Below are 42460 nucleotides of genomic sequence, written 5' to 3' on the forward strand. Positions count from 1 at the left end.
CGTCGCGGTCGTGACAACCGTGCGCCGCGTGGGAGCCGGACCGGCCTGGCCGTGGGCGAGCGTGGCGATGCTGGCTGGGCTGCTGCCGGTGGCGGCCATCATCCTGCTGACTCGCACGATCCCACCGACCGGCATCGCGCTCATACCCGTCTTCGGGATCCTCACGGGCAACACGATGAACGGACATACCCTCACCTGTCGCCGCGCGTTCGCCGCCCTGCGGGAGGAGCGGGATGGGTATGACGCCTGGCTGGCCCTGGGCTTCGAGCGCTCGGTCGCGATCGGCCGGATCGTGCACCGGCATCTCCCGGAAGCCTTGATCCCTGGGCTTGATCAGGTGCGGACGGCGGGGGTGGTGACGCTGCCGGGTGCCTTCATCGGCGTCTTGTTGGGCGGTGGGTCGCCAGCCCAGGCGGCGGCCGCCCAGGTGCTCGTGCTGATGGGGATCATGGCGGCCCAGACCGTCACGGCCGTGGTGGCCGAGCGGCTGATCCGGACGACGAAACTGCTGCCTGTCGACCTGGCCGAATCGCTGCACCCCTAGGACCCCTCCGCAGGCGGCCGGCGCCGCTTGGTCATGGCGACTGTCCCGGCAACCTCCGCCGCTGCGCCGATGGGCCGGTAGCCGGCCTTCTTGTACAGCCGCTGGGTGCGCTGGGCGCCGCCCGCGACGAGCAGCCGGTATGCCGTGGCCTCCCGCGGAGCGATCGACTCGACCTCTTCCAGGAGGCGGCGCCCGAGACCACGCCCCACGAGGTCAGGAGCGACCATAACCCGACCGATTTCCCAGGTAACTCCGTCATCCAGCATGCGCCCCCGGGCCGCGCCCACGAGGCGTCCGCCAGCGCGGGCGATCAGGGTGCGCCAGGTCGACAGGCCGTCGACGACATCGGGGAGTTCCTCGGTGAGCGCCGGGAACTGGTCGTTGCCATGCGCCGCGATCTCTCGGACGAAGCAGGCCCGTTGCAGCACAAGGAGTTCCGGAGCATCCGCGGGGACGGCGGGGGTGATGTCGATGGCATCCGCGGCCATGAATTGGGAGGTATGCAGCAGGTCGGGTCGTCGGGCGGCCGTGCGCTCCAAGCGTTGCTGGTGTCGCCACTTAGCGATGGCGGAATGGTTGCCCGACAACAGGATCGGTGGCACCTCGCGCGCCACGCCGTCGATCTCCCAATGGGCTGGCTTGGTGTAGACGGGATACTCCAGTAGCCCGCCCTCGTGGGATTCCTCGACGAGCGATTCGGCATTTCCGACGACACCCGGGATCAGGCGACCGATGGCCTCCACCATGGCCAGGACCGCCACCTCACCACCATTGAGGACATAGTCACCGAGGGAGACCGGAGTGACGTTCCAGCCGAGATCCGTTGCGGCATAATCGTATACACGTTCGTCGATGCCCTCGTAGCGTCCGCACGCGAAAACCAGATGGGGTTCGTGAACCAGTTCCCGCGCGAAGGTCTGGGTGAACGGCCGGCCGGACGGGGTCGGCACGATCAGGCGAGTCGGCCCCGGGGCCAGCCGGTCGACATACCCCAGCGCCTCGGCCCACGGCTGCGGCTTCATCACCATGCCCGCGCCACCGCCATAGGGCGTGTCGTCCACGGTGCGATGCCGGTCGTGGGTGAAGTCGCGCAGGTCGTGCACGACCAGATCGATCAGTCCGTCGCGCCGAGCCTTGCCAATGAGCGAAATATCCAGCGCCGCAAGGTATTCGGGAAATATCGAGATGACGTCCAGGCGCACCAGGTCACTGCTCCCGGGCGAGTTCGAGCAGGCCGGGTGGTGCGTCAACGACCACCCGGCCGCCATCGATGTCGACCTCCGGGACGATGGCTTCGACGAACGGAATGTGCGCGAGGACGCCGTCCGGCAGCCGCACGATGAGACGGTCCTGCGCCGCACCGATGTCGAGGCCAGCCACGTCGCCGAGCGCCTCGCCGGCGGGGCTGACGACCTGCAGGCCGAGGAGTTCATCCTCATACCAGCCCTCGTCATCCTCCGCGGCCTCAGTTGTCTCATCGGCGAAAAGCTTTGTCCCACGCAGAGATTCGGCCCCCGTGCGATCGGGGATTTCTTCGAAACCGAGAAGCCAGATCTCCTTGTGCTTGCGGGCGCTGCGCAGGGTCAGTTCCTTGAGCACGCCGGTCCCCGGCGCGGCCTGCGTGGCGAACACAGTCCCCGGAACGAACCGGCCCTCGGGGTCGTCGCTGTGCAATTGCACGGTGACTTCGCCGTGCAGGCTATGCGGCTTGCCGATGCGGGCGACCAGGACACTCACATCAGAAGTGTCCCATTGCCCAGTGCGGGCCGGGATCTGCACGGGATGCGCACAATTCGCACCCTCGCCCGTCATACCGGCACTCCTAACCTGAAGCCATGCCGAAAGTGCTTGTGGTCGAGGACGAACCGCTGATCAATCAGGCGGTCGGGGACCGGTTGCGGGCCGAGGGTTTCGAGGTCGTCTCGGCCTTCACCGGCCCCGATGCTGTCGCGCTGGCCGACCTGGAGCAGCCGGACGCCATTGTGCTGGACATCATGCTGCCCGGCTTCGACGGCATCGAGGTATGCCGCCGAGTCCAGGCCGCGCGGCCCATTCCTGTTCTCATGCTCACGGCACGCGATGACGAATCGGACATCATTGTCGGGCTCGGCGTCGGAGCCGACGACTACCTGACTAAGCCCTTTCGGATGCGCGAACTGGTTGCCCGCGTCAAAGCCCTGCTCCGCCGTGTCGAACGCGCCCGAGAGTTGGCCACGACGCCGGGGGCAGCACTGACGATCGGTGCTCTCACGGTCGACCCCGCGACCCGTCGAGTTCATGTGTCGGGCGAAGAGATTCACCTGACCCCACTCGAGTTTGACCTCCTAGTTGCCCTGGCTGCCGAGCCCGGAACGGTCCTCACCCGCGAGCGCCTCCTGGAACAAGTGTGGGGTTGGCATGAGGCCCTCGGGACACGCACCGTCGACAGCCATGTCAAGTCCCTGCGCGCCAAGATCGGTGCCGACCGCATCCGCACCGCGCATGGCGTCGGGTATGCCGTGGAGGTGCGGCCATGAGTTCGCCCTTGGCCCGCGCGTCCTCGCTGAAGGTCAAGCTTGGGGCGCTTGTCGGCATCAGCGTGCTCGTCGCGACCGTGGTGGCCACCGCTGGCGCAAGTAGTCGTGTCACTCCGTGGCTGGTGGTCCCTGTGACCATCGCGGTGGCACTCGGCGTCACGCAATGGCTGGCGTCCGGCATGACGGCGCCGCTGCGAGCGATGACCTCCGCGACGCAGCGGATGGCCAAGGGCGACTACACCGCTCGCATCGACGCAACCGGCAATGACGAGGTCGCGGACCTCGCCCGCGCCTTCACCTCGATGGCAACCGACCTTCGGGACGCCGACCAGCACCGGCGCGAACTGATTGCGACGGTCTCGCACGAATTACGCACTCCCGCAGCGGCTTTGCGCGCCTTGCTGGAGAATATGGCCGATGGTGTCACAGCACCCGACGAGTCCGCTCTCGGGGCAGCACTGCATCAATCGGAGCGGTTGAGCGATTTGCTCGGCGAACTCCTGTCGCTCTCCCGGCTGGACGCGGGACTGGCTGACCTGCGCCTCGAACCGGTACTCGTCTCCCGGTTGCTCGCCGAGGTCCGGGATGAACTCGCGGCGTCCGGACGCGATGTCTCGACGCAGATTCGAGTAACGCCGTCGGACCTGACGGTGCACGCCGAGACCGCTCGGCTGCGGCAAGCGGTGAGCAATCTGCTCGACAATGCCGCACGGCATACCGCTCCCGGCACGACCGTGGTCCTCGCCGCACGAAGGGCGAGTGAGTCGGCATGGGAACTCGACGTCTTGGACCACGGGCCCGGGATCCCGCCCGCCGATCGGGAGCGAATCTTCGAACGCTTCGGCACCGCCTCGGCCGGCGGCACCGGGCTCGGACTCGCCATCGCCCGTTGGGTGGCCGAACTCCATGGCGGGAGCGTCGTCGCCCTAGATCCCGATCCGGGCTCGGGCGGTGCGCTGCTTCGCCTCGCCCTCCCGCTCAAGCCCCCGCCCCGTGTTCACCCCGAATCCATTGCAGGAGAACGTATGCCGTCCGCCCCACCCCCGGCCGCTCCGCCCGCTCCCCGCGAGCCGGCGCCGAGACCGATCCCGACGTCGGTCGCACCCAATCCCTATCTGCGCGGTCCGAGCGAACCCGTCATCGACGGACTCTTCGGCAAACTCTGGCCCGAGACCCAGACGGCTGGACGGCCGGGGCTGGTTGCCCTGGCCGCGGCTATCGGTGCCCTCGCCGCGCTGCTTCTCCCCGACCGCAATGTCGGCATCGCGTGGTCACTCGTTCTGCTCACGAGCGGCACGGCCATCGTGCTCAATTCTCGCCGGCGAAGTCCCGTTGTATGGGCGGTCATGGCGCTCGGTCTCGGGCTGGCCGCCATCGCGACCGTGCGCGCCGCAGAATGGCTGGTTCCCCTCTCGATGCTCACCGGCGGACTGCTCATCGTCATCGCCATCGCGCCCGTGACCAGCGTCTGGGGAGTCTTCGCCGCTGCCGCCGCCTGGCCGGTTTCGGGCCTGCGCGGGTTGCCGTGGCTGGGTCGCTCCCTGTCGCGATCCGGACGCTCGGCACGAACCTTTGCCATCGCCCGCACCGTGGTCCTCAGTGTTCTGGCGCTCGTGATCTTTGGGGCCCTGTTCGCGTCCGCGGACGCGATCTTCGGGCATTGGGTCGATGTCCTCATCCCGGACCTGACCGTCGACAATCTCATCGCGCGCCTCTTTGTCTGGGCGGCCTTCGGCGGCCTGACCTTGGCGGGAATCTACCTGGCCGTCAACCCGATTCGCGACGAAGCGCTGGACCTGCCGGCGGGGCGACCGGTTCGGCATAGCTGGGAATGGCTGGTCCCCGTCGGCTTGGTCGTCGCCACCTATATCGGGTTCATCGCGGCCCAGGCGAGCGCCTGGCTCGGGGGCCACGATTATGTCCAGTCGGCCACCGGCTTGACCTATGCCGACTATGTGCACCAGGGCTTCGGTCAACTAACAGTTGCCACCGCCCTGACCCTGGCCGTCGTCGCGCTGACCGCGCGCAAGGCGTCCCGGGCCGACGAGGGCGACCGGCTGCTCCTGCGCGCCGTCCTCGGGTTGCTGTGCGTGCTCACCCTCGCGGTGGTTGCCTCCGCACTGTGGCGCATGCACCTCTACCAACAAGCCTTTGGCTATACGACGCTTCGGCTGATCGTCGACTTCTTCGAAATCTGGGTCGCGCTCATCGTCATCATGGTGCTGATCGCGGGAATCTCGTTCTCCGGCAAATGGATTCCCACGGCAGCGATCCTGTGCGGGGCCGCCCTCGTGCTGGTCTTTGCGGGGATGAATCCGGACGCGTGGGTCGCCCAGCGCAATCTGGACCGCTACGCCACAACGGGGAAGGTCGACCTGAACTATCTGAGGAGTCTGTCCGCAGATGCCGCGCCAGTCATCGCGCGATCGAACCTGCCGCAGCCGGATCGCCTCTGCGTCCTGGCCCACGGGCCCGGCGCCAATCTCACCGGGGACGACCCTCTGGAGTGGAACCTCGGTCGCTCCCGCGCCCGCACCGCCGTGGCGGGGCTCGATCTTAGCGCGGCAGGACGAGGGTGCGAGACGGCATACTCCAGCGACTGAGGCCGGGAACGACGAAGGGGCTGGACGCCATACGGCAGCCAGCCCCTTCGGTGTCTTTTATCGGACGCGGTCGGTGTCGACGATATCGATCCGGACATTCTGGCCGCCCGCGAGGGCGCCCATGACGGTGCGCAGGGCGCTGGCCGTCCGGCCGGACCGGCCGATCACGCGCCCGAGGTCCTCGGGGTGCACCCGAACCTCGAGCAAGCTGCCCCGGCGCAGATCCTTGGTGCGCACGACGACATCGTCCTTGTGATCGACGATGCCCGTGACCAGGTGCTCCAGGGCTTCTTCGAGCAGGGTCACTGCTCGACGACCTCAGCAGCGGCCTCGGGGGAGACGGTCGCGTCGGCGTCGGCGTCGACGCTCTCGGCAGCGGCACCCGAGGAGTCGGTGTCGGCCGCCGGAGCAACCTCCTCCGTCTTCTTGCTCTTGCGCGGGGTGGTCGCGGCGGGAGCGGCGTCGCCGGCCTTGCCCGCAGCGGCGACGGCCGCTTCGTAGAGCTCCTTCTTGCTGGGCTTGGCCGGCTTGACCTTCAAGGTGCCCTCGGCGCCGGCCTCGCCCTTGAACTTCTGCCAGTCACCGGTCACCTTGAGCAGGTTCAGGACGGCCTCGGTCGGCTGCGCGCCCTGGGCGAGCCAATACTGCGCGCGCTCGGTGTTGATGTCGATGAGCGAGGGCTCCTCGGTGGGGTGGTACTTGCCGATCTCCTCGATCGCCCGGCCATCGCGCTTGGTGCGCGAGTCCATGATGACGACGCGGTAGAACGGAGCGCGGATCTTGCCCATGCGCTTGAGACGAATCTTGACGGCCACGTGCGTGGTCTCACTTTCTCGATCTGAGTCCGGCGAGACCGCGCACGAAAGTGCCCGGGGAACCGCGACTCGGGGTAGGTATCCGCCCGGTTGAGCCCGCGACGGAAGGTGTACGAACCCCAATTGTCGCACGCGATTCGAACGCGCTCGACCGGGCTAAGTAGTGAGACCGCCGACCCCACGCCGACGCCGCATCCGCACATCGGCCGCCGAAAAGGCCGAGTCGACGATGACGCCGATGAGAAGAATGGCGATCATCAGCGCGAGCATGTAACGCGGCTCCCCCAGCTCGCGACTGTTCGCCAGGAAGGCGCCGAGGCTGGGACGGTTGGCGATGGCAACGATAAGTTCACCGGCGAGCAAGGAGCGCCAGGCGAAAGCCCATCCCTGTTTGAGGCCCGAGACGATGCTCGGCAGGGCCGCAGGGAGAATGACGTGGCGATAAAGCGCCAGGCCACGGGCCCCAATATTGCGCCCCGCGCGCACGAGGGTGGTCGGGACATAGTCGACACCGCTGATGACACCGTTGGCGATCGAGGGCACTGCGCCGATGAGGATCACGAACAAAATGGCGGCTTCCGACAACTGAAATAGCAGGATCGCCAGAGGGAACCACGCGATCGACGGCATGGTCTGCAAGCCGGTGATGAGCGAGCCGATCGCGGCCCGGAGAACGCGAAATCGGGCGACCGCCACACCGAGGGCTAGCCCGATGACCGATGCGATGAGGAAGCCGATGATGCCGCGTGTCACGGTCACCCCCGTGGCATGCCAGAAACTGCTCTGGGTCAGCTGGTGGCCGAATTCACCGAAGGCCGACTCCGGACCAGGAAGCACGTAGCGAGGCTTCAATCCCATCCAGGCCACGATCTGCCACAACCCGACGAAGATCGCGATCGCCGCCAGTTTCGGCCATAGCTGCGACCACAGCCGACCCGCGACCGCGGGGCGCTCGAGCGGGGTGTCGAGGGCATCAAGGCCGCGCAATTCGGCCGCGAGGGAGGTATCAATCGCCATGTCGTGCCACTTCCTTGCGCAGGGCGGCGGTGATTTGCGCCGTCGCCTGGCCAACGGTCGGGTCCTCAAAACGCCGTGGCCGGGGCACATCGATGCGGTATTCCTGGACCACGCGGCCAGGACGGCTCGAGAGCAGGATCACCCGATCAGCGAGCCGGACGGCCTCACGCACGTTGTGGGTGACGAAGAGCACGGTCAGGCCACGGGAACGCCATACCGACTCCAACTCGTCGTGCAACAAATCCCGGGTCATCGCGTCCAATGCACCGAAGGGCTCGTCCATGAGCAACACGGGCGCTTCCGTCGCCAAGGTGCGCGCGAGCGCCACGCGCTGGCGCATCCCGCCCGATAGCTCGTGCGGCCGTTTGTCCGCGATATCGCCGAGGTGGACGCTCGCGAGCAGCGCTTGCGCCCGCTCGAGCCGCTCGCCCTTGGGCACTCCGGCCAAGCGCATGGGCAGCGCCACATTGTCGAGAGCGGACAACCACGGCATCAGCGCGTGCTCTTGGAACATCAGCGCCGGATGCCCGACCACCGAGACCGATCCAGAGGTGGCCTGATCCAGATTGGAAATGATGTTGAGCAGGGTGGACTTGCCGCAGCCCGAGGCCCCGACGAAGCAGACGAACTCCCCTCGCGCCACGCGCAGGTCGATTCCGTCCAGAGCGAGAGTGCCGGTGGCGTAGCGCTTCGTCACGCCGCCGAGAACGACGGCCTGCTGTTGGCCCGTGCCTGGCGCTGTGGACAGGTGGAAGGGGTCCTCGTCGTGCACCTGATGCTCGAGAGCGGCTGTCACCGCACCGTCTCCTTCCCGGCAGCGGTGAGGACCTGGTTCAGGATCGCCAGGTCGACCAGCCCGTCGAGGTTGGGCTTGGTCTTAAGGATCCCCACGGCATACGCGTGCTCTGCTCCGGCGGCGAGGGCCGAAGGGACCGGATCGTTTGTGAATTCGAGGTTTTTCCAGGCCGCCGAAATCACGCTCGGGTCCAGCGCCTTCCCGGAGACGGCCTTGATGACCGCACCGACGTCGCTCTGTGCCTTGGTCGCATTTGAGGCGATGAAGGCCTCGGCGTCAAGCTGCCCCTCAAGCAGCGCCTTGACCGAGTCCGGGTGCTTCGTCAAAAAGTCGGGACGAACCGCCAGCACGGTCACAGGGAACTCCCCGCCCGGCCAGAGCGAATGCTCATCGACGAGGACCTTGCCACCAGCCTGGACCAAGCGCGTGGCATAGGGCTCGGGAACCCAGGCTCCCGCGATGAGCTTCTGCGAGAACGAGTCGAGGATCTGCGAGTTGTCCTGGGGGGTGATATTGACATCGCCGCCGCCTTGCAGGTCGGTGGTCAGGCCCTGCTCCTTGAGGTAGAAGCGCAAGGCGACGTCCTGGGTGTTGCCCAGTTGGGGCGTGGCGATCTTCTTGCCCTTGAGTTGCGCGACGGAGGTGATGGACGGATCCACCACCAAGGCCGCGCCACCCGTCGCCGCACCCGACACGATCCGAATCGCCTCACCTTGGGAGTTGATGAAGGCATTCGTCGCCGGCCCGGGACCCACATAGGTCGCGTCGATGGCGCCCGACTTCAGGGCTTCCATGGCAGCCGGACCAGCGTTGAAGGTCGAGATTTTCAGCGTGGAGCCGCCGAGGTGCTTCGCGAAAAGGCCCTCCTTGTCCGCGACGATCGGCACGGCGTGCGTCACGTTCGGGAAGTAGCCGAGCCGCACCTCCGCGGCCGCGGAGGCACCGGAGCCGGCGCTGGAGCCGGCGGATGTCGCGTCGGATGATCCGGAGCACGCAGCCAGCCCAAGGCTGGCAAGAACAAGCAGAGAGGCAGCTGAGCGCCGCGAGAGAGACATAACAAACCTTCGTGTCGTCGTCGATGACCGCGGCCGGAAGCGCGCGGGGCCGACCGTGGGGGCTCTAGACCCCGAGGTCGATTCAAGACTATTCCTAGCTTTTTTGTAGGATTTCAGGAAGGGCCGGGTCCAAATGTCGAGACGGTTGGTGTTCGCGATCGCCGCGACGTCCGCCCGCCCGGGGTGCGCTCAGGTCTAGCGGTTACGCCACGCGTCCGGCTGGTCCGCCAGCGCACTTACGTGCTCGGGCAGTTCACCGGTCATCACGTCGAGCAGCGTCACCTCATCGAGCACCTGGCGGATGCTCGCGCGCAGGGCGACCCAGACAACGGGCAGGTGCCGGGCGTCGCCGTCGTATGCCGCATCTTGCGGCCGCGCCCCCCGCACCTCCGCGAGCGGGCCGTCGACCGCCCGCACGACCGAGCCAAGGGTGATCTCGCTGGCCTGGCCATTTAGCTGATAGCCACCAGAACTTCCGCGCCGCGAGATGACCAGCCCGCCGCGCTTGAGGTCCAACAGGATCGCTTCAAGGAACTTCTTCGGAAGGCCCTGGGCGTTCGCCAGGGATTCCGCCGAGACCGTGGTTGTTCCAGCCAACTGAGCGGACGTGAGCGAGAGGAGTGCCCGGATCGCATACTCCGTGCGAGCCGAGATGTTCACACGCACATCCTGGCACTGCGTGGCCGGTCAACCGACCTAAGGACATGACCACTTGCGCAGGCTCCCTGCAGCGGCATAGGCTCCTCTTAATTCCCTATTAATTCCGTGGGATATACCTTTTAAGGAGAATTAATGCGCAAGCTCATCCTGCTCGGCCTGGTCGGCCTCGCCGCCCAGCTTGTCGACGGAGGGCTCGGGATGGCCTATGGCGTGACCACCTCGACCCTCCTGCTGTTCATCGGGACCAATCCCGCCGCCGCATCCGCCACCGTTCACCTCGCCGAGATCGGCACGACCTTCGTTTCCGGCGCATCGCACTGGAAGTTCGGCAATGTCGACTGGTGGGTGGTCGTCAAGGTCGGCATCCCCGGGGCCGTCGGCGCCTTCCTCGGGGCCACCGCGCTGAGCAATCTGGACGCGGATGTCGCCAAGCCGGTCATGTCCTCGATCTTGCTCGTCCTCGGGCTGTATGTCTTGATTCGCTTCACCTTCAAGGGAATTCGCACCGACCGGATGGGTCAGCGGCTGCGCGCGCGCTTCCTCGCGCCGCTGGGTCTGTTCGCCGGTTTCATCGACGCAACCGGCGGCGGTGGGTGGGGTCCGGTCGGCACTCCGGCCCTGCTGGCGAGCGGGCGGATCGAGCCGCGTCGAGTGATCGGCAGCATCTCGGCGAGTGAATTCCTGGTCACCGTCGCGGCCAGTCTCGGCTTCCTGGTCAGCCTCGGGTCTGAGGGCGTGAAGTTCACCTGGGTGCTCGCCCTGCTCCTCGGCGGCGTCATCGCCGCCCCGATCGCGGCCTGGCTGGCCAAGCATGTTCCGCCGCGGATCCTCGGCTCCGCCGTGGGTGGCCTGATCGTGCTGACCAACACCCGCACCATCCTGCGTTCCGATTGGGTCGACCCGTCCCCGGCGACGATGTGGAGCATCTACGCGCTGATCTGGGCCGGCTGGGCCTTCGCGATCTTCTGGTCGGTCCTGCAACACCGACTGGATGCGACCCAGGGCATCACGACTGAGCAGGAGCGCGAGGCGCTCGCGGGTTCGTCGACGCACTGATCTCGCCGCACCGGGCGGTCATGGGAGAGAACGTGGACATACGCAACGGATCATTTCCGTTGCGTATGTCCATGTTCCGGCAATGGGCGGGAAAGTGCGCCTGCCGTCAGAAGCGTCTGCCGCGCAGCAGGACGGCGGTGGGAGCGGCGAGGACGGCGAGGTCATCGCGGGGGTCGGCGGGCAGGACGAGAAGGTCGGCAGGGGCGCCGTCCTCGATCCCGGGCTTGCCGAGCCACGCCCGCGCGCCCCAGGTCGCGGCATCGAGCACGGCCGTATGCGGCAGCCCCGCCTCCGCGAGCCTCTGGGCCTCCTGCGGGGCTAGCCCGTGGCTCAGAGTGCCACCGGCATCGGTGCCGAGATAGATCGGCACCCCCGCCTCGTATGCCGCGCCAATCGTGGCATTGCGGCGCGCGTGCAGGTCCATCATCCGGTGGTAGTAGTCGGGGAACTTCTCCCGCGCCGGCTCGGCGATGGCTGGGAAGTTGTCGATATTGATCATCGTCGGGACAATCGCGATCCCTTGGGCGGCAAAGGATTCCATCGTCTCGGGCTCCAGCCCGCTGGCGTGTTCGACGCAGTCGATGCCGACAGCCGCGAGGTCATGCAGCACCTCCTGCCCGAAGCAGTGCGCCGTCATCCGGGCACCCTCCTCGTGCGCGGCCGCCAGTGCCGCGGCGACGGCTTCGCGCGGCCAACATGGGGTCAGGTCGCCGGTGTCCCGGTCGATCCAATCCCCCACGATCTTGACCCAGCCGTCGCCACGGCGGGCCTGCTCGCGCACGGCCTCGACCAACTGGTCGGGCTCGACCTCATTGGCGTAATTGCGGATGTAACGGCGGGTTCGGGCAATATGCCGGCCGGCCCGGATGACCACCGGGAGGTCGTCTCGATCATCGATCCACCGCGTGTCGGCGGGTGAGCCCGCATCGCGGATGAGCAGTGTGCCATGGTCGCGATCCCGGAGGATCTGCGCCTCGGCCGTCTCGCGGTCCACCTCGCCGTGGGCGCCCAAGCCGACGTGGCAGTGCGCGTCAACGAGCCCGGGCAGCACCCACCCATCGATGCGCGTCACCTCGCCTGACGTTGGCGGGGTCAGACTGATCCGGCCATCGATGACCCAGATCTCGTCGCGAACCTCATCCGGTCCGACCAGGATCGGGCCCGTCAAGTGCAGCGCTTCCATACCCAGCCACCCTAGGGGTCGGTGGCCCCTGGAGGGCTCCGCTAAGTACGACGTTCGGCGGGCCAGACGCCGCCGAACGTCGTACCCTGCGCGCTACCGCCAGCCGGCATACACAGTGGCGTCGGCCGTCATGACGACGCTGCGCACCCGGGTCGTCAGGGAGGCATCGGCATACCATCCAGTGAAGGTGTAGCCGAGACGCGTGGTGGTGTAGGTCCCGTGCCACACGATCTTGCCGTCGGGGACCGTGACGGGCGCGACTTCCGTGCCGCCGGCGGTGTTGAAGCGCAACTGGCGCTTCACGAGCGTCGCCCGCACCGGGAGTGAGTTCGATCGGATGGCGTCGCTGGTGAGCGAGAGGCTGTAGCTCCCCGGGGCGGTGATCGTCAGCGTTGTTCCCTGAACGCTGAGCCCGGTTCCGGTCGGGACCCACGTGGAGGATGCGAGGTCGACGGGATCGCCATACTGATCCTTCGCCACCAAGGGCAACTGGGTGAGATCAACGGTGGCGGAGCCGCCCTTGGTCAGCGTCACCTTGAGCACCTTCACCGGATCGGTGATGGCGAGCGAGGCCAGTCGACATTTCGGGAGCGCCGTGACGGCGACCCACGGCGAGTAGACGCCGTCCACGACAGCTCGGACATGGAAGGTGCCGCGGGCGGTGAAGGTGATCTTGTTATCGACCATCTGGATTCCGGTCGACGGGAGTTCCTGCGCCTGCCAGGTCACATGGCGGTCGACCTGCAGCCCCGTGAGGTCGCTCGCCACGGCCGTCAGCGACTCGCTGATCGTGAGGGCGGGATCACCGACATAGCCAGTCAGGGAGTCGGTGACCGCGATCGTCCCGGCGAACGGCCTGTAGTTGACGGTCACGGGCACGACGGCCGTGCCGCTCAGATCGCCATTCGTCGTTGCGGGCCCGGACTGGTCGCCATAGGTATAGACGCCATCGTCGATGAGGTATGTGAGGTAGATGGTGCCCGCCGTGGACCCGGCGTTGAGCGTCGTCGTGCCCGTGAACGGATTCGTGCTGAGCTGCGCGACCGGGCTGCTGGGAGCCGGTGTGCCCGTGGAGTCGAGCACAATCCAGTGACCTTGTCGTCGACATCCTGCAGGTCGTCGACCACCAGGACGACTCGGCTCGTGGCGGCTACGCGCTGCAGCAGCTGCCGGACGGCGTCCGCGAGGCGGGTGCGGTCCAGGCCCGGCTGCGAAGGCAGCTGGTGGGGGGCCGGCTTCGGGACGCCGAGCAGGGCGTTCAGGTCGGGGATTCCGTTTGTCAAACGCGCAACCGCCGCCGTGCTCACGAGGCCTCGCAGCAGGTCGATGATCGTGGCATAGGGCATCGATCGGTGGACGGGTGAGCCAGCCGCGGTGACCACCCGCCACCCTCCAGATCGAGCGCCGGCCGCGATGCCAACGAGGGTGGTCGAGGTGCCGAATCCTGATGCAGCGCAGACGAGTACGCAATCGGTGGTGTAGCTCACCAGGTCGCGGACCGCGTCCTCGAGCTGACCCGCGCGCTCGCGATCGGAGCGCCCAGCATCCGGCATCCGAGCTCCTTGCCCCATCGACTTCCGTCGGGGCCATCTTCCTCCGCGCGAGACCTGGCCGAAAGCGTCGCGCGGCGATCCGCCCGAACTACCTCACGACGTCGACACCGAGTTCACCGAGTAGCTCGGTGACACGCGCCTTGATTTCGTCACGGATGGGCCGCACTGCCTCGACCCCCTGACCCGCCGGATCGGTCAGCACCCAGTCGAGAAAACGCTTGCCCGGGAAGTACGGGCAGGTGTCGCCGCAGCCCATCGTGATGACGACATCGGAGGCCTCGACCGCCTCCGTCGTCAGGAGCTTGGGCTGCTCGGCCGAGATGTCGATGCCGTCTTCAAGCATCGCCTGCTGCACCGCCGGATTGATCGACTCCGCCGGTGCCGAGCCCGCCGAGCGCACCTCGACCGCTCCTCCGGAGAGGTGATGGGTGTAGGCCGCGCCCATCTGCGAGCGGCCGGCGTTGTGGACGCAGACGAACAGAACGGACGGGCGGACAGCGGCAGGGGAGGAAGAGGTCATCGGGGCTCCACGGCATACGACGGGACGGGGTGGGGGAATCGCGCGCGGAGCGCGAGCGAGACATAGACGAGAGCCACGAGGACGGGGACCTCGATGAGCGGGCCGACGACGCCGGCGAGGGCCTGGCCGGAGGCGGCACCGAAGGTCGCGATGGCGACGGCGATTGCCAGCTCGAAGTTGTTGCCGGCGGCGGTGAAGGCAAGCGTGGTGGTGCGTTCGTAGGTCAGGCCGAGGGCTTTGCCCAGCGCATAGCCGCCGCCCCACATGATCGCGAAGTAGGCGAGCAGCGGCAGGGCGATCCGCGCGACATCGGAAGGGCGACTCGTGATCTGGTCGCCTTGGAGGGCGAAGAGGATGACGATGGTGAAGAGCAGTCCATAGAGCGCCCATGGCCCGATGCGGGGCAAGAACTTCTCTTCGTATGCCGCTCTCCCCCAACGTCTTTCGCCGATCCTTCGGGAGAGGAAGCCCGCGAGGAGCGGGATGCCGAGGAAGATCAGGACGCTCTTCGCGATCTGCCCAGCGGAAACATCGAGGCCGGACTGCTCCAGCCCGAGCCAGCCGGGCAAGGCCGAGAGGTAGAACCAGCCGAGGGCCGCGAACGCGATGACCTGGAAGATCGAGTTGAGCGCGACGAGGACCGCCGCGGCCTCGCGATCGCCGCAGGCGAGGTCGTTCCAGATAATGACCATGGCGATGCACCGGGCAAGGCCGACGACGATCAGGCCGGTGCGATATGCCGGGAGGTCCGGCAGCAGCAGCCACGCGAGGGCGAACATCAGCGCTGGCCCGACGATCCAGTTGAGGGCGAGGCTCGCGATCAGCAGGCGCCGGTCGCCGGTGACGGTGTCGAGCCGGTCATAGCGAACCTTGGCCAGAACGGGATACATCATCACCAGCAGCCCGAGGGCGATGGGGAGCGAGATGCCGTCGACCTCGACCGACGACAGCGCGTCGCCGAGGCCAGGCACCAGGCGACCGACGAGCAACCCAGCCACCATGGCAAGGATGATCCACGCGGGCAGCCAACGGTCGAGGGTGGAGAGTTTGGCGGCGACAGTCTCGTGCCGGGTGTGCGTCGCGGTCACGATGCCTGCGGCTTGTCGGCGCGGATGAAGGCACTGGCGAAGGCGCCCTCGAGGGCAGCGACCGCGTCGTCGAGGCTCATGCCGTCCGGCAGGTGTGAGGCGTCGAGCATCTCGCCCATCGCGTCCAGGGCGTCGCGGTCATACTCTCGCGTGATCTCGATGCCCGCGCTCACGAACCCCGCCGCGCCGAGCTTGGCGAGATAGTCGCCATCGCGCAGCGAGCCCGAAATGCACCCCGTCCACAGCGCCACGACGCCGCGCAGGCTGTCGGGGATCTCGCGGAGCAGAACGATGTCCGAGACGGCGAAGCGGCCGCCCGGACGCAGGACGCGGAAGGCTTCGCGCAGCACAGCGTCCTTGTCGGCGCTGAGGTTGATGACGCAATTGGAGATGACGACATCGACGCTGGCATCAGGCATGGGCACCTGCTCGATCGTTCCCAGCCGGAAGCACGCGTTCTGGATGCCCGCCTCGAGCCGGTTCTTCTCCGCGAGGTCCAGCATCTCCGGCGTCATATCCAGGCCGTATGCCGTGCCGTCCGGCCCGACGCGGCGGGCCGAAAGCAGCACGTCCAGCCCGCCGCCGGAGCCGAGGTCGAGGACATCTTCTCCGGGAGAGAGTTCCGCCAGCGCGGTCGGGTTGCCGCAGCCGAGCGAGGCGGCGAGGGCGGCGTCGAAGGGGGTGTCGGCCTCGTCATACAGACCGCCGCTGATCGGATCGATGGGCTGGGTCTTCGGGCCCTCGCCGCAGCAGGAGGCCGGCCCGGTCGAGCAACAGCCCGGGGACTGCTCCTCCAGCGCGAGGCGGGCCGACGCGGCATACCGCTCCTGCACCGCCGCCCGGACCTGAACGTCGTCGAGGTGGTCCACGACAGCTCCTTGTCTCGATGAATGTCGAATCACCGTCAACCTTCGCGCTTGATTCGATATCTGTCAAGATAGGTTCATGGCGATCAGCGCGACACCAACCCAGGAGGCGTGCTGCGCGCTCGGGATTCGGCCGATCGACGCCGACCAGGCGGCCGACTTGGCCCGGATGTTCAAGGCCCTCGGCGATCCCGTTCGCCTGCAGATGGCCTCGATGATCGCGGCAGCGCCGGAGGTCTGCGTCTGTGAGATCACCCCGGCCTTTGACCTGTCGTCGGCAACGATCTCGCATCACCTGAAGACCCTGCGCGAAGCCGGGCTGATCGACGGTGAACGGCGCGGGACCTTTGTGTATTACCGGCTGCGCCCCGCAGCCTTCGCTGCCCTGTCCGCCCTCCTCGGCACACGCTAAGTACGACGTTTGGCGGGCCAGAACCCGCCGAACGTCGTACTTAGCCTTGGGTCCGGCGACCTGGGGGTGGGGGGCGGACGTCAGGCGCGCAGCAGCCGGGAGAGGGTCTCGATGACGACGGCTGGGGCGTCGGTGTGCACCCAGTGCGCGGCACCCTTGACCGCCACCTTGCGCACCTGCGGGAAGAGCGCGCGCATCGGCTCGCTGTCGGCGGCACGGACATACTCCGAATCCGCCCCGACGAGCCAGACGACGGGCTTGTCGAAGGGCACGATGTCGTCGGGGAGCGGGAAGTCCGCGATCTGCGAGTCAGCTCCGCGCGCGGCGTCGCGCGCCACAATGTCGAGGTTGACCTGCCAGTGCCAGCGGTCGCCGTCCCGCCGCAGATTCTGTAGCAAGAAAGCCTTGACCCCCGGATCGCTCTCCTCGAAACACTCCTCCGCGTCCGCGCGAGTCGTCAACTCCCCCAACGGAAGTCGCTGCATCGCCTCGATATAGCCGGTGAAGCGGTGCAGGTTGCCATAACTCTTCGGCGCGATATCGACGACGCACAATTTGTCGATGAGCTCGGGGTGCTGCAATGCCGTGAGCATCGCGGTTTTGCCGCCGAGTGAGTGTCCGACGAGGGTCCAGGTCTCTCCCGGCGCGGCGTCGGCGAGGGTGGCGGCGACGGCATCGGCATATGCGGCATACGAGAAACCCTCGGGACTCCACGGCGAGCGGCCGTGGTCCGGCAGATCGATCAGCAACGCCCGCGCCTGGTCGAGCCTCGGCCCGGCGAGCGCCTTGGCGATCGTCGACCAGTTGCGCCCCTGCCCGAAGAGACCGTGCAGGAAGGCGATCCGCGGCCCAGCGTGCCCGACCTGGAGGGTATGAAGTCCGGTCCCGCTCACTGCCCGAGGAACTTCTCGAAGCCCTTGGGCAGTTTGCTGGGGTCCAGTGAGGCGTAAGGGTCCTTGGGATCGGTCAGGCCCCCGCCGAAAGAACTGCCCGGCGCCGGGCGCGCCGCAGCGGCCGATGCTGCCGCCCGCTCCTGCTCGGCGCGCTTGGCCGGATTCCCGGACTTGCCCTTCTTGCGCTGGGGGGCCGCCTGGCGGCCGCGCTTGCCGGCGCCCGGCAGGCCCGGCATCCCGGGGATTCCGCCGCCCTTGGCCAGCGACTTCATCATCTTCTGGGCCTCGCCGAAGCGCTTGACCAAGTCGTTGACCTCGGCAACCGTATGCCCGGAACCCGCGGCGATGCGGGCCCGGCGCGAGCCATTGATCTGCTTGGGGTGGTTGCGCTCAAAGGGCGTCATCGATCGGATCATCGCCTCGATCCGGTCGAACTCGCGCTCATCGAGCGCATCGAGCTGGTCGCGGATCTCGTTCATGCCCGGCATCATTTTCAGCATCGACTTCAGCGAGCCCATGCGCTTGATCGCGGCCATCTGGCCGAGGAAGTCGTCGAAGGTGAAGTCCTCGGCGGCGAGGAACTTGCGCTCCATCTCGGCGGCCTGCGCCTTGTCGAAGGCGCGCTCGGCCTGCTCGATCAGGGTGAGCAGGTCGCCCATGTCGAGGATGCGCGAGGCCATCCGGTCGGGGTGGAAGATCTCGAAGTCCTTCACACCCTCGCCGGTGGAGGCGAACATAATCGGCCGGCCGGTGATCTTCGCGACCGACAGGGCCGCACCACCGCGGGCGTCGCCATCGAGTTTGGTCAGCACGACACCGGAGAAGTCGATGCCCTCTTGGAAGGCGTGCGCGGTCTCGACCGCGGCCTGGCCGATCATCGCGTCGATGACGAAGAGCGTTTCGTCCGGCTCGATGGCGTCCTTGATGTCCGCCGCCTGCTGCATCAATTCTTCATCGACGGCGAGCCGGCCGGCGGTGTCGACGATGACGACGTTGTAGAGCTTGGAGATCGCGTGCTGGATGCCGTCCTCCGCGACCTCCACCGGATCGCCATACGAGCGGGTGCCCTCCCCCGTCGGCCCGACGGCATCGTGCCCGCCGACATTGCCGCGCTCCGGCGCGAAGACCGGGACCCCGGCGCGCTGACCGACGACCTCGAGCTGGGTGACGGCATTGGGCCGCTGCAGGTCGGCGGCAACGAGCAGCGGGGTGTCGCCCTGGTCCTTGAACCATTTGGCGAGCTTGCCGGCCAGCGTGGTCTTGCCCGAGCCTTGGAGGCCGGCGAGCATGATGACGGTCGGAGCGGTCTTCGCCAGCCGCAGCGGGCGAGTGTGCTGCCCGAGGATTTCAACGAGTTCCTCGTTGACGATCTTGATGATCTGCTGCGCCGGGTTCAGCGCCTGCGACACCTCGGCGCCGAGCGCCCGCTCCCGCACCGCGGCCGTGAAGTCCTTGACAACCGGCAGCGCGACATCGGCCTCGAGCAGCGCCAGGCGAATGTCGCGAACGGTCTTGTTGACATCGGATTCGCTGAGCTTGCCCTTGCCGCGAAGGTTCTTGAAGGTCGCGGTCAGGCGATCAGAGAGCGAGGTGAACACCGGATAAGCCTAATGCGGCCCCGCCAGGAACCCAGCCGCTCGTGCGCATGGCCGGCGAACTTGAGCCCGGGAAAGTTGAGGTTCGGTAGCCCAAGAAAGTCGGGTGAACCTCACCTTTGTGGCATCCGGAGAGAAATGGGTGACTCGCCTCAGGTCCCGTCGCAGGTGTCGATGACGGCGGCCACGGTGGCGGCCACCTGGGCCGGCGAGAGCGGGCGGTCGCCGAATTGCGTCAGGTAGAAGGTGTCGAGGGTCTGGCCGGCGTGGGTGGCGATGTGCGCCGAGCGCACCGAGAGACCGGCGCTCGCGAAGCATCTCCCGAGGTCGCCCAGCAGGCCCAGCCGGTCTCGCGCCCGCACCTCCAGGACCGTGGCCCCCGCCGCGGCGCCGGGTATGACGAAGGCGCGCGTCGGCATCCCGTCCGCCACCGCGCGATGGGAACCGCTGGCGAAGGTCCGCCGCCGCTCCAGGGACGCGAGCGGCGAGCGGTCGCCCAGCGCGAGCGCACTCAACCCGCGCTGGATGCGCTCGGCGCTGGGCGGATCGCCGGCGGGGGCCTCGACGAGCCAGGTATCGATGGCCACGCCGGAGACTGTCCGCAGGCCGGCCGACCGCACCGTGAGTCCGGCGGCGGCGAGCACGCCCGCGGTGTCGGCGAACAGACCCAACCGGTCGCGATCGAGGACGCGGATCGTGAAGCCGCCGTCGGCCGCCGTCACCGTGACCTGCGGCTCCCCGCCCGCGACCGCGCTCAGCACATCGGGTGCCAGCTCCTCCTCGGCCGCTGCCGGGCTGGGGAGCGCTTGAGGACGCTGCTGTTCCAGTACTGCGGTGCACAGCATCTGCAGCAGGCCCGCTCGCCAGTCGGTCCACGCCTTAGGCCCTGCGGCCTTGGCGTCGGCGATGGTCAAGGCCCGGAGCAACTCGAAGGTGTCGCGCTTGTCTCCGGCCGCCTCCCAGGCGGCCGCGATGGTCGCCGGATCGTCGACATCGCGCCTCGTCGCGAGTTCGATGAGGGTCAGGTGCTCGGCGACCAGCCGGGTCACGACGGCCACATCGGCGGCATCGAATCCGATCCGCTTCAGAATCTCCCGGGCGATTGCCGCGCCGGTATGACTGTGGTCCTGGGCGCCGGCGATCTTGCCGATGTCATGCAGCAGAGCCGCCAGCAGCAATAGGTCCGGCCGCGCGACCTCGCGCACCAGGCCGCCGGCCTCGACGACGGTCTCGATCAGGTGCCGGTCGACCGTATGCCGATGCACCGGATTGCGCTGCGGACGCGAGTCCACCGCCGCCCACTCGGGCAGCCACCGCTGCACCAGTCCGACCTGCGTCAGCCCCTCCCACACCGGCTCCAGCCCGGCACCCGTCGCCAAGAGGTCCGCGAAGAGATCCCTCGCCAGGGGTGGCCTGGGGGTCGGCAGGTCCGGCAAGGCGGCCAGGTTGGTCAGCGTCGCGGGTGCCAACGGAAGCCCCGCACGGGCCGCGACGACCGCTGCGCGCAGGGGCCAGATGGCGTCCTGGGGCGGCGTGCCGCCGAGCACCGCTTCGCCATCGTGCTCAAAGACGCCATAGCCCAGCGAAACCAGGTGCGCGCGGCGTGGCCCAACCCGCAGCACGCGAGCACGTTGGCTCTGCCCTGCGCGGCGCATCGTCGAATCGAGCGCATAGGCCAGCGTCCGGGCGCTGCGGCTGACCGTCGTCAACAGCGCATCGGCGTCCGGGAAGCCGAGGAGCGCCGCCACCGCGTCGTGATCCTCGCGCCCCAACCGGTCGCGGCCCCGGCCAGTGACGATCTGGAGGGCGTCACGGACATCGAGCAGGGCGTCATACGCCTCATCCACCGGGCCATGTGGCCGATCCGCGAGCCAGGCGGCGGCGAGCGCGCGCAGGACAGTCATATCCCGCAGTCCGCCGCGCGCCTCTTTCAGGTCCGGCTCGATGGACTGCGCGAGGTCGCCATGACGGATATGCCGTTCGGCCAGCGCCTCGCTCAACTGCGGCAGCCGTTTGCGGGCGTTGGCCCGCCAGTCGTGCGCGACTGTTGAACGCACCGCCGCGACGAGTTGCAGGTCGCCCGCGATGGGAGCGATATCGAGCAGACCGACGGCGGCGGCCAGGTCGCCGCCGGCGACTTCTCGGCACTGCCCAAGCGTGCGGACACTGTGATCGAGACGCACCTTGGCATCCCAGATCGGGTACCAGATCCGGTCGGCCAGCGCGGCCAGGTCCCGCTCTGGCAGCGCCCGTCCGTCGTGCAGCAGCACCAGGTCGAGATCGCTGAGCGGCCCGGCATCGCGGCGACCCAAGGACCCGACCGCGGCCAGGGCAACCCCTTGAGTCGCGCGGCCGCCCGTCGCCGCCTGCCAGGCCTGCGCCAGCCAGTCGCCGGTGTATGCCGCGATGGCCTCCCGGCGTGCCGGACCGGCACCCGGCGCGGTGAACGCGCGGGTGCCGGCCAGGTCGAGTCGGGTCTTGAGCAGGGCCATCGGGATTAGAGGGCGTCGGTGCCGCGCTCGCCGGTGCGCACTCGGGCGACATCCTCGACCGGCACGGTCCAGATCTTGCCGTCGCCGATCCGGCCGGAGGTGGCGGACTTGATGATGATGTCGACGACTGAGCTCGCGTCGAGATCATCGACGAGCACCTCGAGGCGGATCTTCGGGACGAAATCAACGGTGTATTCGGCGCCGCGATAGACCTCGGAGTGCCCGCGCTGCCGGCCGTAACCGCTGGCCTCGCTGATCGTCATACCCGTGACGCCATAGGCCTCCAGGGCGGACTTCACATCGTCGAGGGCGTGCGGCTTGATGATGGCGGTAACGAGCTTCATACGGATGCTCCTTCGGAGGTGGGGGTGCTCTCGCGGGTGGTGGTCAGGCCGAGGGCGCCAGCCAAGCGCCCGCCCCGCGGGGTCAGGTCGTATGCCGTTTCCGCGTGCTCACTCTGGTCGATGCCGGCGGACTCCGCGTCCTCGGTGATCCGCCAGCCCATGGTGGCCTTGAGCGCGTAGCCGAGGGCGGCGGTCACGACACCGCAGATGAGCAGTGAGGCGAGGGCGATCAGGATCTGGACAACAGTCTGCTTGACCCCGTGGCCATAGAACAGGCCGGTGCTGGTGGAGAGCAGGCCGGCGCCGATGGTGCCCCAGAGGCCGGCGACCAGGTGGACACCGACGACATCGAGCGAGTCATCGAAGCCAAGGGTGTATTTCAGCCCCACGGCATACGCGCACATCGCGCCAGCGACGGCGCCGAGGGCTATGGAGCCGAGCGGGGAGAGGGCGCCACAGGCCGGGGTGATGGCGACCAGGCCGGCGACGACGCCGGACGCGGCGCCGATGGAGGTGGCATGCCCGTCGCGGAACTTCTCGACAAGCAACCAGCCGAGCATCGCGGCGCAGGTGGCGACGGTGGTGTTGACCCAGACCAGGGCCGCGGTGCCATCGGGGGCGAGTTCGGAGCCGGCGTTGAAACCGAACCAGCCGAACCACAGCAGGCCGGCGCCGATCATGACGAGCGGGACATTGTGCGGGCGCATCGCTTGCTTACCGAAGCCGAGGCGCTTGCCGACGATCAGGGCGAGGACGAGCCCCGCCATACCGGCATTGATGTGCACGACCGTGCCACCAGCGAAGTCGATTGGCACGACATCGGCGACGCCATCGGTGGCACCGAAAAGGCGCGCCGAGAGACCGCTCTCGCTGGCGGACAGCAGACCGCCGCCCCACACCATGTGGGCGATCGGGAAGTAGGCCAGCGTGACCCAGAGGCCGGAGAACACCAGCCAGGTCGAGAACTTCACGCGGTCCGCGATGGCGCCACTGATCAGGGCGACGGTGATGACGGCGAAGGTGAGTTGGAATCCGACGAAGACGAGTTCGGGGATATTGCCGTAACCGTCGTAGCCGAAGGGGTTGATCACCGAGGCGGTGTCCTTCAGGCCGAATTTGTCGAAGGGATTGGCGATCAGGCCACCGATATCGCTCGGGCCGAAGGACATCGAGTAGCCATAGAGGACGTAGAGGATGCCGACGACGCCCATGGCACCGAAAGACATCATCATCATGTTCAGGACGGATTTGGCCCGGGTCATGCCGCCATAGAAGAGGGCGAGCCCGGGCGTGGTCATCAGCAGGACGAGGGAGGCGCAGACGATGAGGAAGCCGGTCGACGCATAGTCGATCGTCGGCTCGTCCACCGTGGCCAGTGAGAGCAGGTGTGCTGTCATGGCCGAAACTTTCGCCGGGCGGGATTTCGGCGGGCGCGTTCTTGTGTTACGTCCACATGTCGTTGTGTTCGATCTCGTCAACTCTGGGTTACGTCGCCCCGCTGGTCCCGGATGGTGAGACGACGGTGGGACAATGGTGAGTATGCCGCGCGCCTCCACCCCCCTGCCCGTCCTCGTCTTCGACGGCGACTGTGCGATCTGTTCGACCCTGGCTCGCTTCGTCGAGCGTCGCGTGCGGCGCGCTGCCGGTGACTTCACCGTCGCGCCCTGGCAGGAACTCGATCTGGCCGCGCTCGGGCTGAGCGAGGAGCAGTGCATCGAGGCCTTGCAGTGGGTGGCGCGCAATGGGCAGGTGTCGTCGGCGCAGAATGCGGTGGCCAGGACCTTGTGGACCGGTCATGTGTGGTGGCGCCCGTTTGCTGCGGTCATCTGGACGCCCGGGATCAACCAACTCGCGGCCGTGATCTATCGGTGGGTCGCCGACAACCGCCACCGCCTCCCCGGCGGCACGCCGGCCTGCTCTATGCCGCCCGCTCAGCGGGACGCCGCGCACGGCTGAACCGGGCTGCCAAGCGGTCCGCATACTCCTCGAGGGGGAGAAAGGCGAGCATCATCACCAGGTGCGGCCAAAAGGCGATGGTGATCGAGGCATAGGTCAGGGTGTGGAAGGCGAACCAGCCGTAGACCATCCACCGGCGCACCCGCTCGGGGACGAAAAAGATCAACGGTGAGGCCATTTCGGCGATGAATAGCCCCCACTGGGTGGCCTGCAACAGCCACGGGACATCGAGCAGCCATTTCATCCACGGCGTGCCCCGGCGCACCACGGCCCGGACCATCGTCGCGGAGTTGACCCACTCCCAGCCACCGAAGCGCACCTTGGCCCAGGCCGAGAGGAAGTAGGTCGCGATGGCAGCGAGCTGGACGGCACGAAGCACAAAACCGGCCGCCTCCGAGAGGCGGCGATCGCGCCAATAGGCCTGGCCGAGCGTCGGCAGCAGCAGCAGGGCCACGACGAAGTCGCCGCGATCGTGGTCGACCTTGCCGTAGGCGAAGGCGATGTATTGGTACCAGATCCACCCGACCGCCACGAGACCGCCAGCCGCGCGCGGCAACCGCCCGGTCAGGGCGATGAGTGCGGCGAGGACCGTGCCCCACTTGAGGCTTTCGACCAGCAGGACGCTCGCCGCGGGCAGGTGCAGCCACTGCCCCATGACGAGCGGTTGGTACCAGATCGGGTCGGCATAGCCGTGATACCAGCCGCTGGTGTGCAGCCATACGACATCGAGGATGACGAAGGCGTAGGTCAGAATGCGCAAGATGGCCACGCGGCCGACCGGGGCGGGCGTGAAGAGCCAAGCGGCGGGGCTGGTCACGAGGCCGCCCATTGGGCGACGGTTTCGTCGCGGACTTCGCCGGTGAGCGCGCCGTCCTTGAGCAGATAACGCCGGATGACGACGCGGATGCCGACCCACTCCGGCTCGGTTGGCTGCAGTCGCTTGTGGCTGGCGGCGAGTGTCCCGAGCACCGTCGGATCCGCTCGTATGAGGTCTAGCCGGCCCTCGATCTCCGCGCGGTTCAGGCCCACAGTGCCCGGGGTCAGGGGCGCGGGCACCCACTCGGCCGGTGCATCCGCGCGGCGCACCTCGATCAGGGTGGAAGCGACGGCCGCATTGGGACTGGTCGAGGTCGAGAACATCCGCCAGGGCGAGAACGGCCACCAATGATCGTCACCCACCGTCGTGCCCCCGAGGAAGCCGGCGGTCAGCAGCAGGACGAGACCGGCCCGCCATACCTTGCCCGCAGGACGCAGCCGCAGGGTAGGACCGGCCGCGGCCATCAGGCGAGGATGGCGTCGACGAAGGCCTCGGGGTCGAAGGGCGCGAGGTCGTCAGGGCCCTCCCCAAGGCCGACGAGCTTGACGGGAACGCCCAGCTTGCGCTGGACCGCGACGACGATGCCGCCCTTGGCGGTGCCGTCCAACTTGGTCAATACGATGCCCGTGATGCCGACGACGGAGGCGAAGACTTCGGCCTGGCGCAGCCCGTTCTGGCCGGTCGTGGCGTCGAGGACGAGCAGCACCTCGTCGATCGGCGCCTGCTTCTCCACGACGCGCTTGATCTTGCCGAGCTCGTCCATGAGGTTGGTCTTGTTGTGCAGGCGGCCTGCTGTGTCGAGCAGGACGACATCGGCCTCCAGCTCGATGCCGGCCTTGACGGCATCGAAGGCGACGGCGGCGGGGTCGGCGCCGTCTTTGTGGGAGCGCACGGTGGGGACGCCCACGCGAGCCCCCCACGTCTCGAGCTGATCGGCCGCCGCGGCCCGGAAGGTGTCCGCAGCACCGAGGATGACGTCCTTGTCCTCGGCGACGAGGACGCGGGCGAGCTTGCCGACGGTGGTGGTCTTGCCGGTGCCATTGACGCCGACGACAAGCACGATCGCCGGGCGGTCCCCGACGCGGTGGGAGGCGACGGCGCGATCCATGCCGGGGTCGACGAGCGCGAGCAGGTCCGTGCGCAGCCAGCCGCGAACCGTGGCTTCGTCGCGCGTGCCGTCCACGGCGACCTGGCTTCGCAGGCTGTCGACGAGTTCGGTCGTCGCGTCGACGCCGAGGTCGGCGGCGAGCAGCGTGTCCTCGACCTCTTCCCAGGCCGCCTCATCCAGGCCGCCTCGGGTGAGCAGGGCCAGCAGGCCCTTGCCGAGGGCGGTATTGCTGCGGGCCAGCCGGGCGCGCAGGCGTTGGAGGCGACCGCGGGCCGAATCGGGGCGCTCAAGTGTGGGAGTCGGGGGCTCCTCGAGCAGGACATCGTCGGGTTCGAGGACGTCCGGCTCGGCTGGGGCCGTGTCGGCCGGTGGCGGGAGGGTGTCAACGCCACCGGTTGGGTGCTCGTCGCCGATGTCGGGGCGCGGGCCGGGCGTTGGCGTCGGCTTGGGTGTCGGCTTCGGCAGGTCCTTGGTGCGACCACCGCGGCCGGGGCGTAGGAAGGCCGCCAGGCCGGCGACAATCGCCACCAGCAGAACGCCGGCAACGACGAGGTACTCCCACAACTGATCGATCACGTGCCCATCCTCACATCGGGCCCGCTCGATCGAGAACTCAGCGCGGGGTGGGCGCCTGCTCCGTCTCGGACTCCGAGCCGCTCGAGCGCACCCGGGCGGCGGCGCTGCTCACCAGATCGCTCGTGCGTGCTGCGGCCGCATCGGTGCCGGACTTCACCCGCACGAGCACCTCTTCACCGCGCGGGGTGAGCAAATCACGGCCCTCGCGACGGGCCGGAATGGCGACCAGCGCCAAGGTGAGCACGGCGATGACGAGGCACAGGAGCAGCGGGAGAAGCATGCTGAGCATGTCTCAAGGGTCCCAGAGGTTCGCAGGCGTCCCAAATCCGACACGCGGGCGGCATACGTCTGGGCACGGCGAAGGCCGAGAGAGCGAGCGCTCTCTCGGCCTTCGGTGTCGTGGGTGACCCGAGGGTCAGCTCACAGGGTGACCCCGTGGCGGGCCGGGACGTAGCGGACCTGAGCGCTGTAGAAGGTGCGCGACGGGCCGCCATTGGCGAAGCTGAAGGTCGCCTTGGTGCGCCACACGCCGGGCTGGGCCGGGTGCTGGTCGGGGAACTGGACGTTGCGCGAGCCGACATACTTCGTCTGCACGGTGGCGCGGCCCTGGTCGTACCAGTAGCCACCGATCAACTTCTGGATGGTGACATTGCCGCGGATGTACGCGCCGCCGCCGGCGCAGTAGATGACGCCGACCTGCTTGCTGGTGCTGCCGACGCCGCCGATGATGAACGGCTTGTTGGCCTTGCCGTAGCAGGTCACCTGAGACTTGCCGAGCGAGGCGCCATCGGACGGCGCGGCGTTGGCGACGGTGGAACCGCCGACCGCGATCAGACCGGCGGTCGCGACGGCAGCCGCAGCACGCGTAAAGGACTTCATTGGTGTTTCTCCCCTCCGTCCGCCGACCCTGCGTCGACGGATCCTCGAGACCTTAAAACACACCAACGGGGCGCGCAATATAACGGACGGGCAACAACATGGCGGGTTTCCGTCAGCACTGTCGGTCACCCGCAATGCCGCAGGTCATTACGCCGTTTCGGCCACCGCGCGCAGCCGTTGCGACACGACGGTGGTCACGCCGTCGCCGCGCATCGAGACGCCATAGAGCGCGTCGGCGACCTCCATGGTGCGCTTTTGGTGCGTGATGACGATGAGCTGGCTGGAGTCGCGAAGCTCCTCAAAGAGGGTGATCAGGCGCCCCAGATTGGTGTCATCCAGCGCCGCCTCGACCTCGTCCATGATGTAGAACGGGCTCGGCCGCGCCTTAAAAATCGCGACCAGCAGGGCCACCGCAACCAGGGAGCGCTCGCCACCGGAGAGCAACGAGAGACGTTTGACCTTCTTGCCCGGCGGGCGCGCCTCGACCTCAATGCCGGTCGTGAGCATGTCCGAGGGATCGGTGAGGAAAATCCGCCCCTCGCCGCCGGGGAAGAGCCGCGCGAAGACCCGCTCGAATTGCGCCGCCGTGTCCTCGAAGGCTGAGCTGAAAACCTCCTCTACACGCTGGTCGACCTCGCGCACGATGTCGAGCAGGTCGCGTTTGGAGGCCTTGAGGTCCTCCATCTGTTGGGTCAAGAAGGTATGCCGCTCCTCCAGGGCCGCGAACTCCTCGAGGGCCAGCGGGTTGATGCGGCCGAGTTCACGCAGACCGCGTTCCGCGCGTCGCAGGCGCTTTTCCTGGGTCTCGCGGACGTAGGGCTGCGGCTCCTGGGGGTCCTCGCCCGCCGCGACAACGACAGGGACGAGTTGGTGGGGACCGAAATCCTCAACGAGCACCTCGGGGTCGATCCCGAGCTCGTCGAGGGCCCTGACCTGCAGCTGTTCGACCCGTGCCTGTTGCGCAGCGCGCGCCACCTCGTCGCGGTGGATGTCATCGGTGAGGGTGGCGAGTTCGTCCTGGGCTGTGGCGAGGTCGCCGCGCAGGGTGCCGAGGCGGACTTGGAGCTCGCGGGCCTGTATGTCGAGCGCGTCAACGCGCTGATGGGCTTCGGCGGTGGCCTGCGCGAGGCGGTGGATGCCGTATGCCGCTGCGGCAGCTACCGATTCGGCGACGGTCGCTTCTCGCCGCCGGCGTTCGCGGCGCTCACGCAGCCGTTCGCGAGCGGCCAGCTCGTTGCGGGCCGCGCCCTCCAGGGAGGCAGCCCGGCCGGATAGCGCCCGCGCGCGCTCCTCCTTGGTGCGCACCGCGAGCAGCGCCTCCGTCTCGGCGGCGCGGGCCGCGGAGGCAGCAGCGGCGAGTTCTTGCGTGCGGTCCGGCGTGGCTTGCTCGTCGTGCTCAGGCTCTGCGCCGGCGGCTTCCAGCCGGGCTGTGAGTTCGGCGAGCGCCTCCCGATCCGTGGGGATGGCGGCCGCCGCCTGTTCGCGGGCCCGCTGCAGGCGGTCATGTTCGGCCCGCGCCGACCGGATCGCCGAGCCGAGGCTGCCAAGTTGCTCGGCGACGGCGGCCATCGTGGCGTCGGATTCGTGGAGACGTTCGAGGTGTGCCTCGGCGGTGGCGGTGGCTTCGTGGAGGGCGGCGTTCGCCGCGGCGAGGCGGAATTGCGCCTCCTCGCCGCGCGCCTGCGCGTCGGCCAGCGCCTCGGCCGTCTCATCGACGGCGGCTTGGGTTTCGATCAGGCTTGGGGCGTCGGCGCTGCCACCACGGACCACACCGGCAGCCAGAACATCGCCGGTCGGGGTGACGGCGGTCAGGTCGGGATGAGTCTCGAGGAGTCGCCCGGCAGCGGCGGCGTCCGGCACCAGCACCACGCCGGCCAACAGCCGTCCGACGGCCCCGCGAAGCCCGTCGGTGACGGTCACGACCTCGCTGGCCCACCGGGCCCCGGCGGGCAAGGTGAGGTCGGGGGTTGCCGGGGTGTCCGCATACTCCACGAGCACGGTGGCTCGCCCACCCTCGGTGGCGCGGAGGTGGTCCAGGGCCGCCTGGGCGGCGGCGAGGTCGGGAGCGGTGACCGCCTCTGCGGCATACCCCAGGGCTGCGGCGATGGCGACCTCGTCCCCGGCGGGCACGCGCAGTGCGTCGGCGAGCGTGCCACCGACGGCGAGCGCATCCTCGGCCAGCAGGGCCGCGGCCCCGTCCTTGCGCCGCAGGCCGAGACGGAGGGCGTCGAGGCGGGCGGAGAGGGCAGTGCGTTCACGGTCGGCGGCGCGCTCGGCCTCGCGCCACCGGTCGACCTCAGCTCGAGCGGCGTCCGCCGCCTCCTGTGCTGCTTCGTATGCCGCGTCGAGACCTTCCTCGCCCTTCTCCTCGACGGCAATCGAGGCTTCGAGGGCGGCGAAATCTTGCTCCGCTTCGGCGGCGCGGGCCAGGGACGCCTCGGCGGCCTGGGCCAGGCGTCCGACCTCGGCTTCTGCGGATTCGAGGCGGGTGCGACGGGCAGCAACTTGGCCGGCGAGCTTGGCGAGTCCTTCGCGGCGGTCGGCGGCTGCTCGGGCGAGGGTGGCGACGCGGCGCTGCTCCGTGCCGGTGGCCTCCTCGGCCTCGGCGCGGTGGGTTCGGGCGGCTTCAAGGGCAGACGTGGCGGCGCTGACCTCGCCGTGGAGCACCCGCTCTTGCTCACGAACCTGCTGGGCCTGAGCCATCAACTCGTCGGGATCGCGCCCGGTGGTGTTCTCCTCCTGGTCGTCGGTGCGCAGCAGGCGGACCCGCTCGCCAGCGAGGGAATGAATGCTCTCGAGGCGCTCGGTGGTGGTGCGCAAGGCGATCCATCGGTCCCGCTCGGCCGACAGCACCGGACCGGCGGCGCCGAACTCGGCCTCGGCTTCCGCGACCGCTGCTCGCGCCCGGGCCAAGGTCGACTCGGTCTCGGCTCGCCGGCGCAGCAAGGCGGTCTCGTCGGCCGCCTCGGCCTCCATCGCCGCGGTCAGTTGTGCGAGTTCGTCGGCCAGCAGGCGCAGGCGGGCATCGCGTGCTTCCGCCTGAATCACGGCCGCTCGCCGCGCGGCCTCCGCTTGGCGCCCGAGGGGGCCGAGTTGGCGGCGGATCTCGCTGGTCAGGTCGGCGACCCGGGTCAGGTTCGCCTCCATCGTCTCCAGCTTGCGCAGCGCCTTTTCTTTGCGCTTGCGGTGCTTCAGGACGCCCGCTGCCTCCTCGATAAAGCCGCGGCGCTCCTCCGGTGTGGCCCGCAGGACGGTGTCGAGTTGGCCCTGGCCGACGATGACGTGCATCTCGCGGCCAATTCCACTGTCGGAGAGCAGTTCCTGGATGTCGAGGAGGCGGGAGGCGGTGCCATTGATGGCGTATTCGGAGCCGCCACCGCGGAACATCGTGCGCCGGATCGTCACCTCGGTGTAGTCGATCGGCAGCGCGCCATCGGTGTTGTCGATGGTCATCGACACCTCGGCGCGGCCCAGCGGCGCTCGGCCGGAGGTGCCGGCGAAGATGACGTCCTCCATCTTGCCGCCACGCAGCGACTTGGCGCCCTGTTCCCCCATCACCCATGCGAGCGCGTCGACGACATTGGACTTGCCGGAACCATTGGGGCCGACGATGCAGGTCACTCCGGGTTCAAGCCGGAAGGTCGTGGCCGACGCGAACGACTTGAACCCTTTGACGGTGAGGGACTTGACATACATCGTCGAGCGCGGTCCTTGGGGTGGGGTGGGCGAGCCTGTCCACTGTAATCGGGGCTGCTCATTTTTCTCCGGATGCCACAACTGTGCGCTTCGCCCTGCTTTAGAGCGGGGGTGAAGTGCAGACTTCCCGGGGCAAGCTCAGCGTCTTTGTCGGGGGCGGGGTCAGGCGGGCGGGTTGGCTGCGCCCGCAATTGCCTCGTGGTGGCGAATCACCTCGGCGATGATGAAGTTGAGGAACTTCTCGGCAAAGAGCGGGTCGAGACCGGCGTCATGCGCAAGCACGCGCAAGCGGGCGATCTGTCGCTCCTCGCGACCGGGATCGGCCGGCGGCAGGCCGTGCGCCGCCTTCAATTCCCCGACTTGCTGGGTCGCCTTGAAACGCTCAGCGAGCAAGTGCACCAGCGCCGCGTCGATATTGTCGATGCTGGAGCGCAGCCGCGCGAGCTCCGGGGGAATCCCCCCGCCGGCGGTCGGCCTCGTCATGGCCCGATCGTATGGCGCCCGCTCACCTCCGGCTGCCACCGTCCGGATCGCGGCGGCTCGCCCGGTGGGCTCCCCCGCGGTCGAGCGCACGGAACGTCCGCAGTTCAGCGTTCGACGAAGCCCTCGTAGCGGCCGGTAGCTGGGCCGCGCAGCGACGGCGTCACGGCGAGCACTCGCCCCGGTCGTCGTGTGCTGGACGGACTCTCTGTGAGCAGCGCCAGGAGTGCATCAAGCGACTCCGGCGGGCCTTCGGCGTTGACCTCTACGCGCCCGTCGTCGGTATTACGGGCATACCCGACGAGGCCGAGTTCGAGGGCGCGAGCGCGCGTCCACCACCGAAAGCCGACGCCCTGTACCCGGCCACTGACATGCACCAAGAGACGCTCATCGGTGTCCATCTCGCGAGCATAAGCACCTCTCTCCCGCGTGGCGTCCGGGGGCTGTCGGCGCCTTTCCCTACGGTGTGCGGTGAGGTGGTTTCTCGCCTTGACGACGATGCCGGTCCTGGCACGTCCGGCGACGACGCGAAGGGAGGGGTGTGGGTGACCACAGACGCAACGACCCGCAGCGGTGACCTGCGCGCCAAGGGCGATGCCGCGGCATACTCTCGCCAGCCGTCCGGAGGGGTTGCTCGTCGCGCGGCATCGGGGAGTCGGCTGGCCGGCCTGGACGGTTTGCGCGCCATCGCCATCGCCTCCGTACTGGTCTTCCATCTCAACGCCGCGTGGCTGCCTGGCGGCTTCATCGGGGTCGACATCTTTTTCGTCGTCTCGGGCTTCCTGATCACCTCCTTGCTGGTTCGTGAGGAGCAGCGCAGCGGGCGCGTCGACTTGCGCGGCTTTTGGGGCCGGCGGGCGCGACGCCTGTTGCCTGCGTTATTGCTGGTCATCCCGGTGAGCGTGCTGCTGGCCCGGATCACCCAGCGCGACCTGGTCGTCGGCGTGGGCTCCCAGGTGCTCGGCGCGCTGACCTTCTCGTTCAACTGGGTCCAGTTGGCGGTCGGGGCGGACTATTTCCACGCGACGTCGCCGCAGTTGTTCATGAACTTTTGGTCGCTGGCTGTCGAAGAGCAGTTCTATCTGCTGTGGCCGCTAGCGGCGCTCGGCCTGCTGCGCTTCGTGCGCAGCGCTCGAGGCCGGGCTGGGGTGGCGCTCAGCATCGCCACGCTGTCGGCGCTTGCCATGGCGTGGCGATTCGACCCCAACGGCGGGTCCACTCGGGTTTATTACGGCACCGACACCCACATCTTCGGTCTGATGATCGGAGCCGCTCTTGCCTTTTGGTATGCCGGTGGCGGGCGAGCCACGCTCGCTGGCCCTGGTTGGGCGGCCCGTCGACGGCTCGTGACCGGTGGGGCTCTGGTGGTCCTTGCCGCCTTGCTTTGGTGGCTCGATGAGTCGCGTTCCCTCACCTTCCGGGGCGGCTTGCTCTTGGCCAGCCTCGTGACGGCTGTCTTGATCGCGAGCGCGGTCAGCGGCGGCGCGTTCTCGAGGCTGCTCGATGTCCCCGCGATGCGCTGGATCGGCGACCGCTCCTATGGCATCTACCTCTGGCATTGGCCGGTCATCCTGATCGTCAACGCCGATCACGGGGGCGTGTCGGGATCCGAGGGCTTCCTGTGGTCGCGCGTGTGGTGCGTGCTGGTGATTCTCGCCTTGGCGGATTTGTCCTTCCGATTCATCGAAACGCCCGTGCGACGGGATGGCTGGGTCGGCGCGTGGCGGGGAGTCGCGGCGCGCGTGCCCGGCCGATCCGGGACGAGGGTCTTGGCCGCGACCGTGGCTGTGCTTGTGATCGCGACGGGGGCAATTGTGGCGACGGCACCCAAGGTCACCTCGACACAAGCGGCCATCGATGCCAACGAGAAAGCCGCGACGCGACAGCCCTCGACGACGGGAACCAGTGCGCCGACCCTCAAGGACGCCGGCTTCACCATGCCCAAGGGCAAGGAAATCGACGCCTATGGCGACTCGATGATGGTCGGCTCCATCCCCGCCCTGAAGTACTACTTCCCCGGCGTCCGCATCGACGCCAAGTCCAACCGACGCTGGTCGGCTGGCTATGCCGCGATCGTCGCTTCCGGGCATGACATCCGGCGCGGCGTGATCCTCTCCTTCGGCACTAATGCGGGAGTCGACGAGGCGGACTTGCGGGCCAGTCTCGAGCGGCTTGGGCCCAAGCGCATGATCGTGCTCGTCAACCTGCACCTGAATATGGCGCGCGCCAAGGCCGATAACGAGACCTTGGTCCGGGTGGCCAAGGACTACCCGAATGTCATCGTTGCGGATTGGAATGCCAAGGTCACGGCCGACCCGTCCTTGCTGCAACCCGATGGCATCCACCCGAGCATGACCGGCCAGCACACCTATGCCGCCGTCGTCCGGCAGGCCTTCGCTGATCTCTCGTTCGCCCACACGGGCAAGGTCGTGAAACTCAAGACACTGCCGATTCCCTAGGGCCTTCGGGCAGCCGGGACGTCTCGGCGTCTATGACCCCGCCTGAATTCGCGTGACGCCAAGCCGTATGGGGATCATTGCCCGCTCGCAGAGGCCGGACAGAACACGCGAAACCGCCTGTGTCTCAGTGACTTTCATCGAAATTCTTCTAGATTTCCGAATCGAACTGGTGTACCATCTGAGGATGACGGCGATGGCGCAGCACCCCACAGGCGGGCCTCTCGGACCCGCTGCTGGACTGCGCCCCGCGGGCGCTTGTGAGGGGTTGACTCCGCTCGATGACGCGTGGTGGCCGCCGTTGGATGTCGAGGAGTTGGTCGCGGATTTCGAGGCGTGGCAGGACGAGCTCGGCTGGGATGACGTGGACGAGGCCGACGAGCGGGACTCGTGGGCGCTGGCCGCGGCCGAACCCCGCTGGTGCGACCAGTCGGCCGGTCATGCCTCACCCGGTGCGTCGGTTCGGGAACTCGTCGATTGGCTCGCCACCCTTGCACCGGACGATGACTCCGACCTTGCCGACCCGGCGGGCAACCCCAGGCCCGAGTTGGGTCTGCCGGAGTTGATCGACCTCATCGCCGGGCTGGAGCAGGTCAAGGGCGCGATCGCGGCCGCGCAGGCCCGCGCGACTGCTCATTTCGGGCGGGCGACGGTGCGTGAGGCGCTCGCGAACCGGGCCTCGCTGCCGAAAGCCCGATCCTCGATCGCGCCGCAGATCGCGCTCGCCCGGCGGTGTTCACCCGCGACTGCGGATCGGCACCTCGGGCTCGCCCGGGCGTTGCCGGGGATGCCGCACACGCGGGCCGCATTGACGGCCGGGGTCATCGATGAACGCTGTGCGGCCGCGATCGTCCGGGAAACCAATGTCCTCAATCCCGAGCTGCGGGCCCGGGTGGATGAGTTGATCGCGCCACGGCTGGCGACCTCGAGTCTGAAACAACTCACCGGTGCCGCCGCGCGCTACGCCGCGGAACTCGACCCCGCCGCTGTCGTGGCCAAACACGAACGCGCAATGTCGGAACGGGGTGTGTTTACCCGGCCCGCTCCGGACGGGATGGCGTACCTGTCGATCTTCGGGCCGCTGACCGGGATCGTCAGCGCGTACGCGTCCGTGCACCGGCACGCCACCACCGTCATCGCCGGCCACCACGAAACCGACGACGGTGAGACTCCCGCCGACCCGCTCGGTGGGCGGACCCACGCGCAGGTCATGAGCGACGCCGCCCTGCGCTGGCTCGCCGGACTCACCCCCGGCCAAGCCTGCCCCGTCGCCCTCAACCTCGTCATGCCCGCCGAAAGCCTCTTCCCCACGGACGAGCCGGCCACCGAGACAGCAGGCAACAGCGATAGCCCGACGAACGCCTTCACGGCCGGCCAGGCCCCCAACGGCGCCGGCACGCAGGCCCACCCGGCAGACAACGACAGCGCCCACCCAATACCAGCGCCCGCCGGCATGCGCGGATTCCAGAGCGCTGCGACACCCGCACGGATTCCGGGGCACGGCATACTCCCGGCCGCGCTTGCCAGGCGCCTGCTGCTCCACGGGTGCGAACCACCCGACCCGGTGAAAACCGCGTCACTCCAACACGATCCGGCACCACCTGATGCCATCCCGGGCGGTACCCGACTGGCCGAGCCGGCGCAGGTCTTCCTGACCAGAGTCTTCACCAGCCCCGACGGCCGCGACCTCCTCGCGCTCGACGCCACCGCCCGGCTCTTCCCACCCCGACTGCGCGCCGCACTCATCCTGCGCGACGACACCTGCCGCACGCCATACTGCGACGCCACCATCCGCCACGCCGACCACATCCAGTCGGTCGCCGAGGGCGGGCCGACCACACTGCGCAACGGGCAAGGACTCTGCGCCCGCTGCAACTACACCAAAGAACTCGATGGCTTCACCACCCGCGTCCTCGACCCGCAGGAAGCGCCCGGGACCGGACAGCAAACCCACGTGACCGAAGTAACCACCCCCACCGGACACAGGTACCTCTCCGTCGCACCGCCACTGCTCGACTGAGCCCCGGGGTCACCACACCAGTGCTCCCGCTGGCCGCATGAGGACCATAGTCATGGCCGTGGAGTTATGTCTCCCCGATGCCGATGATGCCCTCGTGCGTCGCGTAGTCCGTGGTTGCAGGAGCACTTCCCTTGCAAGTTCTCCGCGAAGCAATGGCGCTCCTGGACACCAACGAACTCAGGGTCGTTCCGGGCGCGCAAGATGACTTCGCCGTTGAACTGACCCCGGTACTGGCGCTTATGAGGTCGTGCGCGGTCTCGGCTGGCACCGGGGACACGAGAACGACGAACGGTTCATGAAGTGCTCGCGCCGCATCAAGGTCCCGCACCGGCGACAGGGCTGGCCCTCGCGGCCGTAGGCGTTCAGCGAGCGCTCGAAGTAGCCGGACTCGCCGTTGACGTTCACATAGAGCGAGTCGAAGCTCGTTCCCCCCTCGCCCAGGGCGTCAGCCATCACCTCGTGCGCGTGCCCGAGCAGGCGTATGACGGCCGGCTTGGTCAGCCGGTCCCCCCGCCGCTCACCGTGCAGGCCGGCTCGCCACAGCGCCTCGTCGGCATAGATGTTCCCGATCCCCGACACGATCGTCTGGTCGAGCAGTTGCCGCTTGATCCCACTAGGGCGGGAAGTGATGCGCCGGGCCACAGCGGCAGCATCAAAGAGCGGGTCGAACGGATCGCGCGCGATGTGCTGCACGGGGTCGGGTATGCCGTCCGCATCCACCCCGGCCAGCGCCAGTCCTCCGAAGGTGCGCTGGTCCACGAAATGCACGAGCAGCGGCGCGCCGCTGGCGTCAACGAGCTCAAAGCGGGCATGCAAGTGCTTCGGCGACGGGTCGCCGGGCCGCGCAAGCAGCAACTGCCCGCTCATCCCGAGATGCGCCAGCAGGGCGTCGCCCCCGAGGTCGAGCCAGAGGAACTTGCCGCGTCGGCATACGGCCTCGATGCGCCGCCCCGCGACGCGTCCCGCAAAATCCTCCGGACCCGGCAGGTGTCGACGCAACACCCGATGGCCGAAGGTCTCGACCCGTTCGATCGTGGCACCCGTGGTGTGGGCGGCAAGGCCGCGCCGGACGACCTCGACTTCGGGCAGTTCAGGCACTCGTTGGCGCCGGGTCGGTGAGGTCACACTGTCCGACGCCAGCGGCCTCAGCGGTCAGCGCCGTCCAGGCACCCTGGGCCGCCTGCTGTTCGGCATCCTTCTTTGTGCGGCCCACGCCGACCCCGTGGATCTCGCCACCGAGGACGGCCGAGGCGGTGAAGACCTTCTCGTGTTCCGGGCCCTCACCGACGATGCGGTACTCAATCGTCCCGAGCGAGCGGGCCACGCTGAGTTCCTGCAGCGAGGTCTTCCAGTCCAACCCAGCCCCCAAAGCCGCCGACGCGGCCATGACGGGCCCGACGAGATGGTGCACGAAAGCGGTGGCGGCCGGCATACCCCCGGTCAGATAGACCGCCCCGATCACGGCCTCGGTCGTGTCGGCGAGGATCGACGACTTGTCCCGGCCACCGGTGCTTTCCTCGCCCCGCCCGAGCAGGAGGTAGTCGCCCAGCCCGATGGTGCGACCGACATCGGCCAGCGCCCTCATGTTGACGGTCGCGGCGCGCAACTTGGCCAGGTGACCCTCGCTGTGGTCGGGATAGCTGCGATACAGGTGGTCGGTGACGACGATGCCGAGCACGGCGTCCCCGAGGAACTCCAGGCGCTCGTTGTGCGGGATGGCCCCCGACTCATACGCATAGGAGCGGTGGGTTAGGGCCAACACCAGCAGCGGCCCGTCGACTTCCGTGCCGCACACCGCAGTGATGTGCTCGCGCAGTTCGTCGATGGGCCGCTGCATGGCGGTGCGCTCGGGCTCAGCCCTGGTGTTCGGTGCGCTCGGCCGCGCCGTAGTGGCGGCCCTTGTAGTTGCCGCAGGACGGACACGCGATGTGCGGCACCATGGGCGACTTGCAGGCCGGGCAGGTGGTGGTGGCCACCGCGGTGGCCTTCCAGTTGGCGCGGCGCGAACGGGTGTTGGAGCGCGAGGTCTTCCGCTTCGGGACAGCCACGTCAGTTCCTTTTCTCAGTAGGGTCAGCCGCGTCGGCGTCCCCGGCCAATCCGGCCAGGGCCGACCACCGCGGGTCGAGCAGTTCATGGGCGTGCGCCGGGTCGTCCGCGAGACGGAACCCGCATTGCGGGCACAGTCCCGGGCAGTCCTCCCGGCACACCGGCTGGAACGGCAGTGAGGGCACCACCGCATCCACGAGCACGGGCTCCAGGTTGATCAGGTCGTCCTGGACTTCATACTCCTGCGTCTCTTCGTCCGTGGCGCCCACCTTGCGGCCGCGGGCAGCCCGTTCGGGATAGGCGAACAGTTCCTGGAAGGTTCCGTCGACGTCGACGGACACCTGATCCAAGCAGCGCACGCATGCCCCGACCGCCGTGGCGCGGACCGAGCCCGTCGCCAGCACACCTTCGAGCACCGACTCCAGCCGCACCTCGACATCGAGCGGCTCCCGGGCGGGAACCTCGATGACATCGGTGCCGATGGGCTCGGCGCACTCGACCTCGCGGGAAACTTCGAGCATCGACCCCGGGCGACGGCCCAACGCCAAGGTGCTGAACACCAAGGGTGAGCGGGGGTCGAGATGCTTCATGGCTCCACGCAATGCTGACGAATGGGTTTCGGGCCTCGTCACGCGAAAGACACAGACCGAGGATCAAGACTACCGTCGCCGCGTCCCGGCCCAAAATCCCGAGCCCGCCGTATGCCGCTGGCCCCCCTCCCCCGGTCCGTCCGGCTCACCCGCGCCGCGCCTCCAAAGCCTCGCGCACAGAATCGGGGACCATGCCGGTGATATCGCCTCCGAGGGCACAGACTTCCTTGACCAGCGAGCTGGACAGGTGCGCGACGGCCGGATCGCCCGGCAGAAAGATCGTCTCGATGCCAGTGAGCGCACGGTTCATCGAGGCCATCGGGATCTCGTAGGCATAGTCGGAGGCATTCCGCAGGCCCTTGAGCAGGGCCGTGGCGCCGACCTCGCGGGCGATGTCGACGATGAGGCGGGTGGGGAAGGCCTGCACGCGCACGGCCGGCAGGTCTGCGGTCGCCGCCTCGATGAAGGCGATGCGCTGCTCGATCGGGAAGGTCCCGGTCTTGGCGGGATTGTGCAGGATCGCGACGACCACCTCGTCGAAGAGCGCTGCCGCACGCCGGATGACGTCCAGATGCCCGCCATGCACCGGGTCGTAGGAGCCGGGGCACACCACTCGTGAGGTCACGGCCCGAACTTATCCGCACCCGATCCCGCGCGCGCGAACCACAGCCGGGTCTCGCCATACTTCTTCTCATCCACCCCCTCGATCCCCGCCGGCCAGGCCGGCTCGGGCGAGCGGCTGGACCGCTCGATGACGAGCAGCGCATCGGGCGCGATCCACCCGCCTGCCGCCAGCGCCGCCAGATCACCCGCCAGGTCTTCCTCGCCCAGGGGGTATGGCGGGTCGCCGAGCACCAGGTCGGCACCCGCAGGTGGGAGGCGGCCGGCGAAGGCTCGGACCGTGCACGCATGCACCTGCACCTGAGTTCCACCCGCGGCTGGGCCGCCGCCCCCCAGCCCAAGCGCCGACAGCCCGAGAGCCGTCACATTGCCTCGGATCACCGCCGCCGCCTTGGCATCGGCCTCAACCAGGTCGACCCGGGCCGCCCCCCGGCTGGCGGCCTCAAGGCCCAGGGCACCGGACCCGGCATACACATCCAGCACGGCCAGGCCCTCGATGGCGTCCCAGGCGTCCAATCGCGAGAAGAGCGACTCCCGCACCCGATCGGAGGTGGGACGCGTCGCCGAGCCCTTCGGAGCCCGAACCAGCCGCCCGCCAAAGCGACCTCCGATGATCCGCGTCATCAGCCCTTCTCCAGGAAATCGGCCTGCTCGGGACGCAGCCAAGCCTCGATGACGCCCGCCAGCAAAGGATGTTGGGCCAGCTCCGGATCGGCCGCCACCAGCTCAGCAGCGTCCGCCCGAGCCGCCGCGATCACCGATTCGTGCTGGGCCAGCGAGAGATAGCGCAGCCGCCCTCGGCCGCCGCTCTGCCGGGCCCCGAGGATGTCGCCCTCGCGCCGTTGGCGCAGGTCCAGCGCCGCCAGCTCGAAGCCATCGGTCGTGGCGGCCACTGCCGCAAGCCGCTCGCCCGCCGGACCCTCAGCGGCCCGCGTGGTGAGCAGGCACAGCCCCGGATGCGCGCCTCGCCCGACCCGCCCACGCAACTGATGCAATTGCGAGACCCCGAACCGGTCAGCGTCGCGCACCACCATGATCGTCGCGTTCGGGACATCGACGCCGACCTCGATGACGGTCGTCGCGACGAGCACATCGATCTCGCCCGCCGCGAAGGCCGCCATGACGGCATCCTTCTCGTCCGCGGGCAATTTGCCGTGGAGCAGGCCAATCTCCAAGCCAGCCAAAGCCGGCTCAGCACGCAGGGCCTCGACGGTCTCCAAAACCCCGAGCAACTCCAGCCGCGCGGTGCCGTCCTCGACGGGGTCCGGCTCCGGCCAATCCAGATCGCCACCCTCCTCGGGGGCGCCCGGCCCGATGCGGGGGCACACGACATACGCCTGCCGGCCGCCCCGGCATTCCTCGCCGATCCGCGCCCAGGTCCGCTCCAGCCAGCCCGGCCGAAACTCATCGACGACGAAGGTTTGGATTGGAGATCGCCCGGCGGGCAATTCCGTCAGCGTCGAGGTCTCCATGTCGCCGAAAACGGTCATCGCGATCGTGCGCGGGATCGGCGTGGCGGTCATGACGAGGACGTGCGGCGACACCTCGGCCTTGCCGCGCAGGGCGTCGCGCTGCTCGACACCGAAGCGGTGCTGCTCATCGACAACAACCAGCCCGAGGTTGTAGAACGCGACCTTCTCCTGCAGCAGCGCGTGCGTCCCGACGACAATCCCCGCCTCCCCGGAGACGACATCAGCAAGCGCGCGGCGACGCTGAGCCGACCCCTGCGAGCCGGTCAGCAGCGCCACCCGCGTGCCGATCTCGCTGCCCCCGAGCAGCCCGCCCTCGGCGAGGTCGCCGAGCATCGCCGTGATCGACCGGTGATGCTGCACGGCCAGCACCTCCGTCGGAGCGAGCAAGGCCGCTTGAGCCCCGGCATCAACGACCTGCAGCATCGCCTGCAGCGCAAGCACCGTCTTGCCCGAGCCGACCTCACCCTGCAGCAGCCGATTCATCGGGACCGGCTGCGCCAGATCCGCCGCGATCTCGGCTCCCACGGCCCGCTGCCCGTCGGTCAACGCAAAGGGCAGTCGCGCCGCGAATGCCTCCGTTAGCGCTCCCCCGCCCGGGACGACGATGGCCGCCTCGTCCTGGGCCTTGCGAGCGCGCCGCTGAGCCAGCACGGTCTGCAGGACGAGCGCCTCCTCATACCTCAGGCGGTCACGCGCCCGCACCACCGCCGCCCGGGAGGTGGGGCGGTGCAGCGCGCGCACGGCGTGATCGAGGTCGACCAGATCGTGTCGTGCGCGCAGCTTCGGGGGTATGGGGTCCGGCACCGGATCGAGCGCGTCCAAGACCAATCCGATGGCCTGCACGAGATTCCAGTTGTGAAGTTTCGGAACGGCCGGATAGACGGGATAGAGCCCCGGCAGGGCGGCCGTCGCCGCATCATCGAGCAGCGTGTAGCCAGGATGCGCCAGCTGCCACCGCCCGTTGTAACGCCCCACTTGCCCACCCGCGATGACCCGCACCCCCGGGATCAGCTTGCTCTCGTGCGCGCGGGCGCTGAAGAAGGTCATGTCGACCTGCTGCACCCCGTCGGTCAGCACCGCCGTGAGCATGGCCCCTTTGCGCGTCGACATCCGCCGCGTGCTCGCCGACTTGATTGTGCCGATGACGACGACGAATTCGCCCTCATGCAAGCCTTCGAGCTCGCTGTCATAGCTCAGATAGCGGGTCGGGTGGAAGGCCAGCAAATCGGCGACGGTGACGATCCCCCGGGCGTCACGCAGGTGCTTGGCGGCCGACGCGATAAGAGGACTAAGCGTGGAATCGAGCCGGGCCACGCGGCGCCACCTCCTCACCGTGGGTCTAAGGGCCGCCCGAAGGACTGGTCATCGCAACGCTAACGGAGCCGGCCGACAGCCCTCGTCTGGGCGGCATTTTGCTCCGCGCGTGGCCCTCGGCTAACCTAATGAGGTTGCCTGTCGTGCGTGCTTCCAGCGCGCCGAGCACCCCGAACCACTCACGAGGAGATACCCCCATGGCTGCCAACTGCGATGTCTGCGGCAAGGGCCCTGGCTTCGGTCACTCCATCTCGCACTCCCACCGCCGCACCAAGCGTCGCTGGAACCCCAACATTCAGCGGGTGCGCGCGATGGTCGGCCCGGCCGGGAAGACCCCGAAGCGCGTCAACGTCTGCACCTCCTGCCTGAAGGCGGGCAAGGTCAACCGCTGACCCAGCACTGCCCACACTGACGGCGGCC

At 68.4% G+C, this 42460-nt stretch carries 42 protein-coding genes and 1 pseudogene (1 of these 43 running past the window's edge); 9 read left to right on the forward strand and 34 right to left on the reverse strand.

Going from position 1 to position 42460, the window contains the following annotated elements:
• Nucleotides 1–544, forward strand: partial view of an ABC transporter permease gene (locus tag ABD225_RS13505; RefSeq protein WP_344086334.1) — the 3' portion only. Its footprint begins 215 nt before the window's first position; 544 of the gene's 759 nt are visible here — the last part of the coding sequence; its start codon lies beyond the left edge, outside the window; the stop codon is at nt 542–544.
• On the opposite strand, the gene trmD is transcribed toward ABD225_RS13505, so the two are convergent.
• Together trmD and rimM are read right to left on the reverse strand one after the other, a co-directional pair.
• Nucleotides 541–1746: a tRNA (guanosine(37)-N1)-methyltransferase TrmD gene (trmD, locus tag ABD225_RS13510; protein WP_344086337.1), complete on the reverse strand. Its 1206-nt coding sequence runs from the start codon at nt 1744–1746 to the stop codon at nt 541–543. The two genes, ABD225_RS13505 and trmD, sit on opposite strands and share 4 nt — an antisense overlap.
• Before the next feature lie 4 nt (nt 1747–1750).
• Nucleotides 1751–2281, reverse strand: coding sequence for a ribosome maturation factor RimM (rimM, locus tag ABD225_RS13515; RefSeq protein WP_344086340.1), 531 nt, complete (start codon nt 2279–2281; stop codon nt 1751–1753).
• Nucleotides 2282–2379: 98 nt separating this feature from the next.
• Here rimM and ABD225_RS13520 point away from each other — a divergent pair, with 98 nt between their 5' ends.
• Nucleotides 2380–3060 carry a response regulator transcription factor gene (locus ABD225_RS13520; protein WP_344086343.1) on the forward strand — a complete coding sequence of 227 codons (681 nt, stop codon included), beginning with the start codon at nt 2380–2382 and terminating at the stop codon, nt 3058–3060.
• Nucleotides 3057–5663 carry a DUF4153 domain-containing protein gene (locus tag ABD225_RS13525; protein WP_344086346.1) on the forward strand — a complete coding sequence of 869 codons (2607 nt, stop codon included), beginning with the start codon at nt 3057–3059 and terminating at the stop codon, nt 5661–5663. The genes ABD225_RS13520 and ABD225_RS13525 overlap by 4 nt, the downstream gene beginning before the upstream one ends.
• Before the next feature lie 57 nt (nt 5664–5720).
• Here ABD225_RS13525 and ABD225_RS13530 read toward each other — a convergent pair whose 3' ends face one another.
• The 6 genes from ABD225_RS13530 to ABD225_RS13555 all read right to left on the reverse strand — a co-directional run bounded on the left by ABD225_RS13530 (nt 5721) and on the right by ABD225_RS13555 (nt 10006).
• Nucleotides 5721–5963: an RNA-binding protein gene (locus ABD225_RS13530; protein WP_344086760.1), complete on the reverse strand. Its 243-nt coding sequence runs from the start codon at nt 5961–5963 to the stop codon at nt 5721–5723.
• A 2-nt stretch (nt 5964–5965) separates the two neighbouring features.
• Nucleotides 5966–6478, reverse strand: coding sequence for a 30S ribosomal protein S16 (gene rpsP / locus ABD225_RS13535; protein WP_344086349.1), 513 nt, complete (start codon nt 6476–6478; stop codon nt 5966–5968).
• Between the two features lie 156 nt (nt 6479–6634).
• Nucleotides 6635–7495 (reverse strand): ABC transporter permease, encoded by an 861-nt coding sequence (locus tag ABD225_RS13540; protein ID WP_344086352.1) that lies wholly within the window; start codon nt 7493–7495, stop codon nt 6635–6637.
• A complete protein-coding gene (locus tag ABD225_RS13545) occupies nt 7485–8243 on the reverse strand; it encodes an ABC transporter ATP-binding protein (RefSeq protein ID WP_425564447.1) in 759 nt (252 codons plus the stop codon). Before ABD225_RS13545 ends, ABD225_RS13540 begins: the two co-directional genes overlap by 11 nt.
• 44 nt (nt 8244–8287) lie before the next feature.
• A complete protein-coding gene (locus ABD225_RS13550; protein ID WP_344086355.1) occupies nt 8288–9346 on the reverse strand; it encodes an ABC transporter substrate-binding protein in 1059 nt (352 codons plus the stop codon).
• 195 nt (nt 9347–9541) lie between these two features.
• Entirely contained in the window at nt 9542–10006 is a 465-nt protein-coding gene (locus ABD225_RS13555) for an RrF2 family transcriptional regulator (RefSeq protein ID WP_344086358.1), read from the reverse strand.
• Between the two features lie 132 nt (nt 10007–10138).
• Between ABD225_RS13555 and ABD225_RS13560 the strand changes: the two genes are divergently transcribed.
• Entirely contained in the window at nt 10139–11062 is a 924-nt protein-coding gene (locus ABD225_RS13560) for a sulfite exporter TauE/SafE family protein (protein WP_344086361.1), read from the forward strand.
• Nucleotides 11063–11168: 106 nt separating this feature from the next.
• Here ABD225_RS13560 and ABD225_RS13565 read toward each other — a convergent pair whose 3' ends face one another.
• The 6 genes and pseudogenes from ABD225_RS13565 to arsM form a co-directional block, all read right to left on the reverse strand.
• Nucleotides 11169–12251: an amidohydrolase family protein gene (locus ABD225_RS13565; protein ID WP_425564448.1), complete on the reverse strand. Its 1083-nt coding sequence runs from the start codon at nt 12249–12251 to the stop codon at nt 11169–11171.
• 87 nt (nt 12252–12338) lie between these two features.
• Nucleotides 12339–13328, reverse strand: a complete 990-nt coding sequence (locus ABD225_RS13570) for an InlB B-repeat-containing protein (RefSeq protein WP_344086367.1) — start codon at nt 13326–13328, stop codon at nt 12339–12341.
• Between the two features lie 23 nt (nt 13329–13351).
• Nucleotides 13352–13816, reverse strand: a pseudogene (locus tag ABD225_RS18750) (AAA family ATPase); the annotation flags it as partial.
• A gap of 70 nt (nt 13817–13886) precedes the next feature.
• The gene (locus tag ABD225_RS13575) at nt 13887–14318 is read right to left on the reverse strand and encodes an arsenate reductase ArsC (RefSeq protein WP_344086370.1); all 432 of its coding nucleotides are present in this window, start codon (nt 14316–14318) and stop codon (nt 13887–13889) included.
• Nucleotides 14315–15406 (reverse strand): ACR3 family arsenite efflux transporter, encoded by a 1092-nt coding sequence (gene arsB / locus ABD225_RS13580; RefSeq protein WP_344086373.1) that lies wholly within the window; start codon nt 15404–15406, stop codon nt 14315–14317. The genes ABD225_RS13575 and arsB overlap by 4 nt, the downstream gene beginning before the upstream one ends.
• Nucleotides 15403–16275, reverse strand: a complete 873-nt coding sequence (gene arsM / locus ABD225_RS13585) for an arsenite methyltransferase (protein WP_344086375.1) — start codon at nt 16273–16275, stop codon at nt 15403–15405. Before arsM ends, arsB begins: the two co-directional genes overlap by 4 nt.
• A gap of 76 nt (nt 16276–16351) precedes the next feature.
• On the opposite strand from arsM, the gene ABD225_RS13590 reads away from it, so the two are divergent.
• Nucleotides 16352–16684 carry an ArsR/SmtB family transcription factor gene (locus ABD225_RS13590; RefSeq protein ID WP_344086379.1) on the forward strand — a complete coding sequence of 111 codons (333 nt, stop codon included), beginning with the start codon at nt 16352–16354 and terminating at the stop codon, nt 16682–16684.
• A gap of 80 nt (nt 16685–16764) precedes the next feature.
• On the opposite strand, the gene ABD225_RS13595 is transcribed toward ABD225_RS13590, so the two are convergent.
• The 5 genes from ABD225_RS13595 to ABD225_RS13615 form a co-directional block, all read right to left on the reverse strand.
• Nucleotides 16765–17577: an alpha/beta hydrolase gene (locus ABD225_RS13595; RefSeq protein ID WP_344086382.1), complete on the reverse strand. Its 813-nt coding sequence runs from the start codon at nt 17575–17577 to the stop codon at nt 16765–16767.
• Nucleotides 17574–19175 (reverse strand): signal recognition particle protein, encoded by a 1602-nt coding sequence (gene ffh / locus ABD225_RS13600; protein WP_344086385.1) that lies wholly within the window; start codon nt 19173–19175, stop codon nt 17574–17576. The genes ABD225_RS13595 and ffh overlap by 4 nt, the downstream gene beginning before the upstream one ends.
• Before the next feature lie 149 nt (nt 19176–19324).
• Nucleotides 19325–21664, reverse strand: coding sequence for a [protein-PII] uridylyltransferase (locus ABD225_RS13605; protein WP_344086388.1), 2340 nt, complete (start codon nt 21662–21664; stop codon nt 19325–19327).
• A gap of 5 nt (nt 21665–21669) precedes the next feature.
• The gene (locus ABD225_RS13610) at nt 21670–22008 is read right to left on the reverse strand and encodes a P-II family nitrogen regulator (protein WP_344086391.1); all 339 of its coding nucleotides are present in this window, start codon (nt 22006–22008) and stop codon (nt 21670–21672) included.
• A complete protein-coding gene (locus tag ABD225_RS13615) occupies nt 22005–23405 on the reverse strand; it encodes an ammonium transporter (protein WP_344086395.1) in 1401 nt (466 codons plus the stop codon). The genes ABD225_RS13610 and ABD225_RS13615 overlap by 4 nt, the downstream gene beginning before the upstream one ends.
• A gap of 142 nt (nt 23406–23547) precedes the next feature.
• Here ABD225_RS13615 and ABD225_RS13620 point away from each other — a divergent pair, with 142 nt between their 5' ends.
• Nucleotides 23548–23964, forward strand: a complete 417-nt coding sequence (locus ABD225_RS13620; RefSeq protein WP_344086398.1) for a thiol-disulfide oxidoreductase DCC family protein — start codon at nt 23548–23550, stop codon at nt 23962–23964.
• On the opposite strand, the gene ABD225_RS13625 is transcribed toward ABD225_RS13620, so the two are convergent.
• The 8 genes from ABD225_RS13625 to ABD225_RS13660 all read right to left on the reverse strand — a co-directional run bounded on the left by ABD225_RS13625 (nt 23927) and on the right by ABD225_RS13660 (nt 31921).
• On the reverse strand, nt 23927–24781 hold the full coding sequence (locus ABD225_RS13625) for a hypothetical protein (RefSeq protein WP_344086401.1): 855 nt from the start codon (nt 24779–24781) through the stop codon (nt 23927–23929). The two genes, ABD225_RS13620 and ABD225_RS13625, sit on opposite strands and share 38 nt — an antisense overlap.
• A complete protein-coding gene (locus tag ABD225_RS13630) occupies nt 24778–25245 on the reverse strand; it encodes a hypothetical protein (RefSeq protein ID WP_344086404.1) in 468 nt (155 codons plus the stop codon). The genes ABD225_RS13625 and ABD225_RS13630 overlap by 4 nt, the downstream gene beginning before the upstream one ends.
• Entirely contained in the window at nt 25245–26462 is a 1218-nt protein-coding gene (gene ftsY, locus ABD225_RS13635) for a signal recognition particle-docking protein FtsY (protein WP_344086766.1), read from the reverse strand. The genes ABD225_RS13630 and ftsY overlap by 1 nt, the downstream gene beginning before the upstream one ends.
• 40 nt (nt 26463–26502) lie before the next feature.
• The gene (locus ABD225_RS13640) at nt 26503–26754 is read right to left on the reverse strand and encodes a hypothetical protein (protein ID WP_344086407.1); all 252 of its coding nucleotides are present in this window, start codon (nt 26752–26754) and stop codon (nt 26503–26505) included.
• 131 nt (nt 26755–26885) lie between these two features.
• Nucleotides 26886–27344, reverse strand: a complete 459-nt coding sequence (locus ABD225_RS13645; protein WP_344086410.1) for a hypothetical protein — start codon at nt 27342–27344, stop codon at nt 26886–26888.
• Nucleotides 27345–27491: 147 nt separating this feature from the next.
• The gene (smc, locus tag ABD225_RS13650; protein WP_344086413.1) at nt 27492–31040 is read right to left on the reverse strand and encodes a chromosome segregation protein SMC; all 3549 of its coding nucleotides are present in this window, start codon (nt 31038–31040) and stop codon (nt 27492–27494) included.
• A 162-nt stretch (nt 31041–31202) separates the two neighbouring features.
• Nucleotides 31203–31523 carry a chorismate mutase gene (locus ABD225_RS13655; RefSeq protein ID WP_344086416.1) on the reverse strand — a complete coding sequence of 107 codons (321 nt, stop codon included), beginning with the start codon at nt 31521–31523 and terminating at the stop codon, nt 31203–31205.
• Between the two features lie 104 nt (nt 31524–31627).
• Nucleotides 31628–31921, reverse strand: a complete 294-nt coding sequence (locus tag ABD225_RS13660; protein ID WP_344086419.1) for an acylphosphatase — start codon at nt 31919–31921, stop codon at nt 31628–31630.
• 144 nt (nt 31922–32065) lie between these two features.
• On the opposite strand from ABD225_RS13660, the gene ABD225_RS13665 reads away from it, so the two are divergent.
• On the forward strand, nt 32066–33979 hold the full coding sequence (locus ABD225_RS13665; RefSeq protein ID WP_344086422.1) for an acyltransferase family protein: 1914 nt from the start codon (nt 32066–32068) through the stop codon (nt 33977–33979).
• Between the two features lie 184 nt (nt 33980–34163).
• Complete coding sequence (locus ABD225_RS13670) at nt 34164–35996, forward strand: HNH endonuclease (protein ID WP_344086425.1); 1833 nt, start codon at nt 34164–34166, stop codon at nt 35994–35996.
• Nucleotides 35997–36233: 237 nt separating this feature from the next.
• On the opposite strand, the gene mutM is transcribed toward ABD225_RS13670, so the two are convergent.
• The 7 genes from mutM to ABD225_RS13705 all read right to left on the reverse strand — a co-directional run bounded on the left by mutM (nt 36234) and on the right by ABD225_RS13705 (nt 42040).
• Entirely contained in the window at nt 36234–37094 is an 861-nt protein-coding gene (gene mutM, locus ABD225_RS13675) for a bifunctional DNA-formamidopyrimidine glycosylase/DNA-(apurinic or apyrimidinic site) lyase (RefSeq protein ID WP_344086428.1), read from the reverse strand.
• Nucleotides 37087–37833, reverse strand: coding sequence for a ribonuclease III (gene rnc, locus ABD225_RS13680; protein WP_344086431.1), 747 nt, complete (start codon nt 37831–37833; stop codon nt 37087–37089). Before rnc ends, mutM begins: the two co-directional genes overlap by 8 nt.
• A 16-nt stretch (nt 37834–37849) precedes the next feature.
• Nucleotides 37850–38044 carry a 50S ribosomal protein L32 gene (gene rpmF / locus ABD225_RS13685; RefSeq protein WP_344086434.1) on the reverse strand — a complete coding sequence of 65 codons (195 nt, stop codon included), beginning with the start codon at nt 38042–38044 and terminating at the stop codon, nt 37850–37852.
• A gap of 1 nt (nt 38045) precedes the next feature.
• A complete protein-coding gene (locus ABD225_RS13690; RefSeq protein ID WP_344086438.1) occupies nt 38046–38633 on the reverse strand; it encodes a YceD family protein in 588 nt (195 codons plus the stop codon).
• A gap of 145 nt (nt 38634–38778) precedes the next feature.
• Nucleotides 38779–39258 (reverse strand): pantetheine-phosphate adenylyltransferase, encoded by a 480-nt coding sequence (gene coaD, locus ABD225_RS13695; protein ID WP_344086440.1) that lies wholly within the window; start codon nt 39256–39258, stop codon nt 38779–38781.
• Entirely contained in the window at nt 39255–39878 is a 624-nt protein-coding gene (gene rsmD, locus ABD225_RS13700) for a 16S rRNA (guanine(966)-N(2))-methyltransferase RsmD (protein ID WP_344086443.1), read from the reverse strand. Before rsmD ends, coaD begins: the two co-directional genes overlap by 4 nt.
• Entirely contained in the window at nt 39878–42040 is a 2163-nt protein-coding gene (locus ABD225_RS13705) for an ATP-dependent DNA helicase RecG (RefSeq protein ID WP_344086446.1), read from the reverse strand. The genes rsmD and ABD225_RS13705 overlap by 1 nt, the downstream gene beginning before the upstream one ends.
• A gap of 197 nt (nt 42041–42237) precedes the next feature.
• Here ABD225_RS13705 and rpmB point away from each other — a divergent pair, with 197 nt between their 5' ends.
• Nucleotides 42238–42432: a 50S ribosomal protein L28 gene (gene rpmB, locus ABD225_RS13710; RefSeq protein ID WP_344086448.1), complete on the forward strand. Its 195-nt coding sequence runs from the start codon at nt 42238–42240 to the stop codon at nt 42430–42432.
• Nucleotides 42433–42460 lie beyond the last annotated feature (28 nt).

Source organism: Nostocoides veronense (assembly GCF_039531185.1).
GTDB lineage: Bacteria > Actinomycetota > Actinomycetes > Actinomycetales > Dermatophilaceae > Nostocoides_A > Nostocoides_A veronense.

What these genes read in the sequence shown, in the direction of transcription:
- ABD225_RS13520 (WP_344086343.1), top strand. Translation starts at nt 2,380, where the DNA reads ATGCCGAAAGTGCTTGTGGTCGAGGACGAACCGCTGATCAATCAGGCG.
- ABD225_RS13525 (WP_344086346.1), top strand. Translation starts at nt 3,057, where the DNA reads ATGAGTTCGCCCTTGGCCCGCGCGTCCTCGCTGAAGGTCAAGCTTGGG.
- ABD225_RS13540 (WP_344086352.1), bottom strand. Translation starts at nt 7,495, where the DNA reads ATGGCGATTGATACCTCCCTCGCGGCCGAATTGCGCGGCCTTGATGCC.
- ABD225_RS13550 (WP_344086355.1), bottom strand. Translation starts at nt 9,346, where the DNA reads ATGTCTCTCTCGCGGCGCTCAGCTGCCTCTCTGCTTGTTCTTGCCAGC.
- ABD225_RS13560 (WP_344086361.1), top strand. Translation starts at nt 10,139, where the DNA reads ATGCGCAAGCTCATCCTGCTCGGCCTGGTCGGCCTCGCCGCCCAGCTT.
- ABD225_RS13575 (WP_344086370.1), bottom strand. Translation starts at nt 14,318, where the DNA reads ATGACCTCTTCCTCCCCTGCCGCTGTCCGCCCGTCCGTTCTGTTCGTC.
- ABD225_RS13590 (WP_344086379.1), top strand. Translation starts at nt 16,352, where the DNA reads ATGGCGATCAGCGCGACACCAACCCAGGAGGCGTGCTGCGCGCTCGGG.
- ABD225_RS13605 (WP_344086388.1), bottom strand. Translation starts at nt 21,664, where the DNA reads ATGGCCCTGCTCAAGACCCGACTCGACCTGGCCGGCACCCGCGCGTTC.
- ABD225_RS13610 (WP_344086391.1), bottom strand. Translation starts at nt 22,008, where the DNA reads ATGAAGCTCGTTACCGCCATCATCAAGCCGCACGCCCTCGACGATGTG.
- ABD225_RS13615 (WP_344086395.1), bottom strand. Translation starts at nt 23,405, where the DNA reads ATGACAGCACACCTGCTCTCACTGGCCACGGTGGACGAGCCGACGATC.
- ABD225_RS13620 (WP_344086398.1), top strand. Translation starts at nt 23,548, where the DNA reads ATGCCGCGCGCCTCCACCCCCCTGCCCGTCCTCGTCTTCGACGGCGAC.
- ABD225_RS13630 (WP_344086404.1), bottom strand. Translation starts at nt 25,245, where the DNA reads ATGGCCGCGGCCGGTCCTACCCTGCGGCTGCGTCCTGCGGGCAAGGTA.
- ABD225_RS13640 (WP_344086407.1), bottom strand. Translation starts at nt 26,754, where the DNA reads ATGCTCAGCATGCTTCTCCCGCTGCTCCTGTGCCTCGTCATCGCCGTG.
- ABD225_RS13645 (WP_344086410.1), bottom strand. Translation starts at nt 27,344, where the DNA reads ATGAAGTCCTTTACGCGTGCTGCGGCTGCCGTCGCGACCGCCGGTCTG.
- smc (WP_344086413.1), bottom strand. Translation starts at nt 31,040, where the DNA reads ATGTATGTCAAGTCCCTCACCGTCAAAGGGTTCAAGTCGTTCGCGTCG.
- ABD225_RS13655 (WP_344086416.1), bottom strand. Translation starts at nt 31,523, where the DNA reads ATGACGAGGCCGACCGCCGGCGGGGGGATTCCCCCGGAGCTCGCGCGG.
- ABD225_RS13660 (WP_344086419.1), bottom strand. Translation starts at nt 31,921, where the DNA reads ATGGACACCGATGAGCGTCTCTTGGTGCATGTCAGTGGCCGGGTACAG.
- ABD225_RS13670 (WP_344086425.1), top strand. Translation starts at nt 34,164, where the DNA reads ATGACGGCGATGGCGCAGCACCCCACAGGCGGGCCTCTCGGACCCGCT.
- rnc (WP_344086431.1), bottom strand. Translation starts at nt 37,833, where the DNA reads ATGCAGCGGCCCATCGACGAACTGCGCGAGCACATCACTGCGGTGTGC.
- ABD225_RS13690 (WP_344086438.1), bottom strand. Translation starts at nt 38,633, where the DNA reads ATGAAGCATCTCGACCCCCGCTCACCCTTGGTGTTCAGCACCTTGGCG.
- rsmD (WP_344086443.1), bottom strand. Translation starts at nt 39,878, where the DNA reads ATGACGCGGATCATCGGAGGTCGCTTTGGCGGGCGGCTGGTTCGGGCT.
- rpmB (WP_344086448.1), top strand. Translation starts at nt 42,238, where the DNA reads ATGGCTGCCAACTGCGATGTCTGCGGCAAGGGCCCTGGCTTCGGTCAC.